This is a genomic window from Sphingomonas sp. DBB INV C78, assembly GCF_042693015.1.
GTDB lineage: Bacteria > Pseudomonadota > Alphaproteobacteria > Sphingomonadales > Sphingomonadaceae > Sphingomonas_E.
The window spans coordinates 223,474-279,275 of sequence record NZ_CP170544.1 but is presented as its reverse complement, the minus strand read 5'-3'; the positions used below and the strand labels follow the sequence as shown (position 1 = coordinate 279,275).

Sequence of the window (55,802 nt, the reverse complement as noted above, 5' to 3'; positions counted from 1 at the left end):
GGCTTCGAGCTGGGGCAGCACGAAGGGCGTGAAATGATCGTAGAGGATCGCCGCCTGCACGTCCTTCGGGCCGATGCCCGCCTGCGCGTAAAGCTGCTCGGCGACGATATTCATTTCCGAGATGCGGCCGATATCCTTGCGGTAATAGCTCGTCATCATCTGGCTATCGTCGCCCGCACCTTGGGCGGCCGCGCGGATCACCGCGGGCGGCTGCTTCAGTTTCTTCGCGCGTTCGAGCGTGGTGACGACGATCGCCACCGCGCCATCCGATTCCTGACAGCAATCGAGCAAATGGAGCGGCTCGACGATCCAGCGGCTCGCCTGATGCTCCTCCAGCGTGATCGGCTGTTGGTAGAACCATGCCTTGGGGTTGGTGGCGGCATGCTTTCGCGCGGCGACCGAGACGCGGCCGAAATCCTCGGATGTTGCGCCATGGTCATGCATGTAGCGCTGCGCCTGCATCGCCACCCAGGATGCGGGCGAGATCAGGCCGAAGGGCACATACCAGCCAAAATGAGCTGTCTCGGCATTGGGCGCGGGCGGCGGCGTGTGGCCGGTGCCGAAGCGATATTGCGACCGCTCGTTCATCGCGCGGTAGCAGACGACGACCTCAGCAACGCCCGTCGCCACCGCCATCGCCGCGTGCATGATCGGCGCGCAGGCAGCCCCGCCACCATAATGAACGCGGCTGAAGAATTTCAATTCCTTGCCGCCGATCGCGCGGAAAAGCTCGATCTCCGGGTTGTTGTCCATGGTGTAGGTGGACATACCGTCGACTTCCGACGGGTCGATGCCGGCATCCGCCAGCGCCTCCAGCGTCGCCTCCACCGCAAGCCGCAGTTCGGATCGGCCGCTATTCTTCGAAAATTCGGTCGCGCCGATGCCAGCGATCGCCGCCTGGTTGCTGATCGATCCCATCAGCGCGCTCCCTCTGCAAAACCGATGGTGACGGTGGCGGAGACATGCTCGCCAATGCCGTTACGGCCGGAAACCTTGACGTCCGCCGTCCGCGCCGCGGCGTCGACCGCAGCAACCTCGCCGCTCATCTTCATCGCGTCGCCGACGAAATTGGGCGCGCCGAGCCGGATCGCGATCTTGCGGATGCGTGCGCCCTGCCCTGCCCAGTCGGTCACGAAGCGCTGGACGAAGCCGTTGGTCGTCAGGATGTTCATGAAGATGTCCGGCACGCCGGTCGCCTGCGCGGCCGCCTTGTCATGGTGTACATTCTCGAAATCATTGGTGGCGATCGCGCCCGCGACGATGGCGGAGGCAGTGATCGGGATCACGAGTTCGGGCAGCGCCTGCCCGATCTGGACGTCTTCGAAAGTCATCAGCGCGCTCCCGCGAGTGGTTCGGTGTTGCCGGCCGCAATCTCGCGGCCGATCGCGGCGAGCATCGGCTGCGCGCCACCCAGCGCGAGCTCGACCTGCTTGGCCGCGAGGAAGAAGCGGTGGATTGGATAATCCATGTCCGCCCCCAGCCCGCCATGGAGATGCTGGGCGGAATGCGACACGCGATGCCCGCCGATCGCCGCCCAATATTTGGCGGTCTCCACTTCGGCCGGCGCGGCGATACCCTGATCGAGCAGCCATGCCGCCCGCAACGCGGTCGACCGCATCGCCTCGACATCGATGAAGCCGTCGGCGGCACGATGCTGCACCGCCTGCATCGATCCGAGCGGGCGATCGAACTGGATGCGTTCGCTCGAATAAGCCGCGGTGCGCTTCAGCGCTTCCTGACAGATACCCACCTGCAACGCAGCGAGGCCGGCGCGGGCGCGATCGACGATCCAGCGGGCGATCTCGCCCCCCTGCTCCATGCTGCCCAGCACATCATCGCCGCTGACCTGCGCGGCGCGGAAGCTGATCTCGGCCTGCGGTTCCGGGCTGGTGCTTTGCTGCGCAGCAATCTCGACACCCGCGGTGGCCGGATCGATCAGGAAGACGATCACGCCCTCCTCGCTCGTCGCAGGCACGAGGATGCGTTGGGCCTGCGCGCCATAAGGAACGGCAGACTTCACGCCATCCAATGTCCAGCCATTACCCGATCGCGTCGCGCGCAGCATCGGCCGGGCGGGATCGTGATTGCCGACCTCTTCCAGCGCCGCCGTCAGCACCGCTTCACCGGCAATGACGCGCGACAGGATCGCCTGCTGCGCTTCGTCGCCGAACGCCGCAATCGGCAGCGCACCCGCCACCAAGGTCGCGTGCAGCGGAACGGGTGCCAGCGTGCGGCCCTGTTCTTCGAGCAGCAGGCCAAGCTCAATCAGGCCGAAGCCCAGACCGCCTTTGCTTTCGGGAATGGCGATGCCGAGCAAACCGGCGTCGGCCAGTGTCTTCCACAGCCCGTCGTCAAAAGGCCGATCGTCCTTCGCGAAGGCGCGGAGGCTTTCGTCATTGCTGCTGTCCGACAGAATCTGCGCGGCGAGATCGCGAAGGCTCATCTGGTCCTCGGTGAGGGCGAAATCCATCTGTTCGCTCCTCAAGCCAGCCGGAAGGCGGGGAGGATGTAGTCGGGCTCGACCTCGACGAAATCGACCGTCACCGCCTTGCCGATCGTAACATCCTCGGGCTTTGCATCGATCATGTTGGCGATGATGCGGACGCCCTCCTCCAGTTCCACCAGCACCACCGGCAGCGGATATTCGAAGCCGGGAAGCTGCGGCTGGTGCATCACCACGAAGCTGTGGATCACTCCCCGCCCGCTCGCTTCCACGGTCGTCCAGTCGAGCGATCCGGTTTCGGGGCAAGCCGGCACCGGCGGATGGATCAGCCGCCCGCCGAAGGACTGGATCAGCAATTTGCGCTGCTTCAGCCCTTCCCAGAAGAAGGCATTGTCGTGCGTGATCGATGGGCGCGGGTGCGGGAATTTCTTCGGCGCGGCATCCGTGGGCGCTGCGGCGGCCTGCGCGACCGGCGGCTTGAACTTGAGGACGCGGAATTTCATCCGGCCCACCAGCTCGCCCTTCTGGTCGGTGAACTCATAATCCATCGTCACGAAATGGCCGATGCCAAGGCCGGTGCGCTTTTCATCCGACACGTCGGAGATGATCGCGCGCGACGAGATGACGTCGCCTTCTTCCAGATAGCGCAGATATTCCTGCTCGATATTGGTGGCGACGACGCCCGTATAGCCGGCAGCATCGAGCAGGTTCAGCACGGCCATGCTGTCCTCCGCGGTTCGGCCGCCAGGGCGATAGGGCGCCATCGTCCACACTTCGAGCATCGCCGGCGGCGCCACCGGCCTATCGAAACCGGCGGCCGCGCGGGACGCGGGATCGTGCCACAGCGGATTCTGATCCCCCATCGCCTCTGCCCAACGGCGGATCATCGGCTGGTTGACGGGATCGCGCGCCGTCACCGGCCGCGTCGCCTCCGTTCCGACAAATTCGCGGGCGCGGGCCAGCACGTCATTCTGTTCGGTCATATTCGTCCTCACCTTGCCGCGCGGGGCATCTTCAGGCCCACCTGTGCCACCATGTCGCGCAGAACCTCCGCGGAGCCGCCGCCGAAGGTGTTGATCTGGCATTTGCGATATTCGCGTTCGATCCGACCGTGCAGTTGCGCGCCGGGCGATCCGTCGCGCACCAGCCCGGCCGATCCCATGATGTCGAGCAACAGACGCATCGCCCGGATCATACCTTCGGTGCCGAACACCTTGAGCCCACTCGCCAGCTCGGGCCGGGTGACGCCCTGCGACACTTCCCAACCCACGCGATCGCCCATCAGGCCGATCGCGCGGAGCAGGGTGTAGCATTCGCCCAGCGCCAGCTGCACCCAGCCCTGATCGATCAGCTTACCGCCGTCCGCGGTGCCGATACCGCGCGACCATTCGACCACATCATCGAAGCACCCGTTCGCACCATAAGTGAGCGCGGCAAGGCCGATGCGTTCATGGTTGAGCTGCTCGGCGATCAGGCGCCAGCCGCCATTTTCCTGGCCGATAATCATCGACGCCGGCACGCGGACATCTTCGTAATAGGTGACGTTGGTGCGAACGCTGCCCACTGTCCAGATCGGGGAAACCGAAAATCCCGGCAGCTTCGTATCCATCATGAAGATGGTGATGCCCTTATGCTTGGGCGCATCCGGATCGGTCCGCGCGGCGAGGAACACATAGTCCGCGCCCTCCGCGCCGCTGGTGAATATCTTCTGCCCGTTGATGACGAAATCATCGCCATCACGCACTGCGCGCGTCTTCAATGAAGCGAGGTCCGAACCGGCGCTCGGCTCGGTATAACCGATCGCGAAGATCAGCTCGCCGGCCGCGATGCGCGGCAGGATGTCGCGCTTCTGCTGTTCCGTCCCCAGCCGCATCAGCGCCGGGCCGACGGTGTTGACGGTGACGAACGGGAACGGCGCCTCGGCCAGCACCAGTTCTTCCAGCAGGATCTTCTGCATGGAAGGATCGAGGCCCTTGCCGCCATATTCGACCGGCCAGCCTGGTGTCAGCCAGCCATCGCGGCCCATCTGGCGAATGACGTCGCGATAGACGGAACCGCTTTCCGCGCCCTGGGTCGCGGCACGCACCTCATCGGTCATGATCCCGGCCAGATAGGCGCGGAATTCGGCACGCAACGCCTTCTGTTCGGCGCTCGGTTCGACGCGCATCTCAGCTCTCCGGATTGAATGGGGCGATGCCAAGCCGCGCCAGCGCGTCCGCCGTGAGCGGCACATAAGTGCCCGCGGCGGGATCGACGACGAACAGCGGATCGCCATGGACAAGATCGGGTGAATAGCCTTCGCGCTGCAGCTCCACCTTGCGCAGCTTGAAGGTGGTGGTCATCTCCGCGGCCTGTGAAAGCCGGACGAAGACGGGCACAGCATAGGGCGCAAGTTTGGTCGTCGCGAACTCGAAGAAAGCCTGCGGATCGAAGGCCGACGCATCGGCATAAGTGAGCGCGACCATGCCGGCCCGCCCCTCATTCGCCGGCACCTTCACGCCATAGACGTTGACGATCTCCGGCCCGGCAAAGCCGCCTAGCACCGCCGCCACTTCCTCGGTCGACACGTTCTCGCTCTTCCAGCGGAAGGTGTTGCCGATGCGATCGACGAAATAGAAATAATCCTCCTCGTCGAAGCGGACGAGATCGCCGGAGCGGAACCAGACGTCGCCGGGCTTGGCTACGTCGCGCAGCAATTTCTGCTCGGTCGCCTCGCGCGAGGTATAGCCTTCGAAATAGCCGCCGACGCCGGTGCCGCCGAGCACTTCGGCGATGATCTCCCCGACCTCGCCGACCTTCGCCTCGACCAGCTTGCCGTCGGCGTCGCGGACATGATCGTCGCCTTCGACGTCATAGCGGACGAACTTCATGTTGGTGTGCGCAGGGTATGGCACGCGGCCAACCGATCCGGCTTTGTTGTCGACATTGGTGATGCCGTAATTGGCTTCGGTTGATCCCAGCCCTTCGAATACCCAGCCGACGCCGAAGCGCTTCTGGAAGGCGTCCCACAGATCGCCCTTCAGGCCCGCGCCGGTCATCACCCGCAAACTGTTGTCCAAATCGTCCGGCTTTTCGGGCGCGTTCAGCAGATAGCGGCAGATCTCGCCGATATAGTAAAAGGACGTGATCTTGTGCCGGCGCACATCGGGCCAGAAGCCGCTGGTAGAAAATCTGCGGCGGAGCACGAAGGGCACGCCGAACGCCAGCGAGGTCGACGGCACGACCATGCCGCCGGCGCCATGATAGAGCGGCAGCACGCAATAGAACACGTCATCCGGGCCGAACTCCATCAGCCCGCCCATCATCTCGCCCGCGTTCAGGAAGCGCATGTGGCTCATCTTCGCGGCCTTGGGCAGGCCGGTCGTGCCGCTGGTGAAGATCAGATAGAGCGGATCGCCCATCACCACGCCGGCGCGGAGCGAACGATCGGGATTGGCGTCGCTCGCCGCCGCCATTTCGGCATTGAAATCGCGGGCATTGCGCAGGCCGAACAACGGCCGGCCAGTTTCGGCCTGTTCCCACAACAATGCCGGAACATCGCCCTCCGCCAGCTCTGCCACCGGCGCGCCAAGCTCGGAATCGACGATCAGTGCCCTGGCGCCGACCTGCTTCATCGCATGGGCCAGCACGGTGCCCGTGGCGGAGGTGTTGATCAGCGCCGTGACGACCCCGATCTTCGCCATCCCCAGCCAGATCACCACGAAATCCGGCCGGTTGAACATCATCAGGGCGACGACATCGCCCTTCTTCAGCCCCGCCGCGCGCGCCGCGTTGGCGACACGATTGGCCCGCGCATTGGCCTCCGCAAAGGTCAGCCGTTCATCCTCGAACAGGATGAAGGGGGTGTCGGCATGGTCTGCCGCCCGCTCCTCCAGCCGGTCAGCGACGCTATAATCCTGGTCGCGGGCGAAACCGGCGACGCGCGAATAGCCGCGCATCAGCCGTGCCATGGTTTCCTCGCGGCTTGGCAGCACCCATTCACCCATTGCGGCTGGCTCCCCGCCCCGCATTGCGCGCGACGAAATCGGTGATTGAACCCAGGAAGGCGTCATTATCGTCGCCCGCCACCATGTGCCGGGCCTCGGGTATCTCGGCGATCTCGGCTTGCGGAAGCAGCTCGCGGAAATGGCGGAGCGCTTCTTCCGACACGATCTCGCTCTTGGTGCCGCGGACCATCAGGATCGGCGCCTCGATCGCCTGTGCCGCGGCCGAAAGCCGACGGCTGGTTTCTTCCGGGTCCCAATTGTCGCGCGGGCGCACGAATTCGGGATCCCAGCGCCAATAGAAGCGACCGTCGTCGGCCTGGCGCAGATTCTTGGACAGGCCATCGAGCGACTTTGGCTTCGGCCGATGCGGCAAATAGCCTGCGATCGCGTCGGCCGCCTGTTCCAGGCTGTCGAACCCATCCTTGGTGCCGCGCATGAAGCCGACGACATGATCGCCGCCGCCCCGCTCCATGCGGGGAACGATGTCGACGAGGACAAGGGCCGAAAGCGACGCCTGGGGCGCTTCGCCGCAAGCGAGGATCGAGGTCAGCCCGCCTAGCGATGCGCCCACCAGCACAGGCGCGCCGCCGATCTCGGCAATCACGCCGCGCAGATCATCGGCAAAGCGATCGAGCATGTAGAGACCATCCGGTGACCATTCGCTCTCGCCATGGCCGCGCAGGTCGATCGTGGTGACGCGGAAATTCTTGCGAGCGAGGGCATCGGCCGTCGCCCCCCACGCCCAGCGCGTCTGCCCGCCGCCGTGCAGCAGGATGACGGGCGCGCCATCCAATGCACCCCGGACATCGGCGGCAAGCGAGATGCCGTCATGCCCGCGAAAGCTGATCCGCTCGATCATTCCCATGCCATCAGTTCCATTGTGCAGAGGCTTCCGCCGTATCGACGATCCGCACACCGCGAATGCCGAGCTTCTCGCGCGCCGCATCCGGGGTCAGGTGCAGCACGTCCTCATATTTCGCCATGAAGAAGGGATCGGACTCGCGGCCGACCTTGGCGCCGCGTTCCACCGTTTCCTGCACCGTCAGCCACGTCTGCGGATAATGCAGCACCGCGCGCGTGATGATCCGCGTCGAACCCAGGATCGCGAAGGCCGAGATCAGCCCCGCCAGCTCCGGGCTGAGATGGACGAACAGGTTGGTGAGCCGCATGTAATAGGGCACCAGTTCGCCGATGAAATCGAAGCCGCCACCGCCCAGGATATGTTCCAGATCGTGGCACTGGCCCGAACGCAGGTTGAAATAGTCGTAGTCGTGCTTGGGCTCGTAGGGCGGGACGATATCGACCTGAAGATCGTTATCCATCAACTGCTTGTAGAAGATGCCGCCCACCGTTTCCGGCCCATATTGGGCAAGATCGTCGCGCTTGAACTTCGAAACATACCGTTCGGACAACCAGGCATCGAGCTTGGGGTTAATCTTCCGCTCCGCGGCGAACAGCTCGTTGATGCGGTCGGCATCCTCGATCTGGCGGAGGATCATCACGAGCTGGATCGAATCCGAAGGTGTCGGAATATCCGGCCCGTTGCGACGGAGCATGTGCGTCGCCACCCAATCGCGGACTCGCGGGTCGTTCAGATATTTGGATGAGCTGACGAGCACGCTGCTGTCCGTTGTCAGCGGCTGATAGCCCTTCATCAGATAGGTGTCGTAGGCCATGGTCCATCTCCGTGCCGTGGCGCGCGGGCGGGTTGTGCCCGCGCGCTTTTCCGGCAGCCTAACGCATCAGCGCAGCCTCAGAACTTGAATTTGACGTCGACGCCATAACTGCGCGGCTCGCCATAGGTGTTGATCGCGAAGCCGAGTGAGCCGAAATCGATGCCCGACGTGCGATAAACCTTGTTCGTCAGGTTCTTGCCCCACAGCGTGAAAGTGGCCTCGGTTCCGCCGATGGCCACATCGGCGAGCATGATACGGCCATCGAGCAGGCCGTATCCGGGTGCGGCGATGTCAGCATCGAAGGGCGAGAAGGGCGCACCCGGCAGGACGTTGTAATGGACCTTGCTCTTGTAGGTATAGTCCGCCCGGAACGAGAGCGTGCCGCCCGCCACATCGTTGATCGAATATTGCGCGCCGCCGTTGAACGTCGTGCTCGGCGAGTAGCTGAACTGGCCGATATCCGAATAATCCTTGATCTGGTTGTCGGCCGGATCGCGGGCGAGCAGTTCCTTGAAGTTGCGATCGACATAGCCGAAGGCCGCGTTGAGCCGCAGGCCATCGACCGGCAGTGCCTCGACCTCCAGCTCGATACCCTTGTAATCGACCTTGCCGGCGTTGAGCGTCTCGCTGGCTGCGCCGCCGGTGCCGGCGACGAACTGGTTGAGCTGCTTGTCCTTCAGATCCATGTAGAACAGCGTGCCGTTGAAGCGGAGGCGACGATCGAAGAATTCGCTCTTCACGCCCAATTCGTAATTGACCACCGTTTCAGGATCATAGCCGTCGTTCGTGGCGCGCGGATTGAAACCGCCCGCCTTGTAGCCAGTGGCGATGCGCGCATAGGTCATCAGGTCCGGCGTCGCCTGCCAGGTCAGCGTCCCGGCATAGTTGAACTTGGAGAAGTTGCGCGAAAGCTGGCGGACGAAGGGCGACCGCTGGATCAGCTTCTTTTCGTCCCACGTATAACGCACACCACCGGTGAAGCTCAGCTCGTCGGTGAAGTTGTAGGTCGCCTGGCCGAACAGCGCCTTGGATTCGCTGGTCGTGTCATAATCGATCAGGTTGGTCAGGTTGATGCCCGCCAGCCCGACGCCCGGAATGGCACGGACGAAGGTGTAGGCCTGCGGGTTCCGCTCGTCGGCTTCCTCGCGGAAGTAGAAGGCACCTGCCACATATTCGAGCTTGTCGCCGATCTGGCCGAGGACGTTGATCTCCTCGCTGAACTGGTGCTGCTTGCGGTCATTGTCGGCGCCGAAGAGCTGGACGGGCTTGATGCCGGCCGGCGCCGGGCTGACGACGAGCCCCCTCAGGCCCGAATTGCCGTCGAGATCGGTGTTGTCGATGCGGTTCTTCCACTGGCGGAAGCCGGTGATCGAACGGAAGATGGTGGTATCGCTGAGATCGATTTCCGCCGTCGCGACATGGCTGATCGTGCGGTCATAGGTGGAAGTGACGTCGGGCCGCGCTTCCTTCAGGCGCTCGGTGGTCGGCGGAATGAAGGCGGTGCCGCCCACGGCCGCAGAACGGCTGAAATAATCGATCACGTCCTGCCGCGCGACGGTGAGCTGGTTCATCGCCGAAACCGCCTTGGTCTCGGCCCAGTCGAAGGCGTAGTTGAAGCGGAACGCGCCACCGCGATCGAAGGCGACCGCCACGCGTACCGCATCGGTGTTGTAGGCGCCCGGATCCAGGCTGTTCTTGACGTTCAGATTGTCGACATAGCCGTCCGCCTGCTTGTGCAGATAGGTCAGCGAGCCCTTGAAACCGCTGTCGGCGATGTCGCCGGTGTTGATCGTGGCCTTGCCCTGCCAATAACCGCGGTTGCCGACGCTGCCGAGCATCTCGACACCGAACTCGTCGGTCGGCTTGCGGGTGATCAGGTTCACCGCGCCGCCTGTGGTGTTGCGGCCGTAAAGCGTGCCCTGCGGCCCGCGCAGCACCTCGATCCGCTCCAGATCGGTCAGCTCGAAGATGGCGCCGGTGGAACGGCCGACGATGACGCCGTCGACATAGACGCCGATCGGGCTGTCCGCCGTCAGGATCGGTTCGGATTCACCGATGCCGCGGATCTGGATGATGAGGTGGCCCTTGGACGACGGCCCCGTCGTCGTCGAAAGGTTCGGCGCGACCGAGCTCAGCATCGACGCATCGGTGATTCGGCGCGTCTCGATCGTATCGGCGCTGACGGCGCTGATCGCCAGCGGTGTGCGTTGCAGGGATTCACTGCGCTTCTGCGCGGTGACGACGATATCCTCAAGGCCGCCCTCTTCGGCGGCAGCGGGTGCGGCGTCCTGCGCCTGCGCCACGGCCGGCAAAGCGAGCAGCGCCACCCCGGCCAGCGCGATTGCGCGCACGCGACGGTCCAAACGACGATCCAACAGAGTCACTCGATCCTCCCTAAATGCCTGTCGGGCTTCGCTCGGCCCGATCGAATAGCTGCGGCATGTGCCGCCGGAGGATGTTCTTAGGGGATCGCCGCGGCGATGCGCGGAACGCCTATGTTCTTATCACAACGCCTTTATCGCATCGATTCATAAAGGGGGGCGCGGTTGGCGCTTCACGCCATATGCGGGGCACCGTGCATCGCAATTCGCTTTGCCATCGCCCATCCGACGCGCATCTGCGTAGCGAGTGGCGGGGTGTTTCAGCGCAGCCCCTTGCGCACGCCGCGGTAGCGGCCGGGCGTATCGCCGGTCATGCGGCGGAACGCAAGCGAGAAGCTGGCCGGATTGGCGAAGCCCAGCCGCGCGGCGATCTGTTTCAGCGGCATGTCGTCTTCGGCCAGCAGCGTCTTGGCCTGATCGAGCCTGACGCCTTCGACGAAGCCATGAACGGTCTTGCCGACACTCTGCTTGAAGGCGCGCATGAAATGGCCGCGGCTGAGCCCAACCAGATCGGCAAGATCACCGACGCGGACGCCGCCAGCCGGCCATTCGCGGACATATTCCTCAATGCTGCGCAACTGATGTGGCGCAAGCCCACCCTTCACGGGAGCGCGCCTGCGCACCACGTCCTGGAAATGCCGCGCGAGATCGATCGGCAGTGCCGTGGTCAGCGCATCGACCAGCACGTCGCTGCCGAAACCCGGCTGCAGCGCTTCCTCGCCCAGCCGGCGCATGGCATCGGCGATGCGATCCGAACGCAGATCGCCGCAGCGCGCGAGCTCGCGGTCGTCCCAGCCTTCCTCAAACATGCGGAGCGCATCGGCGGCACCCCGCGGGAAGGAGCAGGCGACCATATTCTGCGGCCCGCCCGGCCCGCTGCCATGGATGCTGAGCCCCGCGGGCACGAAGATCAGGTCACCGAAGGCAAACATCCGGCCAGGCTGATGCGGCCGGTGGAAGAAGCCACGCCAGCCGTTGCGGCGGCGCGACGTCATCAAGGTCAGCGTATGCTGCTGCGGGCAGCGCGTCTGCTCCGACGGCGTTTCATAGGTGTAGGTCTGGACGCGCACCCGCGCGGGGCCGCTGTTCAATTCCGCCTGGACGACGTTCCGGTGCATTCGCTCTCTCCACGAACCGCCCTGCTCTTGCGGCAGGTGCCAGCCCTTCCAACAAGTGAAAGTGGCGTCACCTTTATCATCGGCGCGCGGAGAGAGGCAACCTCCGTCAGAAATTGATGCGCGTCGTGATCCGGAAATCGCGGCCCGCCAGCGGCGCATAATCCTTCAGGAAGCTGGCATGGCGCCGCGCCACGACATCGAAGATGTTGTTGGCGGATAATATGATGCTGGTCGGATTGGCGTTGCCGAACGGCTTGAAGGCAACCGACGCATTGACCATCGTATAGCCTTCGGTCGGCGTTTCGAAATCAGTCACGCGCTTCTGATCGTCGGTCCATTCCACCTCGACGCGGCCGGTGATCCGCTGCGCCTGCGCCTCGATTCCGCCGAGGAAGCGCAGCGGCGGGATGCGCGGTGCGGGGCCGACATCGCTGATCTTGGCGCGGACATAATCGGCCAGCGCATCGGCGACGAGCGTGGTCTGGCCGATATGGCCCAGCGTCGCCGATGCTTCGACTTCGAAGCCGTAATAACGCGCATCCGCCTGCGCATATTGGAACACGGGCAGATCATCCTCGATCGCGCCGGTCGCATATTCATAGATATAGTCGTTGAACCAACTGTAGAAGGCCGAGGCGTTCAGGCTGTAGCCGTCGCCCTTGCCGCGCAGCGTCGCTTCCAGGCCCCAGCTCTTCTCCTTGGCGAAATCGGGGTTGCCGACCTCGAAGCTCTGCGTGCCGGCATGCGGGCCGTTGGCGAACAATTCTTCCGCCGAAGGGGCTCGCTCGCTGCGGGAAAGGTTGAGGCCGACGCGCCAGCCATCGGCCACGTCCATGCCCGCGCCCAGCGATCCGGACACCGCATTGAACGTGCGATCCAGATTGGGATTGCCGAGATCGACATCGGCCTGCGCGCTCAGCACCGAATGTTCGAACCGGCCACCAGCTTCGACCTTCAGCACGCCGAGATCGAATTCCTGCAGCGTGAAGACGCCATATTGCTGGGTCTCGTTCTTCGGCAGGAATTTCTCCTCGCCGACCACGTTGAGGTTGCGGATCAGCCCCTGCGCGCCGATCACGCCGCGCCAGCCGCCGCGATCCTGCTGGACGAGTTCCAGGCGCCCTTCCCAGCCCTGGCTGAAGAAGCGCGTGCCGACCTCGCCACTCTCCTCGATTTCGCCATGCTGATAATCGGCATAGCCGCCGCGCAGCTTGATCGTGTCGATGAAGCCGCCACCGGTCTCGACCTCGCCGCGGAAATCGACGCGGGTCTGCTTGACGTCCAGCCGCACCGCTTCCGCCTCGACATCCGGATCGAGCGAATAGCGGATTGGCACGCCATAAAGGCTGTCATAGCGGGTGACCGACACGCCGAAATTGCCCGTGTCGGTGATCAAGGCAGCGCCACCCGCCACTTCCCATGTCCGCGCCGCGCTGTTGGGCAGCTTTCCCTTCAGATCGGCGAGTTCCGCAATTTCGGGGTCCGCGCTCGCCGCCGCCTGCGCACGAAGCGCCGGGGTCAGGATATGGCCGCCGGTTTCGAGATCGCCGGACTTGGACCAGGTGCCGTCGATATGCACCACCAGCTTGTCGCCGATCGCGGTTTCGGCGGCGCCGCCGATCGACCGTTCATTGGCCGCCGTGCCATAGGTGCCGATCGCGTCGACGTGGACGGGCTCGTCCGGAATCCGCCGCGGGATGCGGCTGTCGATGACGTTGACGACGCCGCCCACCGCGGACGACCCGAACAGCAGCGCCGAAGGCCCGCGCAGCACCTCGATCCGGTCAGACGTCAGCGGGTTGATGACGACGGCATGGTCGGCGGACGTGCTCGACACATCGAAGCTGCCGATGCCGTCGGTCAGGATGCGGACGCGATCGCCCTGGAAGCCGCGCAGGATCGGGCGCGAGGCATTGGGGCCGAAGGAGGTGGAGGACACGCCCGGCTGGCGCGCCAGCGTTTCGCCGATCGTCGGCCGCAGTTCGCGCGTCAGCGTCTCGCCGGACACGATCGATGTGCCGCTGAGCAGGGTGCCGACATCGCGCTTGAAGGCGGCGGTGACGACGATGTCGTCCGCTGGGTCCTCATGATAGTCGCCGGGTGCGTTGCGATCATGACCATCGCGGGCGGCGTCCGCCGCGGGTTCCTCCGCCTGCGCGACACCCGCCCATAGAAACGCCACACCACACAGCAACCCGATCCGAAACATCAATACCGCCCATTGTTACGTTATATCAATGTCGCGATAGGGCCGATGTTACATCATATCAAGCACATTGGGCGCAGCGATCGTTCCATTCATCGCAACGGTCAAAGCAGGGCTTCGATCAATCCGATCAGCGGGCGATCGGCCGGGGGCATGGGCAGGCCGTGCATTTCGAGCGGGCGGACCCAGCGCAGGGCCGTGGCGTGCAGCGCCTGCGGCGTGCCCTTCCACTTGCGGCAGGCGTAAAGCAGCAGCAGCAGATGCCGCTCGCCCAGCGCTTCGCTGGCGAAGGTCGCGGGTGCCAGGCAGGACGTCTCGACATCGATGCCGAGTTCCTCGCGCAATTCGCGCACCAGCGCGGCTTCGGGCAATTCGCCTTGTTCGACCTTACCGCCGGGGAACTCCCACAGGCCCGCCATCGCCTTGCCTTCGGGTCGCTGCTGCAGGAGCACCCGGCCGTCGACATCGACCAGCGCCACGGCAACCACCGTCAAAATATGGGAAACACCAGATTCACGCGTCGGCATAAGGTCTTTCTTAAGGCTAACGTGGTTATGCCGGTCCAATGCCGGGAAACAGGCCCGGCGGCTAGGATCCCGCATGAAGAAAATTCTGCAACGGCTTATCGGCGATGATCGGGGCGTTACCGCCATCGAATATGGGCTGATCCTGGCCCTCATCGCACTCGCAATGATGTCGGCGCTGATCGGACTTGCCAGCACAACTACAGAAATGTGGGAAAATGTGTCCGAGCAGGTTGTTAATACTTAAATAACCACAAATTGTTTATCCCATCGCCGCCGCGTTAAACATTTGGAAACTTGATCTGGGCCAAAATTGCCAGGCTCGCGCTTAATAGGCACGGCGGGGAGACGGAACACTCCCTCATTACTGGAACGATGGAGACCGGACATGCAGTTCATCCGCAAGATGCTGAAGAATGAAAAGGGTGCCACCGCGATCGAATACGGCCTGATCGCCGCTCTGATCGCCGTCGCCGCGATCTCGGCCATGGGCGCCCTCGGCAGCCAGCTCGAAAACACCTTCGAAAACGTCACCGAGAACATGAAGGCGAGCTAAGCCTTCACTTCACGGTGAATGGATCGGGCGGCGAACCTCCAAGGTTCGCCGCCCTTTTCTTTTGGCTGCATGGGCGAGCGGGGCGTTAGCCCCAGACGATCAGCTTGACCCGCTGACCCGCCGTCAGACGCGAATTGGCCGTGAGCGCGTTGATCGTCATGAAGCGTTCTTGCTTCAGCGTATCATAGGCCATGCGCTGCGACAGGCTCTGCACCGTATCGCCTGCCTTCACCGTGATCACGCTCACCTTGCGTGCCTTGATGGCAGCCGCCTGCTGCGGCGTCAGGCGGTTGAACGACTGCACCATCGAGGAGAATGGCCCGAGACCCCGTCCCGCGGGTGCCAGCGTCACGAAATGATAGGCCGTACCGTCGCCCATCGCATAAGCGACCACGCCGACATCCACCTGCCCCTGCTGGGTCTGCGCCCGCGTCACCGCATAAGCGGTTTCGAGGCCGTTGATCCGCGTCGTCTGAACGTCACTGACGCTGCCCTTGCCGCCGAGCTTGCTATAGACGCCGCTGATATAGTCCGAGAGCGAGCCGTTGAGCTTCCCGCCCGAGAATTGCGCCTGCCCGCCGCTGCCGCTCACCGAAACGGCATCGGCGCCGTTCGAAATGCCGAAGCCCTGTGGCACGGTAAAGCCGATGCGCAGATCAGGATGGCGGAAGGTCAGGCCATCGACCACCCCCTGCTTGGGGTCGTCGCCATAGAGCATTCCGTTGATCGCATTCAGGAAAGCGTCGCGGTTGCGCGCCCCGCCGACGCCGCCGGCTTCCTGCGCCTTCTTCTGTGCCCTCACGACGCGTCCGGCCGGATCGGGGTGCGTGCTTGCCCATTCCGGAAGACCACGGCCCTCCGATCCCTGGTCGCGCGTATCGAGACTGGTCTGCGCAGCGAGCGACGCCAGCATCGTCGACGACGCCATCGTGTCGTAGCCCGCGGACTTCAGATAGCGCACACCAAGGTCGTCGGCCTGATATTCCTGCTTGCGTGAGTAGCGCAGCGTCAGCAGTTGCGCCGCCTGCCCCGCTCCCTGCTGCAGCAACTGCCCAAGCCCCGAATCGCCGACGACGGCGCCCAGCCCCAACCCAAGCAGCGCGCCCAGCATGCTATTGCGTTGCGCCGCCTGCTGCCGCTTGGCCGAATGACGGGCGGCGACGTGGCCGACCTCATGGCCCATCACCGATGCGAGTTCCGCCTCGTCATTCATCAACCCGACAAGCTGGCGTGTCGTGTAAACATAGCCACCGGGAATGGCGAAGGCGTTATTCACCGGCGAATTCAGCAAGGTGATGGTGAATTCCGCCTGCGAATTGGCAAGACCCGATTGCATCGCAATCTTGCGGCCGACGGTCGTGACATAGGCCGTCCCCGGCCCGGAATAGGCGCCGCCAAACTCCTGCAGCAGTTGCGGGTGCGCTTCAGCCCCAGCTTTCTTGTCGGCCGCCGAAATGCTCTGCGCCTGATAGGCCGCGCCATAACCGGCATAGCCCAGCAAAGAGGCTGCTACCCCCCAGGCAACAATCCGCTTCATTCGGCTCTCCCACGATCTGGTTTCGTCGATACTGAACCCGGCAACTTCGGCCCGGTTCCGTTACGACTGTCAACCGATCGAAAGGAATTTGTCGCGCCGTGCGGCTTTCAGGGTAGCGCGCGGCTGGCCGGCGAGCGCATCGAGCTCTTCGCCGATCGCGGCCGCGAGCGCTGCAATCGCCGCGTCGGGATCGCGGTGGGCGCCACCCACCGGCTCGGCAACGATACGATCGACCACGCCCAGCTTGACGAGGTCGGCGGCGGTGATCCGCATCGCATCGGCGGCGTCGGGCGCCTTGTCCGACGTGCGCCACAGGATGGAAGCCGCGCCTTCGGGGGAGATCACCGAATAGACGGCATGTTCGAACATCAGCACGCGGTTGGCCGCGGCCAGCGCCACCGCGCCACCCGATCCGCCCTCGCCCACGACGGCGGCGACCATCGGCACGCCGAGTTCGAGGCACGCCTCGGTCGATCGGGCGATCGCTTCCGCCTGGCCGCGCTCCTCGGCCTGGATACCGGGGAAAGCGCCCGACGTATCGACCAGGCTGACGACCGGCAGGCCGAAGCGGTCGGCCAACTGCATCAGGCGGATCGCCTTGCGATAGCCCTCCGGCTTCGCCATGCCGAAATTATGCTTGAGGCGGCTGGCGGTATCGTCGCCCTTCTCATGCCCGATCACCATCACGCGGCGGCCGCCGATCCGGCCGAGGCCGCCGATGATGGCGAGATCGTCGGCAAAGGCGCGGTCGCCCGCCAGCGGCACGAAATCCTCGACAAGCCCGGCGACATAGTCCTTGAAGTGCGGCCGTTCCGGATGGCGGGCCACTTGAGTCTTCTGCCACGGGGTCAGCCGCGCATAGGTCTCGTGGAGCATCTTTTCCGATTTCGCCTCGAGCTTGGCGACTTCGGCGGTGATGTCGACGGTTCCGTTCTCGGCCGTTTCGCGCAGATCGGCGATGCGGCTCTGCAGCTCGGCGATCGGTTTTTCGAATTCGAGGAATGCCACCATGTCCGCGCGGTTAAGCCTGCTTTCGGGGCACGTCAACGAGCGGATGGCGCGCATTGACCAGTTCGACCAGCCGGCGGCTATCGACATGGGTGTAGATTTGCGTCGTGGCGATATCGGCGTGGCCCAGCATCAGTTGCAGCGCGCGCAGGTCCGCCCCGCCTTCCAAAAGGTGGGTGGCGAAGGCATGGCGCAGGACGTGGGGGCTGATCCGATCGGGCGGAATCCCGGCATCCGCGGCCAGCGTCTTGAGCAATTGATAGAGCCGGATACGCGAAAGATGGTTGCGGCCGGACGGGAACAGCCATGCGCTGTCGACCGGGACCTTTACCGCATAGTCCGCCACGGCAGCGCGGGCGCGATCCGAAATCGGCACCAGCCGTTCGCGCCCGCCCTTCCCCTTCAGGATCAGGAAGGGCTGATCGGGCCGGAGCGCCCGGCGCGGCAGCGACACCAGTTCGGTGGCGCGCAGGCCGGAACCGTAGAGCAGCTCGACGAGCGCCGTCAGCCGCAGATTGCCCGGCGTCGGGTCCGCCTGCTGGCGCCGTTCCAGCTCGGCGAACAGCCGCTCGACATCGCTGCGGTCGAGCGTCTTGGGCAAGGGCCGCCCGGTCTGCGGCCGCGGCAGCGCCGGCGACGGATCGCCGCTCCGCATCCCTTCATCCACCAGGAAGGCGAAGAAGCGCCTGAGCGCCGCCGCCTTGCGCGCGGCGGTCGTCGGCGCCAGATCGCGCCACGCTTCGCCCAGCCGGGCCAGTTCGTCCTCGCCCGCCTCCGCCAGCCGACCGTTCAGCAGCACGGAGGCACCGCGCAGATCGGTGCCGTAAGCGAGCAAGGTGTTGCGCGCCGATCCGGCTTCGGCGGCCATCATCTCCAGGAAGCGGGCGATGGCGCGCCCATCCTCGCCGGTGTCGCGCGGGTCCGTGGCGCTCACGCCCGCGTCATCGCCTCCGCCGCGATCATCCGCGCCTCACCTTCCAGCCCGACCCGGCGCAGCGCGGCGAGCATATGGTTGAAATATTGCGGCGGCACTCCGCGCCAGTCGCGCGTCTGCATGCCGGCCGCGACCAGCAGCGCTACCGTGCCGGCCTCACCACGCGCCGCCGCACCGTCGATCGCGCGTGTCCACGCATCCTGATAGCCGAAATTGACGCCTGCCTGCTCGCCCAGCCGCGCGGCATCGGCCGCGGAAATCCGGCCGAGCCCGGCGAGTGCAGCGACCAGCAGCCTCGCCCGGTGCGCGCCATCCTCGCCCTTGCGGCCGATATAATCCTCGACCCGGCCGGCACGAACATCGACCGGCGGGCGCGGCGTGCCGACAGCCAGCAGCGCCCAGGCATCGTCGGCATCGTCATTGTCGAGGGTGTTGACCACCGATCCCCAGCGCGCCGCCTGCGTGTCCAGCCCGGCCGACAGCATCGATGCGATCAGCAGCCCGGCTTCGGAACCCATGTCGGCGCTCGGTTGCAGCCGCGCCGCCGCCCGCGCCGTCAGGATCGACGCCGCATAGCGATCGCGCCCCGGCCGCGCCTTGTCCCACAGTGCGCGGATCGCATCCATGCGCGCGCCCGCATCCTCGCCGACATAGGCACGGCGCAGCCGACCCGCATCGCTGTCGGCAATATCCGCCTCATCGGTCTGCTCGGCCACGGCGCCATAAAGATCAACCAAAGCCGCGCTCGAAAAGACCCCGAGCGCCGCCGCCGTTCGGGCTGCGCTGACGCGGTTTGCCGGGGCGAGCAGTGGTGCGCGGGCCTGCCAGGCGCGGGCCTGTGGGCCGACGGTCGCGAACAATTCGTCGGGGATCGGCACGTTGGTCGCCGATGCCATGCCGAACCGCCAGCTCGTCAGCTTGCTGACGCCGGTCCATTCGATGGTGATCGCCCGGCGACCATTGCTGCTCGCGCCGATCACTTTCTCGGCCAGCAACGTATCGATGCCGCCGGCCTGACGCCGCGATCGCACCTGATCAATCAGCGCGCTCGAAACCGCGCCCTCGCCCGCCAGCGCGGCGCAGATGGCCGACGCCATCGGCCAGATCGGCTCGTTGATGCCGCCTGCCGCCGCCGTCAGCGGGCAGAGCGCGGCCGGGTCGGCCGTTGCCAGCGCGGTCTGCGCCGCGATCGAAAGCAGGCGCGGGTTGAAGCGATCGACATCGACGGCCTGCACCAGCATCCGCGCGCCATCTGCCTCGCCCATGCGCAGCAGAAGCCAGGCACGCTCAGCCACCCAGTCCTGCGGCGCGACATTGCGCGGTGTCGGCACGCGCGACAGCAGCGCGCGGCGGAGCAGCATCGCCGCCCAGCGCGACGGCATCGGCGCATCGGTGCGACGCATCAGCCCGGCGAGCGTCCGCCCGCTCGTCGTTCCGAATGCTCCCGCATCCATACCCCATTGCGCGTCGAGCGCGCCGACTATGTCGATCGATCGACGCGCGGCCGTCGGCAGTTCGAGTTCGGCGGCCTTGGCTTCCTCGGCTGCCAGCTCCTCGGCGGACTTTTCCTCTTCCACCTCGGCCGGCGCCGCTTCCACGGGCGGCGCGGGTAGCAGATCGACCGGTCCCGGCTGCGCGGGCTGGGCCGACGCCGGGCGGCCGGGCTGCGCCGCGGGCTGCTGCGGTTGCTGCGCGGGCGGCGGCGTGGGATCGCCGAAGCCGGGCGGCAGCAGCGATTCGGGCGCTTCCTGTCCCAGCGCCGGCCACATGGCCGGGCCGATCGCGACGCCACCCAGCAGCGCGGCGAGGATCAGCTTATTGCGGGGCAGCTTCATTCAGCATCGCCTTTTCCACGCGGGCGGGCGGCACTTCCGTGTCGACCGTCGACAGGAACACGACGCCACCAATCAGCACCAGCAGCAGGACGATGAGGATGATCCCGAAACGCGACATGTTCTTCCCTTGATGCGGCAATCCCCCAAGGATCGCCACGCGGCTTTTGCCCGATGCGGCGGCTCTGTGTATAGCCCCCGCGCAATGCCGCATACCCTCCATTCCACGCATGTCGCACTCAACCGGCCGATCGTCCTTGTCGGGCTGATGGGATCGGGCAAGTCGACCGTCGGCCGCCGGCTCGCCTCGCGGCTCCATCTGCCGTTCGTCGATGCCGATCATGAGATCGAGGTCGCGGCCGGCCTTTCGATCCCGGAAATCTTCGAACGATTCGGCGAGGCGCATTTTCGCGACGGCGAACGCCGCGTGATCGCGCGGCTGATCGACGGCCAGCCCAAGGTGGTGGCGACCGGCGGCGGCGCCTTCATGCAGGACGAAACCCGCCAGCTCATTCTCGACAAGGCGACCGCGGTCTGGCTGGATGCCGATATCGAGGTGCTGGTCGATCGCGTCGGTCGGCGCGAGGGGCGCCCCTTGCTCAAGGATCGAGATCCGCACGAGGCGCTGACCGAGCTCGCCGCCGTCCGCAACCCCGTCTATGCGCTCGCGCCGATCCGCGTGCGCAGCCAGCCACTCCCGCACGACGCCACCGTCGATGCGATCATCCGGGCACTCAAGCAATGAACCGCGTCGACGTTTCACTCGGCGAGCGCAGCTACGCCATCGACATTTCCGCCGGCGCGCTGGACCGCGCGGGCGAGTTGCTCCGCCCCTTCGCCAAACGCAGCCGCTTCGCGATCGTCACCGACGAAGCCGTAGCCAAGGCGCAGCTTCCCCGCTTCACCGCCAGCCTGGATGCCGCCGGCATCGGCCATGACGCGATCGTCCTGCCCTCAGGCGAAGCGACAAAGAGCTGGGCCAATCTGGAGCGCGTCACCGATCGCCTGCTCGAACTGGAAATCGAGCGCAGCGACAATATCGTCGCGCTCGGTGGCGGCGTGATCGGCGACCTGACCGGTTTCGCCGCGGCGATCCTGAAGCGTGGCTGCGGCTTCGTGCAGGTGCCGACGACCTTGCTGTCGCAAGTCGATTCATCGGTGGGCGGCAAGACTGCGATCAACAGCCGCGCCGGCAAGAATCTGATCGGCAGCTTCCACCAGCCTGCTCATGTGCTGATCGACCCGACCACGCTCGACACGCTGCCGATCCGCGAAGTCCGCGCCGGCTATGCCGAGGTCGTGAAATACGGCCTGATCGACGACGCGGATTTCTTCGCCTGGTGCGAAGCGAACGGCCCGGCTTTGCTCGCGGGCGATGCCGCGGCGCGCGAATATGCGATCCACCGCAGCGTCTCCGCCAAGGCCACGATCGTCGCCGATGACGAACGCGAGACCAGCGGCCGCCGTGCCTTGCTCAACCTCGGCCATACTTTCGGCCACGCGCTGGAAGCCGAGACCGGCTTCTCCGATCGCCTGCTCCATGGCGAGGCGGTCGCTGCGGGCATGGCGCTCGCTTTCGCTTTCTCCGCGCGACAAGGGCTGTGCCCGGCCGAAGATGCGGCCCGTGTTGCTGCCCATCTGGAAGCGGCCGGCCTGCCCGCGACGCTCGCCGCAGCGGGCGTCAGCGCCTCGGGAACGGCGCTGGTCGCGCACATGATGCACGACAAGAAGATGGCAGGCGGCCGCCTCCCCTTCCTCCTCGCCCGCGGCATCGGCCAGACCTTCCTGGCGAAGGACATCGACCTGGCGGACGTGGCGGCGTTTCTGGACGAGGTGCGCTAAAAGCATCTCGTCATCCCAGCGCAGGCTGGGATCTCTTCGCTCTTGGCGCGACGGGATATGGATAGCGATCCCAGCTTTCGCTGGGATGACGGAAGGGGCCTAAGTCCCCGAAACCTGCATCACCTTGCCGGTATACATGATCTCGCCCGTGGGCTTGCCAGCGGGCGCCCCGCCTTCAGGCTCGACGCTGATCGCGAACATGCTCTCGTCGAGCTTGTCATGCTTGGCCATCGCCTCGCCTAGCATCATTTCCATCTTCTGGTTGCCGGAAACCACGCCCATCGACTTGGGATCGCGCCCGCCGCCGATGTACCAGAGCTCCAGGCTCTTCTTCTGCGGCGCCGTCAGGTTCAGCGCGCGGACCACGGCCTTGCCGGTCTTGGGGTCGAGCGTGATGAGCAAAGCCGGCTCGGCACCCTCGCGCGTCACCGCCGAAACATAAGTGGGCATGGCCGCTGGCGCCATCGCGACCGGCGGGATCGCCTGCGGCTGCGTCTCGCGCGCCGGGTTGAACGCCACCCCCGCCAGCACCAGAGCCGCAAGCGAAGCCGCCACCGCGCCGCTCCGCCACCATGGCGAGACGCGATTGTCATTGGCGGCGATCGGCGCGACGACGGCCACGGGCGCAGTATCGGCAAGGCGCGCCTCGATCGCGGACCACACATGCGTCGGTGGCTCCACCTCACGCGCGGCCGTCCCGAGCAGCCCGAGCCGCGCCTGCCAGTCCGTCACCGCGCGCGCAGCCTCGGCATCGCCGGCCATCCGCCGCACGAACGCCTCGCGCTCGTCGGCGTCGAGCGTGCCGAGCACATATTCCCCCGCCGTGGCGATCAGTTCCTCATTCACGGTTCAAGCACCCCCTGAGTGCCAGCAGCCCCCTGCTGAGCCATGACTTGATCGTTCCCACCGGCCGCTCGAACTTCTCGGCCAGTTCCTCGCGCGATGCGCCGTCGATATAAGCCAGCAGGATGCAATCCCGATGCTCGGGGTTGAGCCCTTCCAGGCATTGCCTGAGCGCCGCCACTTCGCCCTGATCGGGCTGCTCGTCGACGATGCTCGCCAGATCCTCCGGGTCGACATCGACGATGCGCTTGCGCCCGGCCGACATGCCCTGCCGCACCACGTCCAGCGCCCGGTTGCGCGCGATCGCGGCAAGCCAGGTAACGGGGCGTCCGCGCGCCAGGTCGAATCCCTGCGCGGCGTGCCACACGCGGACATAGACGTCCTGCAATACATCCTCGGCCTTGCCTCCATCGGGCAAGATACGCAGGATCACGCCATAGAGTTTCGCCGACGTCCGCCGGTAAAGTTCGCCGAATGCCTGGCGGTCACCCGCCGCGGTTGCAGCGATCAGCGCCTCAAGCGGTTGCTCCGCCCTCGTGCCGCTCATGCCGTCTCCCTATTCTGCTGCCAGCGCGACGCCGCCACGTCGTCGGCTTTGCGGGGTTCGACCCAGGTCTGGCGCCCGTCGGCGAAGCTTTCCCGTTTCCAGAACGGGGCCGCCGTCTTCAGCCAGTCAATCAGGAATGCGCAGGATTCGAGCGCTGCGGCACGATGCGACGAAGCCGTGCCGACGAACACGATCCGATCGCCCGGCTGCAACGGGCCGTGACGGTGGATCAGCGTAAGCCCTATCAGCGGCCAGCGCGCCTCCGCTTCCACCGCGATCCGCTCCATCGCCCGCGCCGTCATCGCCGGATAATGCTCCAGCGTCATTTCGACGAGGCCGCCGTCTGCCCGCACGAGGCCCGTGAAACTCGCCACCGCACCGCCACCCAGCGCCTCCAGCCGGGCCAGTTCCGCGCCCGGATCGAAAGCCTCCTGCTGGACGCGGATGTCTCTCATCCGCCAATCCCCGATCCACCCGTCACCGGTGGAAAGATCGCGATCTCCCGCGCGCCGGTGATGGCCGCATCGAAGGCGACGAAATCCTGGTCGATCGCCGCACGCAGCCTGTCCGGTTCGGCAAAGGCCTCGGAATAGCCGGGCGATAGCGCGGAGAGCCAGCGGACCAGATCGGCGATCGTCACCACCTCTGCCGGCGGCGACACACTCTCGCCATCCTTGCCGATGGCTTCGCGCACCCAGGCGAAATAGATCAGCTCGATCGCCACCGCACTCAATCCATATGCTTCAGGCCGACGCGCAGATAATCCCAGCCGGTGATCAAGGTCAGCGCCGCCGCGGCCCACAGGCAGAACAGGCTGGCGCTGTGCACCAGGGGCCATTGCGGCACCGCGCCAGCCAGGATCAGTCCGCCGAGCGAGACGAGCTGGAACGTCGTTTTCCATTTGGCGAGCTGGCTCACCGGCATCGAAACGCGCAGGTCGGCCAGGAATTCGCGCAGGCCCGACACTGCGATCTCCCGCAACAGGATGATCAGCGCGGCGATGACGGCATAATTCTTGATGTCGCCGGTGAAGATCAGCATCACGATCACCGCCGCGACCATGATCTTGTCTGCGATGGGATCGAGGAAGACGCCGAGCTTGGAAACGGTGCCGCGGGCACGCGCGACATAGCCGTCGAAATAATCGGTCACGCCCATCAGCACATAAAGGCCGAAGCAGAGCGCATAATCATACCAGCCCGGGCGCCACAGCAGGAACACCAGGATCGGCACCGCTAAAATACGCGAAAGCGTGAGGATATTGGGCAAGGTCAGCATGATTTCGCACCCGTCTTAGCGCGCTTTGCAAGGCTTGGGGAGTGCGATCAACCGATCGGGCGATGTCGGCGGACAAAGCTTGGTCCTGTCATATCCATGGGCTATGCAACCCCGCGATAAGAACAAGGCGAACCGCGTTCAGTATGCATGCATCGATAAGGCTTCTTGCCCGAAGGCGGTTCCTGCCGCTGTTCGTCACCCAGTTCCTGGGGGCTTTCAACGATAACCTGTTCAAGACCGCAATGGTGCTGTTCGTCACCTACGAGGTCTATTCCGATCCCCGCGTCGAAGCCTGGTTCAACGCGATCGCCACCGGCCTCTTCATCCTCCCCTTCTTCCTGCTTTCCGCCCTTTCCGGCCAGCTCGCCGATACCCGCGACAAGGCGAAGATCATCCGGCTGGTGAAAACGGCCGAGATCGGGATCATGCTGGTGGGCGCCGCCGGTCTCCTTCTTTCCTCGGTCAGCCAAACCTGGGCGATCCCGCTGATGCTGGCCGCGGTGCTGGCAATGGGCATTCACTCCACATTCTTCGGCCCGATCAAATATGCGATCCTGCCGCAGCATCTGGAGGAGGATGAGGTGTTGGGCGGCACCGGTCTGGTCGAGGCCGGCACCTATATCGCGATCCTCGCCGGCACGATTCTCGCCGGGCTGATGAGCCGGGATGAAACCGCGATCGCCGCCACCGTCATCGGCCTCGCGGCGCTCGGCTGGCTCGCGGGTCGCCAGGTGCCGCCGGCGCCGCCGATGGGCGAAACGCCGCCACTGGATTTCCACATCGTCCGATCGTCGATCCGCCTGGTCTCCGCGACGATGCACATTCCGCGGCTGTTCTTGGCGATCTGCGCGATCAGCTTCTTCTGGGCGATCGGATCGGTGCTGATCGTTATCTTTCCGCCGCTCGTGAAGAATGTCTTCACCGCCGACGAGACCGTGGCCAGCCTGTTCCTCGGCATCTTCTCGGTCGGCGTCGCCATCGGATCGGTGCTGATCAACCGCCTCCTCGGCGCGCACGTCTCGGCCCGCTACGCCCCTGCTTCGGTGATCGGGATGGGAATCGCAGTCCTGTTCATGTTCCATGTCGCCAGCGGCTGGCAGGGCCTACCCGACGGCCAGCTCTACAATTTCTGGGAATTTGCCCACCACCCCGGCGCGATCGAGGTCTATTCGGCGCTGTTCGCCGTGGCCGTCAGCGGCGGCATGTTCGTGGTGCCGCTCTACGCCTTCCTGACGACCACCGTCGCCAAGGACCAGACGGCACGCACGGTGGCCGCCAACAACATCGTCAATTCGGGTGCGATGGTGATCGGTTCGCTGGCGATCATGGGGATCACCGCAATGGGCGTCACCGTCGTGCAGACCCTGCTGCTGGTCGCCATGATGTGTGTCGTCGCCGCCTGGTTGGCGTGGAAGCTCCACAAGGCCTGCGACTGATCGCCCAGCGCCTGATCGTTCGAGGGGGAAGCGCCATGCGCTTCCACCGGAAGCGTGAATCAGGCTCTAGTCAAATGGTCAGGCAAGGAAGATCGAGAAGAACAGGAAGCCCGCGACAAAGGTTATCGCGAACAGGCGGATATCCTCCGCCCGCTTCGTCGGTGCGGCATGGGCCAGAACGAATCGCAGCCGTCTCCGCACGCTGGCGGACGGCAATGCATGTCGGGTTTGCGACTCGATCATAGGCAAGGCTTAACGCCCCGCTAAGCATTTTGTCCCGCGCCAGAATGGGTTAACAGCCGTCCCGGCGCGGGACGCATGGCACTGGATCAGGCCGCGCCGCCGTCCGCAGGCGGCGTGGTCGAGGGCGGCGCCTTCTTAGCGCGGGTCTTGGCGAACTGCTTCTTCACCGATTCGACCAGATCCTCCGAAGCCTTGGCGATGCGCTTGCGCCCGACGGTGGCGGCAAGCGCCGCCCCCACCACGGCCACAGCAGCGCCGGCACCGATCGCGACATTACGCGGCGTTGCGGGCGGCAACTTGTCCTTTGCCTTCTTCGCCGTCGCCTTGGCCTTGGTCGAAGCCGACTTCGCCAGCGCGCTCACATCCTTCTCGGCCTTGCTGATCGCGGCCTTGGCGCGCGCGGTCGCCGCCGGCTTCGCGGCCGCCGTCTTCGGTTTGGCGGGCGTCTTCGGCTTGGCCGCCGCCTTGGGCTTCGCCGCGGTCGCGGCCTTGGGCGCAGCGCGCTTGGCTGTCGTTCGCGGCTTGGCGGGCGCCTTCGGCTTGGCGGCTGCCGTATCTCCGGTCGGTGTGTCGGCCATCATCGTCTCCCCTTCTGGGTTCGGAATGAGGAACATATGGCGGAGCTTGCGGTTCCGAAACGACAAAAAGCTACAATTCAGCGTCGCATGAGCGTCACCTGCGCGACATCGATGCCCTGACCGCGAAAACCGCCTTCGCAATACATCAGATAATAGCGCCACAGCCGCACGAAGTTTTCATCGAAACCGGCCGGCAACTGGTTCACCGCCGCCGCGCGATCGAAGCTTTCGCGCCAGCGCCGCAGCGTTTCGGCATAATGCAGCCCGAAGCGATCGACCGCTCCCCAGGCTAGCCCGGCCTTCTCCGCCGCCGCGCGGAATCGACTGTCGGAAATCAACATCCCGCCGGGGAAGATATAGGTCTGGATGAAATCCGCGCTCTCCGCATAGTCGGCGAAGATCGCGTCATCGATGTCGATGAACTGGATGGCGGCGCGGCCCCCCGGCTTCAGCGCGCGGGCGATCGCCTCCATATAGGCCGCCCAATAGGCCTCCCCCACCGCCTCCACCATCTCGACGCTGGCCACCGCGTCGAAGCAGCCCTGCACGTCGCGATAATCGACCAGCCGGAATTCGACCCGATCGGAAAGCCCCGCTGCCGCGATTCGCGCCTCGGCCCAGGCCTTCTGTTCGACGGACAAGGTGATGCCGGTGACGTGAACGCCATAATCCCGCGCGGCGATCTCGGCCAGGCCACCCCAGCCGCAGCCGATCTCCAGCAACCGCTCGCCCGGCTTCAGCTCCAGCCCGTCGAGCAGCATCCGCACCTTGCGTTCCTGCGCCTGCTCCAGCGGCTCGGCGACGGTGATCGGCTCGGCGAAACGCGCGCTCGAATAAGTCATCGTCCTGTCGAGCCAGGCGGCGTAGAAATCATTGCCCAGGTCGTAATGGAACTCGATGTTGCGGCGCGACCCCGCCTTGCTGTTGTGGCGCAGCGCATGCTTCACGCGGTTGACGATACGGTTGAGGCCCCGCGCCCGCGCCGCCTCGCCCAGCGAAATGCGGTTGCGCATGAACAGATCGAACAACGGCACCGGATCGGGGCTCGTCCATTCGCCCTCCGCCCAGCCGCGATACCAGCCGACCGATCCGCTCGTCATCAGCCGCACCAAGGCACGCCAGCTCCGCAGTTCGACGATCGGCACCGGGCCGTCGGCATGGCCGCCGATCAGCCGGCGCGTGCCATCGGGCAAGGTCGCGTCAATCGCGCCCGATTCCAGCCCCGCGTCGATCCGGTCGAGCACTCGCCGAAAGCCGGGCGCCAGCAATCGTGACCACAGCCCCGCCCCCGTTGCGAATCCGCGATCGGCCGTCACCAGATGGCGGCCCCGATATGGTCGTTCAGCGTTCATCGTCCCTCTCGCCAATGTCGCGCATGTGCGACGAAGGCGGACGCGATGCAATCGGCTTGAAGCCCACTCAAATCATTGCCGGCCATGCCCTTTGGCGGCCGCCAGCGCGCGCTCCCGTCCCTCGCGATGGCCGATCAGCTTAAGCGGGTAGCTTGCGGGCGCGCAGCCCGCTTCGTGCGGATCATGGATCGCGGGTTCGGGCAGGTCGGCCGGTTCCGGCACCCAGCGGCGGATATAGCCGGCCGCGTCGAATTTCGCGGACTGCGACAAAGGCGCCATGATCCGCCCGAACGGGTTGGAATCGATTCCCGTCCCCGCCACCCACTGCCAGTTGACGGCATTATTGCCGTAATCGGCATCGACCAAAGTATCCCAGAACCAGCGCTCGCCGCGCCGCCAGTCGATCAGCAGATGCTTGGTCAGGAAGGACGCGACAATCATCCGCACGCGATTGTGCATCCAGCCCATCGCCCACAATTCGCGCATCCCCGCATCGACGATCGGATAGCCGGTGCGGCCTTTGGTCCAGGCGGTGAAATCCGCCTCGGACTGGCGCCACGGGAAACCATCCCACGCCTCGCGCCCGTTGCGGCGGCCATAGGATGGCAGCAGATCGACGATGTTCGCGGTGAAATCCCGCCAGCCGACTTCGCGCAGGAAGGGTTCGGCCTTCGCACCCGCTTGCTTCGCGACATGGTGCCACACCGTCGCCGGCGAAATTTCCCCGAAATGGAGATGCGGCGACAGCCGCGACGATCCCGTGATCGACGGCAGGTTCCGCGCCTCGTCATAGTCCACGACATGCGGCAGGAAGCGCCTGAGTGCGGCCTTGGCGCCTTCCTCCCCCGGCCTCCAATGGTCTGCGAAGCCCGCAGCCCAGTCCGGCCGCGTCGGCAGTAGATCCCAGTCCGCCAGCCGGTCACTCTGGATGTGCTCGCCAACACCCTCGATCGAAGCCGGCGCCCGCACGGGAAGCTCCGGTGGCATCTGCTCTTTCAGCGCCCGCCAGAACGGCGTGAAGATCCGGTATCGCCCGCCGCCGCCCGTCCGCACATGATCGGGCGGCGCCAATGTCGCGCCGTCATGCAGCACCAGATCAACCTGCCGGCCCAGTTCGCTCTCCGCCTGCTGCCACCAGGGTTCGTGATGGCGGATGGCGTGGACACGTTCCGCCCCCACCTCGCGCGCCAGCCGAGCAACCTCGTCCACCGCATCGCCCCGCCGCAGGATCAGGCGAGCGCCCTTTGCCGCCAGCGCTTCACCCAGCGCCGTCAGGCTGTGGTGCAGCCACCAGCGCTGTGCCGATCCTATCGCCCAGCGCCCGGCGCCGTCATCATCCAGCACATAAAGCGGAACGACCGGCCCCTCCGCCGTCGCGGCGGCAAGTGCACGCTGATCGGAAAGTCGCATATCCTGACGGAACCAGAGGATGACGGGTGCGGCCATGCCGACCGATACGCGCCCCGCTGCGCACTGTTCCAGTGCCCCACCGCCAAATTCATGGCATAGTCGCGGAAAAGCGGGTCCTGAGTCGAAGGCTGCCCTGGGGAGGGCGGCCACGAGGCAGGAGGCGGGCATGAATGCACTGGTCATCATTGGCGGCCTGACAGCCGTCTATCTGATCGTCGCGCTGGCGATCACGAAGCGCAATCATGACAGCGCCAGCAAATGGTTCGGCACGCTCCAGACGATCTGTGCTGTCGGCGCCTTCGGCCTAGCTGCCTTCTGGTATTTCATCGAACGCAAGGCGCAGCCCCATGCGGATGTGACGCAGGAACTGCACGCCGTGCAGGTCTCACCGGGCCTCGCCGCGGTGGAAGTCCATGTATCGCTGAAGAATCTCGGCTCCCAGTTGCTGACGCTGAAACATGCGCGCGTCACCCTCCAGATGGCCCAGCCCGGCGTCTATGATTATGAAGCGCTGTGGGCGAAGAAGGGCCAGGATTACTGGTCCGCGCTCAAATCGAAACCCGGCGAGCCCGACAATCCCTATTTCGACGAAGCCGAACTGCGCTGGTTTCCGGTCCGCGAATATGACGGGGAAATCTACCACCGTATCGAGCCGGAAGAGACCGACCTGCTGGTCGCGACCTTTCTGGTCAAATGCACCGCCAAGGTGGTGCGCGTGGCGACAGCGATCGAACGCCGTACCGACTGGCTCAACCGCGAGCAGATGACGTGGACCGCACGCAGCTTCCTCGACCTCGGCGAAACCTGTGCGCCCGAGGAGACGGAAGGCGCGGTCAATCCAAAGAAGAAAGCGGGCAAATGACCAGAGCGCAAATCCTCATGGCCATCGCGCTGATCTCCCTCGCGGGGTGCGCGAAGAAGGCACCGCCCAAGGAGCTGCCACCCTATCCGGCCGAACCGAGCGGTCCATCATCCACTCCGCCCGACAGGCCCGATCCCCCGCAACCCAACCCGTTTTGAAGGAGGTGACAATGATCAAGCATGCGCTTCTGGCTATCACGGCGCTGCTGGTGCTACCCGCCTGTCGGGCGTCTTCACCAAGCGAGAGCGCGCCATCGCCGACCGCCACCCAGGGCGATACCTCCGAGCACACGACCAAGAATGGCGACACGATGGGCCCTGAAACCCAATCGCCGCCGAACAAGCCGGACGTGCCCCAGAACAGCAGCTATTGATCGACACGCCCGCGCCGTCGGCCGGCGCGGGCGTCGCCGTCACATCGTGTGCGGCTGCTTTTCCACCTGCCAGGTCTGGCCCTTGGAGATCAGCTTCTGCAGATCGGGCTTCTTGCCCGCCGCGGCAGCCGCATTCTGCTCGACCACCGCGCGGTCGAAGGTCGGGCGCGGATGGTTGTAGATCACGCCGAGCACGACCGGGCCGCCCTCGCCTGGGGCGAAGTCGATCAACATCTGCGCCAGGCCATGGTTGGTCTGGTCATGGACGATCACGCCCGCCGCCTGCCAATCGCCATCGACGACGTCGACGATGTGGAGGCGCAGCGCCGCGCAATCCATCGACAGGCCCTTGGTGCCGCCCGCGAACAGCACCGGCTGGCCATTTTCCACCCAGATCTGGTTGTCGGGCGCGGCCTTCTTCTCGGTGAAGGAAGCGAACACGTCGTCATTATAGACGATGCAGTTCTGGTAAATTTCGACGAAGCTCGCGCCCTTGTGGGCGTGCGCCGCCTTCAGCACCGCCGGCAGATTCTTGTGCGTGTCGATCGCGCGGGCAACGAAGCGCGCGCCCGATCCCAGCGCGAAGCTGCACGGGGAAGCCGGGCGATCGACCGACCCGAACGGCGTCGACGGAGACCGCGTGCCGACGCGCGACGTGGGCGAATATTGCCCCTTGGTCAGCCCGTAGATCTCGTTGTTGAACAAGAGCACCTGGCAATCGAGATTGCGGCGCAGCAGGTGCATCGTGTGGTTGCCGCCGATCGACAACGCGTCGCCGTCGCCAGTGATGATCCACACGTCGAGTTCGGGATTGGCGAGCTTCACCCCTGTCGCCACCGCCGGCGCGCGGCCGTGGATGGTGTGGAAGCCGTAGGTTTCCATGTAGTAGGGGAAGCGCGACGAGCAGCCGATGCCCGACACGAACACGGTGTTCTCCGGCCGCACGCCCAGTTCCGGCATGGTCCGCTGCACCGCCTTCAGGATCGCATAGTCGCCGCAACCGGGGCACCAGCGCACCTCCTGGTCGGTTTCCCAATCCTTGGGCGTGGTGGTGATGGACGTCATCTCATTCATGCGAGCGCACTCTCGATAGCGGCTTCGATCTCGGCGATGCGGAAGGGCTGGCCGGACACCTTGTTGAGCGGCCTGGCGTCGACCAGATATTGATCGCGCAGCACCGTCTTGAGCTGGCCGGTGTTCATCTCGGGCACGATCACCTTGTCATAGCCCTTCAACAGTTCACCCAGATTCCGCGGCAGCGGCCAGATGTGGCGGATATGGACGTGGCTCACGTCCAGGCCCCTGGTGCGGGCGCGGCGCACCGCCTGGTGGATCGGCCCAAAGGTCGATCCCCAGCCGACGAGCACCAGCTTGCCGCCCGCCTCGCCCAGCGTGACTTCCTGGTCGGGGATGTGATCGGCGATGCGATCCACCTTGGCCTGACGCAGATCGGTCATCGCCTGGTGGTTGGCGGCTTCATAGTTGATGTGGCCGGTATCGACCTGCTTCTCGATGCCGCCGATGCGGTGGATCAGGCCGGGCGTGCCGGGCTTCACCCACGGCCGCGCCAGCTTGTCGTTGCGGGCATAAGGCAGGAATCCGCCTTCGGGCACGCTCTCCAGATACTGGACCGGGAACGGCTCGTAGCTGCTCACGTCCGGCACCTTCCACGGCTCGGCCGCGTTGGCGATATAGCCGTCGGTCAGCAGCATGACGGGCGTCATGAACTGGGTGGCGATCCGCACCGCCTCGATCGCGCAATCGAACGCATCGGCGGGCGAGCGGGCGGCGATCACCGGCATCGGCGCGTCGCCGTTGCGGCCATAGACCGCCTGATAGAGATCCGACTGCTCGGTCTTGGTCGGCAGGCCGGTCGAAGGGCCGCCACGCTGCGAGTTGACGACGACCAGCGGCAGTTCGGTCATGATCGCAAGGCCGATCGCCTCGCCCTTGAGCGCGATACCCGGGCCGGACGAGGAGGTGACGCCGAGCTGGCCGGCATAGGATGCGCCGATCGCGCTGGCGATCGCGGCGATCTCGTCCTCCGCCTGGAAGGTCGTGACGCCGAATTCCTTCAGGCGCGACAAATGATGCAGGATCGCCGAAGCCGGGGTGATCGGATAGCCGCCGAAGAACATCTTGGTCTCGGCAAGCTGCGCGCCGGCGACGAGACCGAGCGAGATCGATTCCGCACCGGTGATCGTCCGGTAGAGGCCCGGCTCCGCGGGCGCCGCGGCGATATGATGCTGCTTCAGCGGGCCGGAGATTTCCGCGGTCTCACCGAAGGCATGGCCGGCGTTGAGCGCGGCAATGTTCGCCTCGGCCAGCGTCGGCGCCTTCGCGAACTTGTCCTTCAGCCACTGGATCAGCGGCTCGCGGTCGCGATCGAACATCCAGAGCGCCAGCCCCAGCGTCCACATATTCTTGCAACGCAGCGCTTCCTTGTTGCCGAGGCCGAACGGCTTCACGGCATCCATGGTCAGCTGCGAGATGTTGAAGCTCAGCACCTGCCACTTGGCGAGGCTATCGTCGGCCAGCGGCGACACGTCATAGCCGGCCTTGGCGAGGTTGCGCGCGCCGAACTCGCCCTCGTCGGCGATGATCAGGCCGCCGGCCTTAAGCGCGCCGACATTGGTCTTTAGCGCGGCCGGGTTCATCGCGATCAGCACGTCTGGCTGGTCGCCCGCGGTTTCGATCGCGGTCGACCCGAAATTGATCTGGAACGCCGACACGCCGAACAGCGTGCCCTGCGGTGCGCGGATTTCGGCAGGAAAATCGGGGAAGGTGGCGAGATCATTGCCCGCCAGTGCGGTGGAAAGCGTGAACTGGCCGCCGGTCAGCTGCATGCCGTCGCCGCTGTCGCCCGCAAAGCGCACGACGACTGCTTCCGCCGGCGGATTCGCTGCGGCTTCCTTGGGAGTAAGTTCGTGAACGGCTGTCGCCATAACCCTGGATACCTCGGTTCTTCTTGCCGGCTTCCCTAGCCCCCGCCCTTCGGGGCCTCAAAGAAGAAAATGTCTCAGGCCGCCACGACGGGCTTGGCGGCTTCTGCCAGCGCTATCATAGAACGAACGTGGCGGCGCGCCACCTCCATCCGATCCTCCCCATAGCCGCCGCCAAGCACGCTTGCCAGCGGCACCCCCCGCGATCGTGCTGCATCCATGACGCAGGCGTCCCGCGCAGCAAGGCCTTCATCGCTCAACGCAAGTCGGCCCAGCCTGTCTGCAATGTGGGGATCAACACCCGCCTGGTAAAGGACCAGATCGGGACGAAATCTATCGAAAGCGCCGCCAAGATGGGCCTGCAGCACATCCATATACGCCGCGTCGCCGGTCCCGTCGGGCAGGCCGATGTCGAGCGAAGATCGCGCCTTGCGCGTCGGGAAATTCTTCTCGGCGTGGATCGAAAGCGTGAACACATCCTCGCGCCCGGCCAGCAGCGCCGCGGTGCCGTCGCCCTGATGGACATCGAGGTCGACGATCATCACCCGGTGTGCGTCGCCCTCCGCAATCAGCCGGTTCGCGGCGATGGCGAGATCGTTGAACACGCAATAGCCCGCGCCCGTATCGCTGAGCGCATGATGGCTCCCGCCCGCGCTGTTGGCGGCATAGCCATGGTCCAGCGCCAGCTTCGCCGCGAGCCATGTGCCGCCCGGCGCAAGCTGCGCCCTCAGCGCCACATGGGGCGTGATCGGAAAGCCAATGCGCCTTTCCTTCTGCGGGGGCACGGCGGCCGTCACCACCTCCTCCACATAGGCCGGATCATGCACGGCGCCGATCCATTCGGCCGGCATGATCGCGGGCTCGTGTAGGGTGAAAGGCACCCCGCTTTCCCGCAGCGCCGCCATCATCAGCCCATATTTGTCGAAGGCGAAACGACTGCCGGGCGCGGCAGGTGCGACATAGCCGGGATGATGCACGACATGGAGCATGTTGGGCGTAAACATAGGCGATTGGCTCGACTTCGCCAGCCACGAGGCTATCAGGGGGCGACGCCGCCAGGAGACAGATCGCGCATGTCCAAGCCCTTCATCCGCCCCGATGTCCAGGCGCTGCTCGACAATCTTGCCGCGGTGCCCGGCCCGAAACTGCATGAGGTGGAGCCCGCCGTCGCCCGCCAGATGATGCGCGCCGGCCGCGATCTCCTCGATGTGCCGGTGGGCGATCTGGCGGTGATCCGCGATCTCTCGATCCCCGGCCCCGCGGGCGCGATCCCCGCCCGCCTTTACGATGCGCGTGATGCCCGCGCGCCGGGTCCGCTGCTCGTCTATTTCCACGGCGGCGGCTTCGTGCTCGGCGATCTCGACAGCCATGAACCGCTCTGCGCCGAAATCGCGCGCGTGCTCGACATGCCCGTCATCGCCGTCGATTATCGGCTGGCGCCCGAGAATATCTGGCCGGCCGCGCCCGACGATTGCGAAGCGGCCGCCCGCTGGATCGCCACCAATCCCGCCGAAATCGGCCGGGTCGCCACCGGCCTCGTGCTGGCCGGGGACAGCGCCGGCGGCACGCTCACCATCGTCACGACGCTCGCGCTCCGCGACGATCCCGCTGCCTTGCCGGTGCTGGCGCAATGGCCGATCTATCCGGCGCCCGATCCCACCGGCACCTATCGCTCCTATCGCGAATTTATGAACGGCTATTTCCTGGAAGAAGGCGCGATGAACTGGTTCCACACCAGCTATGCCGCAGATTATGATCATTGGCGCGCCTCGCCGCTCAAGGCCAACCATGCCGGCACGCCGCCGACACTGGTCGTGACCGCCAGCCTCGATCCGCTGCGCGATGCGGGCCGCGCTTATGCCGCCGCACTCGTCCGCGCCGGCGTGCCCACCACCTATCGCGAGGCGGTGGGCAATGTTCATGGCTTCCTCAACATGCGCAATGCGATCCCCTCGTCCGAAGGCGATCTTGCGGGCTGCCTTGCCGCGCTGAAGGCGATTATCGTCGAGGCGGAAGCCAATCGCGTGATGATGGAGGCCGCAGAATGACCAAGGACACCCTCCCCTATCGCGACGCCGCGGCGGTGATGCTGCTCAATGCCGACAACAAGGTGTTCGTGGCGCTGCGCATCGATAATGTCGCCGAAGCCTGGCAGATGCCCCAGGGCGGGCTGGACAAGGGCGAAGACCCTGAGGCCGGGATGCTCCGCGAGTTGGAGGAGGAAACCGGCATCAAGCCCGAACTGGTCGAGGTGATCGCACGCGCGCGTCAGCCCCTGTTCTACGATCTGCCCGACGAACTGGTCGGCAAGGTGTGGAAGGGCAAATATCGCGGCCAGCGCCAGCACTGGTTCCTGTGCCGCTTCACCGGGCAGGACAGCGACGTGAACATCGACACGCCCGAACCGGAATTCCGCGGCTGGAAATGGGCCGAGCCCGCCGATCTCCCACGGCTGATCGTGCCCTTCAAACGCAAGCTATATGAGGATGTGCTGCAAGAATTTGCCGATTATCTCTGAGTTTTCGTTGCGTTTTTTGGCCGGACCGAAGGATCGTCATGCCCCTCCTCTCCCTCGCCCTGTTGGCGAGTCAAGCTGTCGAGGTTCCACCCGACGATACGTCGCTCGCCGTAATAGAGGCCGAGCTGGCGCCGATCATCTATATCGCGCCGCCCCCGCCACGCCCGCTGCCGATGCCGCGGATCGAACCGCCGCCCCCCACCGAGCTTCCGCCGGCGGTACGCGCGATGCTCGACGCGGCGATCGCCAGCGGCGACCAGCAGGCCGTGGCGACGGTGACGAAGCTCGCCAGGCAGGCCGCCCCCTGGGCTTCGCGTCAGGCGCAGGCTCTCAAGGACGGCTATGACGCCGACATCGCCGAAAAACGAGCCTTAGCCCAGCGCAAGAAGGAGGAGGCGATCGCGGCCGCCGGTTTCTTCGATTATTGGAGCGGCACGCTGGAATTCGGCGCCTACCGGTCGACCGGCAATTCCGACAATGCCGGCATCTTCGCCGCCGCCAAGGGCGAGCGCGAAGGCCTGCGCGTGCGCCACCGCTTCGATCTGCGGCTCGATCTGCAGGAAGACGATAACGAGCTTTCCAAGGAACGGATCGTTGCCAACTACCAGCCGAACTTCAAGGTGGACGACCGCTTCTACATCTACGGCATCGCCGGTTACGAGCATGATCGCTTCCTCGGCTATGACAACCGTTTCACCGGCGGCGGCGGTATCGGCTACACGCTGTTCACCGGCCCCCGTTTCAAGGTCGATCTCGAAGGCGGCCCGGCCGTCCGCTACACCGATTTCACCGACCAGGAGGATGCAACCTCGGTCGCCGGGCGCCTTTCGCAGACGCTGCGCTGGAAGATCGCGCCGACCGCCAACCTGATCCAGGATGCGACCTTCTATCTGGAAAAGGGCGCGACCAACGCCAGCACGTCGATCGCACTCGACACCAAGGTGCTGGGGCCGATCAGCGCCCGCATCACTTATAACGTCCAGTATGAAGGCAATGCTCCGGTCAACCGGGCGGACGTCGATACGCAGACCCGCGCCACCCTGGTCTACACCTTCAAATAGCCCCTTTTACGAATACTCGAATCGCGCGGCCGGTTCGGCGCTCAAGCCGCCAACCGCTCCGCGTCGAACCGCGACCGCGCTTCCTGCAATTCCGCCAGATTGTCCTTGGTCCATTGGCAGATCACGCTCGCGGCCGAGAGGAAGGTGCGCCCCAGATCGGTCAGCGCATATTCCACCTGCGGCGGCGCGGTCGGCAGCACCGCGCGGTCGACCATGCCATGGCGCTCCAGCCCGCGCAGCGTCTGGGTTAGCATCTTCTGGCTGATCGGCATGGCGCGGCGGCGCAGTTCGGAGAAGCGCAGCGGCCCATCCCCCAGCGTATAGACCAGCAGCAGCGTCCATTTGTCGCCAACCAGGTCCATGACCTCCAGCGTCAGCGCGGGGTAATCGTCCTGCATGGCCTCATCCGATCCTAGGTTTCCAAAAAGTAACTATCACCCCCGAAGGTGCCTAGTTGCCGTCGGTTCGTGCGTAGCATAGCCTCCACAAAAATACGAACCATCCTATCAGGAGAGTCATTTTGATCGACTTTGCGGGAAAGATCGCGCTCGTCACCGGCGGCGGCGTCGGCATCGGCCGCGCGACGTGCGAAGCCTTCGCCAAGGCCGGCGCCACCGTCGTCACCATCGAGAAGGACGCCGCCCGTGCTGCCGACGTCCGCGCCGCCCTGGGTGACGGCCATGTCGTCGTCGAGGGCGACGTCACCGTCCAGACCGATGTCGATGCGCTGGCAAAGACGGTCGCGGATCGCTTCGGCGGGCTCGACGTGCTGGTCAACAATGTCGGCGACTTCCTGATGATCGTGAAGCGCTTCGAGGATCATACCGACGAGGATATCGAGCGCCTCTACGCCACCAACATGCGGCAGATCTTCTCGGTCACCCGCGCGATGATCCCGCTGATCCGCAAGCGTGGGGCCGGCGGCAGCATCATCAGCGTGTCCTCGATCGAAGGTTTCCGCGGCATCCCGTTCAACAGCGTCTATTCGGCGTTCAAGACTGGCGTCACCGGCTTCACCAAGAGCCTCGCGCTCGATCTCGCGCCCGAAGGCATCCGCGTGAACCTGATCGCGCCGGAAACCACCGATACGCCGCAGGTCGCGATCAGCCAGTATATCAAGCCGGAGTATAAGGACTCGATCAAGCAGTGGATCCCGCTCGGCCGCTTCGGCACGCCGGAGGACATGGCGGGCGGCATTCTGTTCCTCGCCAGCCCGCTGGCGTCGTGGATGACGGGCACCGCGCTCAATATCGATGGCGGCGCGCTCGCCGCATCGGGCTGGTATCGCACCGCCGAGGGCAAGTGGACCAACGTGCCGGTGATCCCCACCGACGGCCTCATCTTCTGATCCAACCTTAGAAATCGGAGCAAGTATATGAAAATCCTCGTTGTCGGCGGCGCCGGCATGATCGGCGGCCACGCCGCGGTCCACCTCAAGTCCAAGGGCCATGATGTCACGATCGCCGGCCGCACTCCGCCGACGCCCAACACGCCGCTCGGCGATCTGCCCTTCATCAAGGTCGATTACATCAACGACACCAGCTTTCCGGCCGGGTTCGATGCGCTGGTCTTCTGCGCCGGCCAGGACGTCCGCCATATTCCCGAGGGCGAAGATAACGAGACCTATTGGAAGAAGGTGAACTCGGTCGCAGTGCCGCGCTTCTTCCAGCTTGCCAAGGATGCGGGCGTGAAGGTCGCCATCAATGTCGGCAGCTTCTACCCGCAGGCGGCCCCCCATCTCGTCGCCGGCAACCGCTATGTCGAATCGCGCAAGGATAGCTGCGAAGGCATCCGCGCGCTCAACGGCCCCGGCTTCAAGGCGATCAGCGTCAACGCCCCCTTCGTGGTCGGCACCGTGCCCGGGCTGATCGTGCCGATGTTCGTCGCCTACACGCAGTACGCGCAGGGCAAGTTCGCCCCCATGCCGGAAGGTGCGCCGGGCGGTGGCGTCAATTTCATCTCGACCCAGTCGCTCGCCGAAGCCGTCGAAGGCGCGATCGAGCGTGGCGAGGGCGGCAAAGCCTATCTCGTCGGCGACGAGAATCTGTCCTACCAGGATTATTTCGGCTTCTTCTTCCAGGCCGCCGGCCGCGACGTTCCGCCGGTGCTGGATCAGGAGCATCCGATGCTCCCCGACGCAGCGATCTTCGCCGGCCGTGGCAATGATCTGTTCTACGAGCCCGATGCCGCTGAAACCGCGACGCTCGGTTATCGCCGGAACGACATCCGCCGCACGGTGAACGAGATCGTCAACCAGTATAAGGATCTGTAACCTATGGTCGGGCGGTTCGCGGGCAAGACCGCGCTCGTCACCGGCGCCAGCGGCGGGATCGGGGCGGCAACCGCGCTCCGCCTCGCCGTCGAGGGCGCAGCCGTCGTCTGCCACGGCCGCAACGAGGAACGGACTGCGGCCGCTGCGGACGCGATCCGCAAGGCCGGCGGCACCGCTTATGTCGCCATCGGCGGGCTTGAGGGCGAGGCCGGCACCGACACCATCATCGCGGCGACGCGTGCCGCCGTCGGTGATGTCGATATCCTCGTCAACAATGCCGGCGGTGAATCCGCCGGCGGCGGCATGTCCCCCTGGTTCGATACGAAATGGGACGATTGGCTCGCCACCTATGAATCCAATGTCGGTTCGATGGTGCGGCTGATCCATGCCTTCACGCCCGCGATGAAGGAAAAGCGCTGGGGCCGTCTGATCCAGCTTTCCAGCGGCGTGGTCGAAATCGCGATGCCGATCATCCCCGATTATCAGGGGGCCAAGGCCGCGATCCGCAACCTGACCAAGAGCCTGTCGAAAGCGCTTTCGGGCACCGGCGTCACCGCCAACAGCATCAGCCCCGGCTTCGTCCTGACCGAGACCAACACCAAGTGGGTGCGCGCCATGGCCGAGAAGAGCGGCGTGAACGGCGGCTGGGAGGACATAGAGCGCTGGGCGGTCAAGAAATTCGTTCCCAACCACACAGGGCGCCTCGGCCGGCCGGAGGATATCGCCAACGCCATTGCTTTCCTTGCCGATCCCGCATCAGATTATGTCAACGGTACGGACATCCTGGTCGACGGCGGCCACTGACGACAACGAACCGCCGCGGCCTCGTCCGAACAGGGGAGAGGCGAATGACAGGCGTTCTGGAGGGGCTGACGGTCCTCGATCTCACGCGCGGGATCGCGGGGGCGATGGCGACGATGCTGCTGGCCGATCATGGCGGCGACGTCACCCGCATCGAACGCAGCGATGCCGATCCGGGTGAGGATGTGCTGCAAGGCGCCCGCATCTGGCATCGCGGCAAGGCCAGCGCCATCTTCGACTTCGCCGATGAGCAGGATCTCGCCACGATCCGCCGGCTCGCCAGTGCGGCGGACATCCTCGTCGAGGATTTCGCTCCCGGTGAAGGCGAGACGTTCGGCCTCGACCACGAAACCCTGGCTGCGGCCAATCCGCGGCTGATCCATGTCTCGGTCACCGGCTATGGCGCAGACACGGCCGACGCCGACCGGCCGGCCATCGACGCGCTGGTGCAGGCGCGGCTCGGCCTGATGCACGAGGCGCGCGGCTGGGACGGCGGCTCGATCCTCCGCATCCTGGGCCAGGACGCCGATCCGGCGAGCGTGAAGCCGGTCCCCGAAATCATCCGCTCCGGCTCGGCGCGCCTCGGCCCGATCTTCTCGGCAAGCCCGGCGCCCAGCGTGTCCGCGGCCTATCTAACGGTGCTCGGCGTCGCGGCCGCGCTGCGTGCTCGGGAGCTGAGCGGCCTTGGCCAGCATGTCGGCACCTCGTTGCTACAAGGCGCGATCCTCTACGGCTCCTGCGGCTGGCAGCGGCCGGAGCATGTCGACGCGCCCGGATATATGATGCCCGCGCTCGATCGCCGACAGGTGTGGGGCATCGTCAAGACCGCGGATCGCTGGGTCTGCACCTGGTCCAGCCCGCCCGACTGGGCGATCGCCGCAGCCGAAGGCGACGAACTGAAGGTGCCCGATCCCGAGGATGTGAAAGCCCGCGTCATCGCCCGCAACGGCCGCGCCGGTCGTACCGTCGGCATGCCCAGCCTCGACAGCCAGCTCGAAACATTGGCGGAGGCCGCACCTTTTTTCGCCAAATTCCCCTCGGCCGAATGGGAAAAAGCAGCCGCCGTCTCCGACATATGCGTGCAGCCCATCCGCGCGCCGGAAGACGCGCTGACCGATCCCCTGCTGCTCGCGGACGGCTCGGTCGCAGTGGTGGAGGATCCCGAACTCGGCCCGCTCCACCAAGCCGGCATCCTGTTCCGCCTGCATGACTGCCCGACCGCAGTCCGCGGGCCAGCCCATCCACGCGGCGCCGATACCGAAGCCGCGCGCGAAGCGGCGGCAAAGGCAGCCCCCTCCCCCGTCCAGCCGCGGCCTGCCGATCTGTCGCGCGGTCCGTTAACGGGCATTCGCGTCGTCGACCTCGGGCTCGCCGTGGCGGGGCCGTGGGGCTCACAGCTGCTCGGCGATCTGGGTGCAGACGTCATCAAGATCGACGGATCGCGCCAGGGCTTCTGGATGCCGACCTTCATGGCCATCGCCATGAACCGCACAAAGCGCAGCGCCCGCATCGAATTGAAGGACGAAATCACCTATGCCGCCGTCCGCCGCCTGATCGACGGCGCCGATGTCGTCATCCACAATATGCGCAAGGGCGTCGCGGAGCGACTTGGCGTCGACTATGTGACGCTCAAGCAGACAAATCCGCGCCTGATTTACTGCCACAGCCGTGGCTTTGAGGATGGCCCCCGTGCGGCGCTCATCGGCCACGATCAGGCCGCCAATTCGCTCGGCGGATCGGTGTGGGAAGATGGCGGCATGGACGATGGCGGCCGGCCTTTCTTCGGCGCGCTTTCCGGCGGCGATCTCGGCAATGGCTATTTCGCGGCCATCGCGATCACGCTCGCTCTCTATCATCGCGAGCGGACCGGGCGCGGCCAGTTGGTCGATACCTCGATCCTCAACGCCTCGCTGTTCAACAACAGCCGCACCTTCACCACACCCGATGGTCGGAAGTTCGATCGCCCGAGGCTCGACGCCGATCAGATGGGGCTGTCCGCGCTCTATCGTCTCTATCGCGCTACGGACGGCTGGCTCTGCCTGGCTGCAACTACCGAGGCGCAGTGGCACGCGCTCGGCCGGGCAGTGCCCAGCCTTGCCGGCGATCCGCGCTTTGCCAGCGCCAAATTGCGTAAGGCGAATGACGCGATCCTCGCCAACCGCCTCGCCGATTTCTTCGTCGAAAGGAAATCAGCCCAGGCCTTTGCCGCGCTCGACGGTGCCGGGGTGCCTTGCGAGATTGCCGACGCCGATTACTCCCGGCGACTGTTCGACGATGCCGATCTGCTCCGTCGCGGCTGGATCGCGTCGACACAGGGCCATCCGACGATCGGTCGGCTCGATATGTTCGGCATCGGCATGGACTTTTCCCGCACCCCGATCAGCCCCGGTGGCGCACCGCCCACTTTCGGCCAGCAGACCCGCGAAATCCTGTCGGAAGCGGGGCTGGACGAAAACGCAATCGATGCGCTCTACGCAACCGGAACCGCAGGGGGATGACGCGCCTGCCGATTGCAGGTTACTCTCTTGTTCGAGCAATGGACCCGGAGAACCCGCGATGAGCCTCGTCCTCCCCGCCCCTGCCCCCACATTGGTCGACGTGGTTGGCGGGGGAACCTTCCCCGTCCGCCGTGTCTGGTGCGTCGGCCGCAACTATGCGGCCCACGTCCGCGAAATGGGTGGCGATCCGAGCCGCGAGCCGCCCTTCTTCTTCGCGAAACCCACCGATGCGATCGTGCCAGGCGGGGGCTCCATCCCCTATCCGCCGATGACCTCCAACCTGCACCACGAGATCGAACTGGTCGTCGCGATCGGCAAGGGCGGCGATCATATCGCCGAGGAGGACGCGCTCGATCATGTGTTCGGCTATGCCGCCGGCATCGATCTCACCCGGCGCGACATTCAGGCCGATGCGCGAATGGCCGGCCGTCCATGGGACATGGCCAAGGGCTTCGATCGCTCCGGCCCCTGCGGCCCAATCACCCGCGCCGCCGATTTCGACCCAAGCGCGGGCCGCATCCGCCTCGACGTCAATGGCGCGACCCGGCAGGCGAGCGACCTTTCCGGCATGATCTGGACGGTCCCCGAGACCATTTCGGCCTTGTCGCGCTATGTCGCGCTCGGTGCCGGCGACCTGATCTTCACCGGAACGCCCGATGGGGTCGGCCCGTTGGTGGCGGGTGATGTGGTCTATGGCCTGATCGATGGGCTCGAGCCGATCGAGATCAGGATCGGCTAACTTCATGCCCCCTCCCGCAACCGCACGAAGGCTTATACAAAGAATGGCATGATCGACGCAGACCTGCCCTCCGCCACCGAAACCGCCGCCGACGCGCCCGCCCGCGTCCTCATCGTCGAGGATGATCCGGGGATGCGTGTGCTCATCGTCCGCGCGCTCCATGGCGAAGGTATCGAAGCGCTCGGCGCGCGCGACGAAAGCGAGGCGTGGCCGCTGCTCGATGCCGGTGGCATCGATCTCGTCATGCTCGATGTCATGCTTCCCGGCCGATCGGGGCTGGACCTGATCGGCGACATCCGCGCGCGGCATCCGGCCATCCCGATCATCATGGTGAGCGCCCTCGGCGGCGAGGCCGATCGCATCGCGGGGCTCGATCGCGGCGCCGACGATTATGTCGCCAAACCCTTCGGCCGCGGCGAGTTGCTGGCCCGCGTCCGCGCCGCGCTCCGCCGTGCCCGCACGCCTGCCGCCGGCGCGCCGCGCGGCGACATTGCCCGGTTCGCCGGATGGACGCTCGATCTGCGGCGTCGCACGCTCGTCGCGCCCGACGGCGCCGATGTCGAACTGTCCGGCGCCGAGCACGATCTGCTCGCCATCCTCGTCCAGCAGCCGCAGCGCGTCATTGGTCGTGAACGACTCCTCGAACTGTCCCGCGCCCGCCGCGCGCAGGCATCGGATCGCAGCATCGACGTTCTCGTCAGCCGGCTCCGCCGCAAGCTCGGCGATTCCGACAGTGGGGACACGCTGATCCGCACCGTTCGCGGTCGCGGCTATATGCTTGCTGCCGACGTCGAACGGGCCTGACCGGAAAGTGCTGAAGGCGCCGCGCCTGTTGTCGATCGGGCTGGCGGGGCAGATCGCGATGGTGGTATTTGTGACCACCGCTTTGTCCTTCTTCGGCAGCGAGTTGCTGTATCAGCGCGCCGAGGCCGATCTGGTCGCATCCAGTCAGGCGGAGCGCATCGCCGGGCGGCTGGTGATCGCCGATCGACTTATCAGTGAACTTCCTGAACCGAGGCGCGCCGCGGGCGCGGTCGAGCTTTCCAGTGATGGCGTCCGCCTCGCCTGGTCGCCGGGCCGCAGCTTCACCAACGGCACACCATCCGCCCGCATCCGCACGCGCATCGATCAACTGGAACCCCGCCTCGCCAGGCGCGAGATTCGCGTAACGGAACATTCGTCCGGTGGTGTCGTCGGCGCGCTGACGCTGATCGACGGATCGCAGATCGTCTTCCGCACCGAAGGCCGCACCGCCCGTGTGCCGACGATCGGCAATCACCTCCTCTCGCTGCTGTTCCTCACCGCCGGCGTGCTGCTCGCGACGCTGCTCCTGTTGCGCGCGCTGGCCGATCCGCTGCGACGCCTGGCCCGCGCCGCCGACCGCGCGGGCCTCGGCGAACCGATCACCGTTCCCGAAGAAGGGCCGCAGGAGGTTATTAGCCTCGCCCGATCGGTGAACGCGATGCAGGCCCGGCTGATGGCTCTTGTCGATGATCGCACTCAGGCGCTGGCCGCTGTCTCGCACGATCTCTTCACCCCCATCGCGCGCCTCCGCCTCCGTGCCGGCGCGCTCGATCCGGGCGAGACGCGCGACGCGATCCTGCGCGATCTCGATGAGATGCAGGCGTTCATGACGTCGATCCTGGGCTATCTTCGCGGCGCCGAGCCGGAGGCCGCGAAGCCGGTCGATCTCGCATCCATGGCGATGACGATCGTCGACGACGCCGCGGACATGGGCGCCGACGCCAGCTATGACGGCCCCGATCGCCTGTCCGCCACCTTGCCGCCCATGCGCATCCGCAGCGCGATCGCAAATCTTGTGGACAATGCCCTGCGTCATGGCGGGCAGGCGCGCGTCACGCTCGCGAAGGAAGACAAGGCGATCCGCATCACCGTGGACGACGACGGCCCCGGCATCGCCGACGCGGATATGGCAACGGTCTTCGAACCCTTTCGCCGGCTCGACGCGTCCCGCAGCCGCGAAAGCGGCGGCGCGGGCCTCGGCCTCGCGATCGTCCAGCGGGCGATGGAAGGCATCGGTACGGTGACGCTTGCCAATCGCGAGGAGGGCGGCTTGCGGGCAACCATCTTAATAGACATCAAATGATGCACCTCTTCATCGCTTCGTCCTACATTCCAGTATGGAAAGACGGGCACTTCGTCTGTTAGCAGGGGGCCATGCCCGGAACGACCGCCACCTCCGCCGCTCGCGAAATCCTGACGCGCCTTCACGACGTGATGGCCGCGCGCACAAACGCGCAGGCCAAGCTCAATCAGGTCGTCAATATCATCGGCGAAGCGCTGTCGAGCGAGGTCTGCTCGATCTATTTGCTGCGTGATGGCCTGCTCGAACTCTACGCAACGCGCGGCCTCAAGCAGACGGCCGTCCACGTCACCCGCCTCGCCCTCGGCGAGGGTCTGGTCGGCCATATCGCGTCCGAGGTGAAGACGCTCAACCTCGACGAAGCGACGAGCCATCCGGACTTCGCCTACAAGCCGGAAACCGGCGAAGAATTGTATCACAGCTTCGCCGGCGTCCCGATCGTCCGGCGCGAGCGTGCCGTCGGCGTGTTGGCCGTGCAGCATGCGGAGCCGCGTCGATATGACGAGGTCGAGATCGAGGCGCTTCAGACGGTCGCGATGGTGCTGGCCGAACTGATCGCCGGTGCGGAACTGATCGACGAGGCGGTGCACAGCGGCGGCCCGCGGGATGCGGGCGCGGTTCGGCTCACCGGCCTCAAGCTCGTGGAGGGCATGGGCCGCGGCCATGTCGTCTTCCACCAGCCGCGCGTCCACATCGAACATACCGTCGCGGAAGATACCGAGGTCGAACGCCAGCGCGTCTATGCCGCCTTCCGGCAGATGCGCGAACAGATCGAACGGATGACCAGTCAGGCCGAATTCGGCACGGCGGGCGAGCATCAGGACGTGCTCGATACCTACAAGATGTTCGCCTATGACGAAGGCTGGAGCCGCCGCATCAATGAAGCGATCGACAGCGGTCTGACTGCCGAGGCCGCGATCGAACGCGTGCAGCAGCGCACCCGGATGCGGATGCGCGAGATCAGCGATCCGCTGCTGGCGGACCGGATGCACGATCTGGAGGATCTCTCCAACCGTCTGCTGCGCATCGTCTCCGGCCAACTCGGCACCGCCGCGCAGATGGGCCTGCGGCAGGATTCTATCCTCGTCGCGCGCAATCTCGGTCCTGCCGAACTGCTCGAATATGATCGCCGCCGGCTGAAGGGCGTGATCCTCGAGGAAGGCTCGCTTACCGCCCACGTAACCATCGTCGCGCGCGCGATGGGCGTGCCGGTGCTCGGCCGCGTCCGCGACATCCGTCACATGCTGCAAGAAGGCGATCTCATCCTGCTCGATGCTGCCCAGGGCACCGTCTTCATCCGCCCGACGACATCGATGGAGGAGGTGTTCGACGCCAAGCTCGCCGTCGGCCAGAAACGCCGCGCCGAATTTGCCGCGATGCGCGATCTGCCCGCGGTGACGCTGGATGGGCGCAACATCACGCTGATGGTCAATGCCGGCCTGCGCGACGACGTTTCCGCGCTCGAAATCACCGGCGCCGACGGCATCGGCCTGTTCCGCACCGAATTCCAGTTCCTGGTGTCGGCAACCTTGCCGCAGCGCGAACGCCAGCAGCGCCTCTATCGCGACGTGCTTGAGGCCGCCGGCGATCGCCCGGTAATCTTCCGCACCGTCGACATCGGCGGCGACAAGACCCTGCCCTACATGAACCAGGATGCCGCGCAGGAGGAAAATCCCGCGATGGGCTGGCGCGCCATCCGCCTCGCGCTCGATCGCGATGGCCTGATGAAGGCGCAGGCCCGCGCGTTGATCGAGGCCGCGGCCGGCCGTACATTGAACGTCATGTTCCCCATGATTTCCGAACCGTGGGAATTCGATGCCGCACAGGCATTGTTCGAAGCGCAGCGCAAATGGGTCGCCGAGCGTAACCGGCCACTGCCCAATGCGATCCGCTACGGCACGATGCTGGAGGTGCCGGCGCTCGCCGAAATGCTGGATGTATTGCTGCCCCGGCTCGATTTCCTGTCGATCGGCACCAACGACCTCACTCAGTTCCTGTTCGCGGCGGATCGCTCGCATCCCAAGCTGGCGGAACGGTTCGACTGGCTGTCGCCCGCGATCCTGCGCTTCCTCTCGCGCGTGTCGGGCACAGCGCAGGCGGCCGACGTTCCGGTCGCCGTGTGTGGCGAGATGGGCGGTCGTGTGCTGGAAGCCATGGCGCTCATCGGGCTGGGCATCGAGCGGCTGTCGATCACGCCGGCAGCCATCGGCCCGGTGAAGGCGATGGTGCGCACGCTCGACGCGGAAAAGCTTCGTGCCGAGATGAAGGCGTGGCTGGCGGAGGGCGTGTCCGACGTCCGTGCGCGACTCACCGCCTGGGCCGAACAGCAAAACGTGGCTATCGGCTGATTTTTCTACTATAATGCCGCTTACGAGGCTTGTTTGGATTTGACGTCCTCGTTTGCATTTGTGACAAGAGCAACGGGTGGCGCGCGCTTATTTAATATTGGGAAATAGCGCCCCGGAGGTCGCATGAATGACACGACCGGCGAATTCGCCGTGGAGGCTCCCTTTACCGTAGGTGCGCGACTGGCTGAGGCGCGCCGGGCGCAGTCTCTGGAGCTTGCGGACATTGCAGCCCGCACGCGCGTGCCCTTGCGTCATTTGCAAGCGATCGAAGCCAATGATCTGAGCGCCTTGCCGGCCGCTCCCTACAGCGTAGGTTTCGTCCGCGCGTTCGCGCAGATCGTCGGGCTCGATGCCAGCGCGCTCGCCCGCGAATTCCGCGAAGAAATGGGCGGCGGCGCGGTCGAGCGCGTGATCCCCGAACCGTTCGAGCCTGCCGATCCGGCACGTGTTCCTTCGCGCTTCCTCGTCACCGTCGCCATCGTCGTCGCACTGCTGCTGGGCGGCACTTATGCCGTGTGGCGCAGTGGCGTGCTGGGCGGCGGAGCCGATGATCGCGTCCGCCTTGCGACAGGCGAAACGCCGACCGAAACGGCTTCCGCTGCGCCGAAGCCGGCGCCGGCTGCTGCCGTTCCGGCTCCCTCAGCTACGGCACCCGCAGGCGGCCCGGTCGTGCTCACTGCGCTCGAACCCGTATGGTTGCGGGTCTATGAAGCCGATGGCACCCGGCTCGTCGAAAAGCAGATGAATGTCGGCGAAACCTGGGCGGTGCCGCCCACCGCCGTCGATCCCAAGATCCTGACGGGCCGGCCGCAGGCGCTGCGCGTCACCGTCGGCGCCAGCGTCATTCCTCCGCTCGGCGCGCCCGAACGGACTATACGCGACGTCAGCCTCAAGGCTGATGCCCTGCTCGCCCGGCTGAACCCGGCGGCAGCTGCTGCAGCGGCACCTGTCACGACGACGCCTGCCATCGCGCCGCCCGCCCAGCCCAATCCATAGGGCGATCCACCCGATCAGGGCTTGCTTCATCGCGGCGACAGCCGCCATGTGGCATGGCATGCGGCAATCATCATTCGAGTAAGGGGTATCATCATGCGTTTCGCGATCCTCGCGGCCCTTCTGCTGTCCACCACGGCGGCGCCGGCGCTGGCGCAGCAGCAACCGTCCACGCTGGGTCCGCGCGTCGATAAGCTCGAACGCGAGATGAAGGCAGTGCAGCGCAAGGTGTTCCCCGGCGGCAACCAGCAATATTTCGAGCCGGAGATCGCTCCGCAGGCAGCGGCCCCCACGCCGAGCGGCGTCCCCGCCAGCAACCCCGTGGCCGATCTCACCGGACGGGTCAGCTCGCTGGAACAGGAACTGGCGCGCCTCACCGGCCAGGTCGAACAGAACAGCTTCAAGATCCGCCAGCTTGAAGAGCAGATGACGCGTCTCCGCGCCGAAACCCAGGCGCCGCCGGCAGCACCCGATGCCGGGGCGTCCGCAGCACCGATCGTCGCGCCGCCAGCGCCCACCCGACCCACGACAACACCGTCCGAGCCCGCGGCTACCGCATCGACCCGCGCGCCTTCTGGCGATGCCGGCGAGGATGCCTATCTCGCGACCTACGACCTGTGGGCCGCAAAGAAATATCCGGAGGCGGAGGCGGGGCTGCGCGCCTTCATCGCCAAATATCCCAACCACAAGCGCCAGACCTTCGCGCGCAACCTGCTCGGTCGCACGCTGCTCGACAGCGGCCAGCCCGCCAAGGCCGCGCAGGCCTTCCTCGAAAATTACAAGAAGCTCCCGCGTGGCGAACGCGCGCCCGATAGCCTCTATTATCTCGGCCAGTCGCTGATGTCGCTGAAGCCGCCCAAGATCGATCAGGCCTGCGAGGTCTATCGCGAGCTCGACGATGTCTATGGCACGACGATCGGCCAGCCGTTGAAGGATCGCGTCGCCAAGGCGAAGGCCACGGCGAAGTGCGCGGCGTGATGTGCCCAGCCTGCCGCTCGATCGCTTCCGCACCGATCTCGTCGCACTGACGGGCGATCCGGCTGCGCGCATCGGCGTGGCCGTATCTGGGGGGCCGGACAGCTTGGCCCTCCTCCTGCTCGCCCACGCAGCCCTGCCCGGCATGATCGCCGCCGCGACGGTCGATCATGGCCTTCGCCGCGAAGCCGCCGACGAAGCCGCCTTCGTGGCCGGCCTTTGCAGCGTTAGGGGCATTCCGCACGCAACGCTCAGCGTCAGCGTGGAATCCGCCGGCGAAGGCATTCAGGCGGCCGCCCGTGCGGCCCGCTATGCGGCGCTGGAGGATTGGCGGTCGCGCGAAGGGCTCGATTTCATCGCCACGGCCCACCATGCCGACGATCAGGCCGAAACCCTGCTGATGCGCGCCAGCCGTAGCGCCGGCATCGGCGGTCTGGCCGGCATCCGCCGCCGCAACGGATCGGTCATCCGCCCTCTGCTCGACTGGCGACGCGCCGAGCTTGCGGCGATAGTGGCCGACGCCGGCATCACCGCGATCGACGATCCATCCAATCGCGACGACCGCTTCGATCGCAGCCGCATCCGCGCGCTGCTGAACCAGGCCGACGATCTCGACGCACCCGGCCTAGCCCAGACAGCCGCCAACCTTGCCGACGCTGCCGAGGCGCTGGAATGGGCCGCCGAACGCCTCTGGTCCGAACGCGCGACGGTGACGGAGAAAGAGGTTCGCCTCGACCCTGCGGACCTCCCGCCGGAACTGCTCCACCGCCTCGTCCGGCGGGCTCTCGCCGCCCTCGGCCATCAGGGGCGAATCGACCGCGTCGCATCGCTGATCGCGCGTCTCAGTTCCGGCCAGCCGGGAACGATTGGCGCGATTCTGGCTCGGCCCGGCGCAATCTGGGTCTTTTCTCCGGCCCCGCCCCGCCGAATCTCCTGAAAAAGGTGGTGAAGGTCCCGCCGTTGCATTGCCATTAACCGTCGAGCGCCTATTTTGAGGGCTACGAAAGGTCGGAGTAGCATGAGCGACGATAAGGAACCGCAGGGCAATCCCTGGATGAAGAGCCTTCTCATCTGGGTGGGCATTCTGCTGGCGCTGGTCGCCTTCGTGTCGATGTTCGACAGCACGTCGCGTCGTTCGGACGCCGACGCGATCCCCTATTCCGAATTCCTGACCCATGTCGACGAAGGCACGGTCAAGGATGTCGAGATCGCGGGCGATGTCGTCACCGGCAAGCTGACCAACGATCAGGCTTTCCGCACGATCGCGCCGTCCGATCCCCAGCTCGTCCAGCGCCTTGCCGACAAGGGCGTCAGCTTCCGCGCCAAGGCGGAGGAGCAGGCGAGCTTCTGGATGATCCTGCTCTATCAGTCGCTGCCCTTCCTGCTGATCCTCGGCATCGCCTTCTTCGTGATGCGCCAGATGCAGAAGAATGCGGGCTCGGGCGCGATGGGCTTCGGCAAGAGCCGCGCCAAGATGCTCACCGAAAAGCATGGCCGCGTCACCTTTGACGACGTCGCCGGCATCGACGAGGCGCGCGAGGAACTGCAGGAAATCGTCGACTTCCTGAAGGACCCGACCAAGTTCGCCCGCCTCGGCGGCAAGATCCCGAAGGGTGCGCTGCTCGTCGGTTCGCCCGGCACCGGCAAGACCTTGCTCGCCCGCGCCATCGCGGGTGAGGCCAACGTCCCCTTCTTCACCATTTCCGGCTCGGACTTCGTCGAGATGTTCGTCGGCGTCGGCGCGTCCCGCGTCCGCGACATGTTCGAACAGGCGAAGAAGAACGCGCCCTGCATCGTCTTCATCGACGAAATCGACGCCGTCGGCCGCCATCGCGGTGCCGGTCTCGGCAACGGCAATGACGAGCGCGAACAGACGCTGAACCAGCTCCTCGTCGAGATGGACGGCTTCGAAGCGAACGAAGGCATCATCATCGTCGCGGCGACCAACCGCCCCGACGTGCTCGATCCTGCGCTGCTGCGTCCGGGCCGCTTCGACCGCCAGGTCGTCGTGCCGCGCCCGGATATCGAGGGCCGCCAGAAGATCCTCGAAGTCCATATGAAGAAGACGCCGCTCGCACCCGACGTCGATCCGCGCACCATCGCGCGCGGCACGCCGGGCTTCTCGGGTGCCGATCTCGCCAACCTCGTCAACGAGGCTGCGCTCCTCGCCGCGCGCAAGGGCAAGCGCCTGGTCGCAATGAAGGAGTTCGAGGAAGCCAAGGACAAGGTCATGATGGGCGCCGAGCGCAAGTCCATGGTGATGACCGAGGACGAGAAGAAGGCGACCGCCTATCACGAGGCGGGTCACGCCCTCGTCTCGCTCCATGTCGATGGTTGCGATCCGCTCCACAAGGTGACGATCATCCCGCGCGGCCGCGCGCTGGGTGTCACCTGGAACCTGCCGGAACGCGACCGTTATTCCATGTCGATGAAGCAGATGAAGGCGCGTCTCGCGCTCTGCTTCGGCGGCCGCATCGCCGAACAGCTCATCTACGGCAAGGACGCGCTCAACACCGGTGCTTCCAACGACATCCAGCAGGCCACCGACATGGCCCGTTCGATGGTGATGGAATATGGCATGTCCGAACGGCTCGGCTGGCTGCGCTATCGCGACAATCAGGACGAGATTTTCCTCGGCCATTCGGTCGCCCGCTCGCAGACCGTGTCGGAAGAAACCGCCCGCCTGATCGACCAGGAAGTCCGCCGTTTCGTCGAGGAAGGTGAAACGACTGCCCGCCAGGTGCTGACCGACAATCTCGACGAACTGCATCGCCTGGCTGAAGCGTTGCTCGAATATGAGACGCTCAACGGCGAGGAATCGAAGCGCGTCATCAAGGGCGAAGGCATCGGCCGCGACGAAAGCGGCGGCCATCGTCACGTTCAGATCGGCGCCGGCGGTTCCTCGATCCCGAAGAGCAAGCGGCCGGGTGGCGGCTGGGGTGATCCCGCTCCGCAGGGCGCCTGACAAACCTCCAGATCATGCCCGTCGCGCCACCAATGGTGCGGCGGGCTTTTCTTTTATAAGCGCCGGGCCGGGCCAGATATGCCGATCTTCTGTGATGAAAGCGGGGCGCCGGCCACAGGCGCAATGACGCTCGCCGCCGTCGCCATCAGCGACGAGGGCGCCGACGCCCTGCTCCACCGCTTCCGCACCGTCACAGGCCTCGGCGGAGAGCTCAAGGGCAGCCGCATCGATCCGATCGAACGCGCGCTGATACTGGAACTGCTCGAACGCTTCGGCGGCCGCGCGGTCATCACCACGGCACGGCCGACGCGCGAGCCGGGCGAAGATGCCGGCACGCTCGATCTTTCCACCTATTCCGCACTTCTGGCCGACGCGATCGGCGCGCATCTCGCCGATGCTCCCGGCCCCGTCACCGCGCTGATCGACGATGGCCGCTACTCCGGACCGACCTTGGCACACGTCCGCGACGAGGTTGAAAAGCTGATCGACGGGCATGATCCCGCCTCCTGGGCCGAACTCCGCGACAGCCGCCGCACCGCGGGTATCCAGATCGCCGACGTGCTGGCCAACAGCGCCTGGAACATCGCCATCGCCAGCCCGCGGTCAGGACGCATCGCCGCCATCCTCGAACCGTTCATCCACAACGGCGTGATCCGGATGCGCTCGATCTAAAAGCGGAAGTTAGGGCAAAGCTCGGCTTTACCTTTATCCCATCGACTCGTCCTTTGTTTGCATACCGAGCCATCGGTCGACGCCGCCTTGATCCCGTGTCTCGCGGCCTCTAGCCCCATGGCCGTGCGGCGGGGGTCAGGCCCGCTCGCGGGGAGGACAGTCCGATATGGGCACGTGGGGCGAAGGCGACATTCCCGATCTTTCGGGCAAGAGGATACTCGTCACCGGCGGCGCCAGCGGTATCGGCTATGAGGCGGCAAGGGCGCTGGCGCAGCATGGCGCCGAGGTGATCATCGCCGATCGGAACGAGCAGCTCGGGAACAGCGCACCCGATCGCATCCGCGCGCTGCGCCCCGACGCGAAGGCCAGCTATCGGATGCTCGACCTGTCCCAGCTTCAGGCCGTGAAGGATTTCGCCGCAGCTTTCGTCGCCGAAGGCAAGCCGCTCGACATCCTCATCAACAATGCCGGCATCCAGCCGATCAGCGAACGGCGCACCAGCCCGGATGGCTTCGAGCTCACCTTCGCCATCGGCCATCTCGGCCACTTCACGCTGACCGGACTGTTGTTGCCCCTTCTCACGGCCAGCCCCGCCCCGCGCGTGGTGACGGTATCGAGCATGGTCCACGGCCGCGGCACGTTCAACTGGAACGATCTCCAGATCGAGCGGGGCTATCGCTCGCAACGCGCCTATAATCAGACCAAGCTCGCCAACCTGCTCTTTGCACGCGAATTCCAGCGGCGCATCGACGCGGCCGGCGGCAATATCCGCAGCATCGCCGTCCACCCCGGCGTCGCGCAGACCGCAATCGGCGCCAATCGCAAGCAATTGGGCGCGTTCGGGCTCGGCGATCATCTCGTCAGTTCGATCCTGTCGGTGGTGATGCCCTTTCTCGGCCAGCCGGCTGCCGCGGGCGCCCTGCCGACAATGTTCGCCGCCGCCGCGCCCGATGCCGAAGGCGGCGGCTTCTACGGCCCCGACGGCTTCGGCGAGATGAAGGGCGCGCCTGCTCCCGCCGTCATCAAGCCATCAGGGCAGGACATGGATGCCGCCCGCAAGCTCTGGGACATCAGCGAGCAACTGACCGGCGTCCGCTTCTCGTTCTGACCACCATTGACGTGGGCGCCGCGCCCACCACATCCCCCCTGATCGAACCCCGATCAGGAGGGGCGCATGGCCGCCGAACTCAATCACATCATCGTCTGGTGCCACGATAACCAGATGTCGTCCGCCTTCTTTGCGGACATTCTCGGCCGGCCCGCACCGCGGCGCTTCGGCCATTTCATGGTCGTCGATCTCGACAATCAGGTCTCGCTCGATTTCATGGCGAAGGAAGGCAAGGTCGCGCTCCAGCATTATGCCTTCCTGATCGGCGAGGCGGATTTCGACGCCGTCTTCGCCCGGATCAGGGCGCACGGCGCCCCTTATTGGGCCGATCCCGCCCGCTCGCGCCCCAACGAGATCAACCATAATGACGGCGGCCGCGGCGTCTATTTCGAGGATCCCAACGGCCATCTGCTGGAAGTGATCACCCGCCCCTATGGCGCCGACTCCCTCGGCTGATCCGCCGCCGGGCAGCCCTTTGCCTTGCTCCCCGCGCAACGACCGCTTGATTGCAACGGCGCCGGCGATCCGACACTCACGGGATCGAGCAATCGAATAGAAGGGGTGCGAATGATGAAGCGGATTCTCGCGGCTTTGCTGCTGGCTACCACGGTCGCGACGCCGGCCGTGGCCGCACCGCCGGCCACCTTCTCCAAGCCGGTCAACAATGACGTGGTGAGCCGTATGTTCACCTGGTGGAATGTCGCCTTCAAGGACCCCAACGGCTTCACCGTCGAAGCTTTCAGCCGCTATTTCACCAAGGATGCGGTGCTGCGCATCAACGGCACCAATCGCGCCGCCGGGATCGAGGATCTCGCCGCGCGTTTCCGCATGATCCAGTCGA

Annotated in this window: 56 protein-coding genes (2 of these 56 only partly in view); 26 read left to right on the top strand and 30 right to left on the bottom strand. The window is 65.6% G+C overall.

Features of this window, described 5'->3' with window-relative positions:
- The 12 genes from ACFB49_RS01420 to ACFB49_RS01365 form a co-directional block, all read right to left on the bottom strand.
- A protein-coding gene (locus ACFB49_RS01420) for a lipid-transfer protein (RefSeq protein ID WP_380875017.1) crosses the window boundary here: on the bottom strand, positions 1 to 918 show its 5' portion. The gene continues 252 nt to the left of window position 1, outside the view; the window shows 918 of its 1,170 coding nt (coding positions 1-918); it begins with the start codon at positions 916 to 918; the stop codon falls past the left edge of the window.
- Entirely contained in the window at positions 918 to 1,331 is a 414-nt protein-coding gene (locus ACFB49_RS01415) for a MaoC/PaaZ C-terminal domain-containing protein (protein ID WP_380875015.1), read from the bottom strand. The genes ACFB49_RS01420 and ACFB49_RS01415 overlap by 1 nt, the downstream gene beginning before the upstream one ends.
- Positions 1,331 to 2,470: an acyl-CoA dehydrogenase family protein gene (locus ACFB49_RS01410; RefSeq protein WP_380875014.1), complete on the bottom strand. Its 1,140-nt coding sequence runs from the start codon at positions 2,468 to 2,470 to the stop codon at positions 1,331 to 1,333. Before ACFB49_RS01410 ends, ACFB49_RS01415 begins: the two co-directional genes overlap by 1 nt.
- A gap of 11 nt (positions 2,471 to 2,481) precedes the next feature.
- Entirely contained in the window at positions 2,482 to 3,426 is a 945-nt protein-coding gene (locus tag ACFB49_RS01405; RefSeq protein WP_380875012.1) for a bifunctional MaoC family dehydratase N-terminal/OB-fold nucleic acid binding domain-containing protein, read from the bottom strand.
- An 8-nt stretch (positions 3,427 to 3,434) separates the two neighbouring features.
- The gene (locus ACFB49_RS01400) at positions 3,435 to 4,610 is read right to left on the bottom strand and encodes an acyl-CoA dehydrogenase family protein (RefSeq protein WP_380875010.1); all 1,176 of its coding nucleotides are present in this window, start codon (positions 4,608 to 4,610) and stop codon (positions 3,435 to 3,437) included.
- Position 4,611: 1 nt separating this feature from the next.
- Positions 4,612 to 6,429 carry a long-chain-acyl-CoA synthetase gene (locus ACFB49_RS01395; protein WP_380875008.1) on the bottom strand — a complete coding sequence of 606 codons (1,818 nt, stop codon included), beginning with the start codon at positions 6,427 to 6,429 and terminating at the stop codon, positions 4,612 to 4,614.
- Positions 6,422 to 7,294: an alpha/beta fold hydrolase gene (locus ACFB49_RS01390; protein WP_380875006.1), complete on the bottom strand. Its 873-nt coding sequence runs from the start codon at positions 7,292 to 7,294 to the stop codon at positions 6,422 to 6,424. The genes ACFB49_RS01395 and ACFB49_RS01390 overlap by 8 nt, the downstream gene beginning before the upstream one ends.
- 4 nt (positions 7,295 to 7,298) lie before the next feature.
- Entirely contained in the window at positions 7,299 to 8,105 is an 807-nt protein-coding gene (locus ACFB49_RS01385; RefSeq protein WP_380875005.1) for a hypothetical protein, read from the bottom strand.
- Between the two features lie 77 nt (positions 8,106 to 8,182).
- Entirely contained in the window at positions 8,183 to 10,480 is a 2,298-nt protein-coding gene (locus ACFB49_RS01380; protein WP_380875004.1) for a TonB-dependent receptor, read from the bottom strand.
- Between the two features lie 266 nt (positions 10,481 to 10,746).
- Complete coding sequence (locus ACFB49_RS01375; RefSeq protein ID WP_380875003.1) at positions 10,747 to 11,604, bottom strand: helix-turn-helix domain-containing protein; 858 nt, start codon at positions 11,602 to 11,604, stop codon at positions 10,747 to 10,749.
- Between the two features lie 106 nt (positions 11,605 to 11,710).
- Positions 11,711 to 13,813: a TonB-dependent receptor gene (locus ACFB49_RS01370; protein WP_380875002.1), complete on the bottom strand. Its 2,103-nt coding sequence runs from the start codon at positions 13,811 to 13,813 to the stop codon at positions 11,711 to 11,713.
- Between the two features lie 101 nt (positions 13,814 to 13,914).
- On the bottom strand, positions 13,915 to 14,337 hold the full coding sequence (locus ACFB49_RS01365) for a (deoxy)nucleoside triphosphate pyrophosphohydrolase (protein WP_380875001.1): 423 nt from the start codon (positions 14,335 to 14,337) through the stop codon (positions 13,915 to 13,917).
- 73 nt (positions 14,338 to 14,410) lie between these two features.
- Here ACFB49_RS01365 and ACFB49_RS01360 point away from each other — a divergent pair, with 73 nt between their 5' ends.
- Together ACFB49_RS01360 and ACFB49_RS01355 are read left to right on the top strand one after the other, a co-directional pair.
- Positions 14,411 to 14,581 (top strand): Flp family type IVb pilin, encoded by a 171-nt coding sequence (locus ACFB49_RS01360; RefSeq protein ID WP_380874999.1) that lies wholly within the window; start codon positions 14,411 to 14,413, stop codon positions 14,579 to 14,581.
- Between the two features lie 141 nt (positions 14,582 to 14,722).
- A complete protein-coding gene (locus tag ACFB49_RS01355; RefSeq protein WP_380874997.1) occupies positions 14,723 to 14,890 on the top strand; it encodes a Flp family type IVb pilin in 168 nt (55 codons plus the stop codon).
- 85 nt (positions 14,891 to 14,975) lie between these two features.
- On the opposite strand, the gene ACFB49_RS01350 is transcribed toward ACFB49_RS01355, so the two are convergent.
- From ACFB49_RS01350 to ACFB49_RS01330, 5 genes are all read right to left on the bottom strand, one after another.
- Positions 14,976 to 16,427 carry a M48 family metalloprotease gene (locus tag ACFB49_RS01350; protein WP_380874995.1) on the bottom strand — a complete coding sequence of 484 codons (1,452 nt, stop codon included), beginning with the start codon at positions 16,425 to 16,427 and terminating at the stop codon, positions 14,976 to 14,978.
- Positions 16,428 to 16,496: 69 nt separating this feature from the next.
- Positions 16,497 to 17,438, bottom strand: a complete 942-nt coding sequence (locus ACFB49_RS01345; protein WP_380874993.1) for an acetyl-CoA carboxylase carboxyltransferase subunit alpha — start codon at positions 17,436 to 17,438, stop codon at positions 16,497 to 16,499.
- A 10-nt stretch (positions 17,439 to 17,448) separates the two neighbouring features.
- Positions 17,449 to 18,369: a tyrosine recombinase gene (locus tag ACFB49_RS01340; RefSeq protein WP_380874992.1), complete on the bottom strand. Its 921-nt coding sequence runs from the start codon at positions 18,367 to 18,369 to the stop codon at positions 17,449 to 17,451.
- On the bottom strand, positions 18,366 to 20,204 hold the full coding sequence (locus ACFB49_RS01335) for a hypothetical protein (RefSeq protein ID WP_380874990.1): 1,839 nt from the start codon (positions 20,202 to 20,204) through the stop codon (positions 18,366 to 18,368). Before ACFB49_RS01335 ends, ACFB49_RS01340 begins: the two co-directional genes overlap by 4 nt.
- Positions 20,185 to 20,322, bottom strand: coding sequence for a hypothetical protein (locus ACFB49_RS01330; RefSeq protein ID WP_380874989.1), 138 nt, complete (start codon positions 20,320 to 20,322; stop codon positions 20,185 to 20,187). Before ACFB49_RS01330 ends, ACFB49_RS01335 begins: the two co-directional genes overlap by 20 nt.
- A gap of 84 nt (positions 20,323 to 20,406) precedes the next feature.
- On the opposite strand from ACFB49_RS01330, the gene ACFB49_RS01325 reads away from it, so the two are divergent.
- Entirely contained in the window at positions 20,407 to 20,946 is a 540-nt protein-coding gene (locus ACFB49_RS01325) for a shikimate kinase (RefSeq protein ID WP_380874987.1), read from the top strand.
- A complete protein-coding gene (gene aroB / locus ACFB49_RS01320; protein ID WP_380874986.1) occupies positions 20,943 to 22,043 on the top strand; it encodes a 3-dehydroquinate synthase in 1,101 nt (366 codons plus the stop codon). Before ACFB49_RS01325 ends, aroB begins: the two co-directional genes overlap by 4 nt.
- Before the next feature lie 99 nt (positions 22,044 to 22,142).
- On the opposite strand, the gene ACFB49_RS01315 is transcribed toward aroB, so the two are convergent.
- From ACFB49_RS01315 to pgsA, 5 genes are read right to left on the bottom strand one after another with little or no spacing between them, the layout of a single operon-like run.
- Complete coding sequence (locus tag ACFB49_RS01315) at positions 22,143 to 22,889, bottom strand: anti-sigma factor domain-containing protein (RefSeq protein WP_380874985.1); 747 nt, start codon at positions 22,887 to 22,889, stop codon at positions 22,143 to 22,145.
- The gene (locus tag ACFB49_RS01310; protein ID WP_380874984.1) at positions 22,882 to 23,433 is read right to left on the bottom strand and encodes a sigma-70 family RNA polymerase sigma factor; all 552 of its coding nucleotides are present in this window, start codon (positions 23,431 to 23,433) and stop codon (positions 22,882 to 22,884) included. Before ACFB49_RS01310 ends, ACFB49_RS01315 begins: the two co-directional genes overlap by 8 nt.
- Entirely contained in the window at positions 23,430 to 23,888 is a 459-nt protein-coding gene (locus ACFB49_RS01305) for a molybdenum cofactor biosynthesis protein MoaE (protein ID WP_380874983.1), read from the bottom strand. Before ACFB49_RS01305 ends, ACFB49_RS01310 begins: the two co-directional genes overlap by 4 nt.
- Positions 23,885 to 24,157 (bottom strand): molybdopterin converting factor subunit 1, encoded by a 273-nt coding sequence (moaD, locus tag ACFB49_RS01300; RefSeq protein WP_380874981.1) that lies wholly within the window; start codon positions 24,155 to 24,157, stop codon positions 23,885 to 23,887. The genes ACFB49_RS01305 and moaD overlap by 4 nt, the downstream gene beginning before the upstream one ends.
- 5 nt (positions 24,158 to 24,162) lie before the next feature.
- Complete coding sequence (gene pgsA / locus ACFB49_RS01295; RefSeq protein WP_380874980.1) at positions 24,163 to 24,711, bottom strand: CDP-diacylglycerol--glycerol-3-phosphate 3-phosphatidyltransferase; 549 nt, start codon at positions 24,709 to 24,711, stop codon at positions 24,163 to 24,165.
- 143 nt (positions 24,712 to 24,854) lie between these two features.
- Here pgsA and ACFB49_RS01290 point away from each other — a divergent pair, with 143 nt between their 5' ends.
- Positions 24,855 to 26,147, top strand: coding sequence for an MFS transporter (locus ACFB49_RS01290; protein ID WP_380874978.1), 1,293 nt, complete (start codon positions 24,855 to 24,857; stop codon positions 26,145 to 26,147).
- 78 nt (positions 26,148 to 26,225) lie between these two features.
- Here the strand turns inward: ACFB49_RS01290 and ACFB49_RS01285 are convergent, their stop codons facing one another.
- From ACFB49_RS01285 to ACFB49_RS01270, 4 genes are all read right to left on the bottom strand, one after another.
- Positions 26,226 to 26,390, bottom strand: coding sequence for a hypothetical protein (locus ACFB49_RS01285; protein WP_380874977.1), 165 nt, complete (start codon positions 26,388 to 26,390; stop codon positions 26,226 to 26,228).
- Between the two features lie 86 nt (positions 26,391 to 26,476).
- Complete coding sequence (locus tag ACFB49_RS01280) at positions 26,477 to 26,968, bottom strand: hypothetical protein (protein WP_380874976.1); 492 nt, start codon at positions 26,966 to 26,968, stop codon at positions 26,477 to 26,479.
- A gap of 77 nt (positions 26,969 to 27,045) precedes the next feature.
- Complete coding sequence (locus tag ACFB49_RS01275) at positions 27,046 to 28,320, bottom strand: class I SAM-dependent methyltransferase (protein WP_380874974.1); 1,275 nt, start codon at positions 28,318 to 28,320, stop codon at positions 27,046 to 27,048.
- Positions 28,321 to 28,392: 72 nt separating this feature from the next.
- Complete coding sequence (locus ACFB49_RS01270) at positions 28,393 to 29,766, bottom strand: cryptochrome/photolyase family protein (protein ID WP_380874972.1); 1,374 nt, start codon at positions 29,764 to 29,766, stop codon at positions 28,393 to 28,395.
- A 130-nt stretch (positions 29,767 to 29,896) separates the two neighbouring features.
- Between ACFB49_RS01270 and ACFB49_RS01265 the strand changes: the two genes are divergently transcribed.
- Together ACFB49_RS01265 and ACFB49_RS01260 are read left to right on the top strand one after the other, a co-directional pair.
- Complete coding sequence (locus ACFB49_RS01265) at positions 29,897 to 30,592, top strand: hypothetical protein (protein ID WP_380874970.1); 696 nt, start codon at positions 29,897 to 29,899, stop codon at positions 30,590 to 30,592.
- Between the two features lie 169 nt (positions 30,593 to 30,761).
- Positions 30,762 to 30,965 carry a hypothetical protein gene (locus tag ACFB49_RS01260; RefSeq protein ID WP_380874969.1) on the top strand — a complete coding sequence of 68 codons (204 nt, stop codon included), beginning with the start codon at positions 30,762 to 30,764 and terminating at the stop codon, positions 30,963 to 30,965.
- Positions 30,966 to 31,004: 39 nt separating this feature from the next.
- On the opposite strand, the gene ACFB49_RS01255 is transcribed toward ACFB49_RS01260, so the two are convergent.
- From ACFB49_RS01255 to ACFB49_RS01245, 3 genes are all read right to left on the bottom strand, one after another.
- Entirely contained in the window at positions 31,005 to 32,039 is a 1,035-nt protein-coding gene (locus tag ACFB49_RS01255; protein ID WP_380874967.1) for a 2-oxoacid:ferredoxin oxidoreductase subunit beta, read from the bottom strand.
- A complete protein-coding gene (locus ACFB49_RS01250) occupies positions 32,036 to 33,910 on the bottom strand; it encodes a 2-oxoacid:acceptor oxidoreductase subunit alpha (protein WP_380874965.1) in 1,875 nt (624 codons plus the stop codon). Before ACFB49_RS01250 ends, ACFB49_RS01255 begins: the two co-directional genes overlap by 4 nt.
- A 74-nt stretch (positions 33,911 to 33,984) precedes the next feature.
- Positions 33,985 to 34,896 carry a histone deacetylase gene (locus tag ACFB49_RS01245; protein WP_380879797.1) on the bottom strand — a complete coding sequence of 304 codons (912 nt, stop codon included), beginning with the start codon at positions 34,894 to 34,896 and terminating at the stop codon, positions 33,985 to 33,987.
- An 84-nt stretch (positions 34,897 to 34,980) separates the two neighbouring features.
- On the opposite strand from ACFB49_RS01245, the gene ACFB49_RS01240 reads away from it, so the two are divergent.
- The 3 genes from ACFB49_RS01240 to ACFB49_RS01230 are packed head-to-tail and all read left to right on the top strand — an operon-like array spanning position 34,981 to position 37,486.
- The gene (locus tag ACFB49_RS01240) at positions 34,981 to 35,955 is read left to right on the top strand and encodes an alpha/beta hydrolase (RefSeq protein ID WP_380874963.1); all 975 of its coding nucleotides are present in this window, start codon (positions 34,981 to 34,983) and stop codon (positions 35,953 to 35,955) included.
- Complete coding sequence (locus ACFB49_RS01235; RefSeq protein ID WP_380874961.1) at positions 35,952 to 36,425, top strand: RNA pyrophosphohydrolase; 474 nt, start codon at positions 35,952 to 35,954, stop codon at positions 36,423 to 36,425. The genes ACFB49_RS01240 and ACFB49_RS01235 overlap by 4 nt, the downstream gene beginning before the upstream one ends.
- Before the next feature lie 38 nt (positions 36,426 to 36,463).
- Positions 36,464 to 37,486 (top strand): YdiY family protein, encoded by a 1,023-nt coding sequence (locus ACFB49_RS01230; protein WP_380874959.1) that lies wholly within the window; start codon positions 36,464 to 36,466, stop codon positions 37,484 to 37,486.
- A 41-nt stretch (positions 37,487 to 37,527) separates the two neighbouring features.
- On the opposite strand, the gene ACFB49_RS01225 is transcribed toward ACFB49_RS01230, so the two are convergent.
- Entirely contained in the window at positions 37,528 to 37,884 is a 357-nt protein-coding gene (locus ACFB49_RS01225; RefSeq protein ID WP_380874957.1) for a winged helix-turn-helix transcriptional regulator, read from the bottom strand.
- A gap of 122 nt (positions 37,885 to 38,006) precedes the next feature.
- Between ACFB49_RS01225 and ACFB49_RS01220 the strand changes: the two genes are divergently transcribed.
- The 16 genes from ACFB49_RS01220 to ACFB49_RS01145 form a co-directional block, all read left to right on the top strand.
- Positions 38,007 to 38,834, top strand: a complete 828-nt coding sequence (locus tag ACFB49_RS01220; RefSeq protein ID WP_380874955.1) for an SDR family NAD(P)-dependent oxidoreductase — start codon at positions 38,007 to 38,009, stop codon at positions 38,832 to 38,834.
- 27 nt (positions 38,835 to 38,861) lie between these two features.
- A complete protein-coding gene (locus ACFB49_RS01215) occupies positions 38,862 to 39,758 on the top strand; it encodes an NAD-dependent epimerase/dehydratase family protein (protein ID WP_380874954.1) in 897 nt (298 codons plus the stop codon).
- Between the two features lie 3 nt (positions 39,759 to 39,761).
- Positions 39,762 to 40,562: an SDR family NAD(P)-dependent oxidoreductase gene (locus ACFB49_RS01210; RefSeq protein WP_380874953.1), complete on the top strand. Its 801-nt coding sequence runs from the start codon at positions 39,762 to 39,764 to the stop codon at positions 40,560 to 40,562.
- A 44-nt stretch (positions 40,563 to 40,606) separates the two neighbouring features.
- On the top strand, positions 40,607 to 43,057 hold the full coding sequence (locus tag ACFB49_RS01205) for a CoA transferase (protein WP_380874951.1): 2,451 nt from the start codon (positions 40,607 to 40,609) through the stop codon (positions 43,055 to 43,057).
- Positions 43,058 to 43,115: 58 nt separating this feature from the next.
- A complete protein-coding gene (locus ACFB49_RS01200) occupies positions 43,116 to 43,796 on the top strand; it encodes a fumarylacetoacetate hydrolase family protein (RefSeq protein WP_380874949.1) in 681 nt (226 codons plus the stop codon).
- A gap of 48 nt (positions 43,797 to 43,844) precedes the next feature.
- Positions 43,845 to 44,600: a response regulator transcription factor gene (locus ACFB49_RS01195; RefSeq protein WP_380874947.1), complete on the top strand. Its 756-nt coding sequence runs from the start codon at positions 43,845 to 43,847 to the stop codon at positions 44,598 to 44,600.
- The gene (locus tag ACFB49_RS01190; RefSeq protein ID WP_380874945.1) at positions 44,575 to 45,903 is read left to right on the top strand and encodes an ATP-binding protein; all 1,329 of its coding nucleotides are present in this window, start codon (positions 44,575 to 44,577) and stop codon (positions 45,901 to 45,903) included. The genes ACFB49_RS01195 and ACFB49_RS01190 overlap by 26 nt, the downstream gene beginning before the upstream one ends.
- Positions 45,904 to 45,974: 71 nt before the next feature.
- Positions 45,975 to 48,248 (top strand): phosphoenolpyruvate--protein phosphotransferase, encoded by a 2,274-nt coding sequence (gene ptsP / locus ACFB49_RS01185; protein ID WP_380874943.1) that lies wholly within the window; start codon positions 45,975 to 45,977, stop codon positions 48,246 to 48,248.
- 123 nt (positions 48,249 to 48,371) lie between these two features.
- Entirely contained in the window at positions 48,372 to 49,244 is an 873-nt protein-coding gene (locus tag ACFB49_RS01180) for a helix-turn-helix domain-containing protein (RefSeq protein ID WP_380874941.1), read from the top strand.
- 93 nt (positions 49,245 to 49,337) lie between these two features.
- Positions 49,338 to 50,219 (top strand): hypothetical protein, encoded by an 882-nt coding sequence (locus tag ACFB49_RS01175; RefSeq protein WP_380874939.1) that lies wholly within the window; start codon positions 49,338 to 49,340, stop codon positions 50,217 to 50,219.
- Between the two features lies 1 nt (position 50,220).
- A complete protein-coding gene (tilS, locus tag ACFB49_RS01170; protein WP_380874937.1) occupies positions 50,221 to 51,153 on the top strand; it encodes a tRNA lysidine(34) synthetase TilS in 933 nt (310 codons plus the stop codon).
- Positions 51,154 to 51,234: 81 nt separating this feature from the next.
- The gene (ftsH, locus tag ACFB49_RS01165; RefSeq protein WP_380874935.1) at positions 51,235 to 53,181 is read left to right on the top strand and encodes an ATP-dependent zinc metalloprotease FtsH; all 1,947 of its coding nucleotides are present in this window, start codon (positions 51,235 to 51,237) and stop codon (positions 53,179 to 53,181) included.
- A gap of 78 nt (positions 53,182 to 53,259) precedes the next feature.
- Entirely contained in the window at positions 53,260 to 53,853 is a 594-nt protein-coding gene (locus ACFB49_RS01160; RefSeq protein ID WP_380874933.1) for a DUF3800 domain-containing protein, read from the top strand.
- Between the two features lie 166 nt (positions 53,854 to 54,019).
- Complete coding sequence (locus ACFB49_RS01155; RefSeq protein ID WP_380874932.1) at positions 54,020 to 54,961, top strand: oxidoreductase; 942 nt, start codon at positions 54,020 to 54,022, stop codon at positions 54,959 to 54,961.
- A 66-nt stretch (positions 54,962 to 55,027) separates the two neighbouring features.
- Positions 55,028 to 55,417 carry a VOC family protein gene (locus ACFB49_RS01150; protein WP_380874930.1) on the top strand — a complete coding sequence of 130 codons (390 nt, stop codon included), beginning with the start codon at positions 55,028 to 55,030 and terminating at the stop codon, positions 55,415 to 55,417.
- A gap of 114 nt (positions 55,418 to 55,531) precedes the next feature.
- Positions 55,532 to 55,802 carry the 5' portion of a hypothetical protein gene (locus ACFB49_RS01145; protein ID WP_380874928.1) on the top strand. 215 nt of this gene lie beyond the right edge of the window, so the window shows 271 of its 486 coding nt (coding positions 1-271); the start codon lies at positions 55,532 to 55,534; the stop codon falls past the right edge of the window.

Bases quoted from the DNA above. Each gene is read 5' to 3' on its own strand.
- ACFB49_RS01415 (WP_380875015.1), bottom strand. From the start codon at position 1,331: ATGACTTTCGAAGACGTCCAGATCGGGCAGGCGCTGCCCGAACTCGTG.
- ACFB49_RS01410 (WP_380875014.1), bottom strand. From the start codon at position 2,470: ATGGATTTCGCCCTCACCGAGGACCAGATGAGCCTTCGCGATCTCGCC.
- ACFB49_RS01405 (WP_380875012.1), bottom strand. From the start codon at position 3,426: ATGACCGAACAGAATGACGTGCTGGCCCGCGCCCGCGAATTTGTCGGA.
- ACFB49_RS01400 (WP_380875010.1), bottom strand. From the start codon at position 4,610: ATGCGCGTCGAACCGAGCGCCGAACAGAAGGCGTTGCGTGCCGAATTC.
- ACFB49_RS01395 (WP_380875008.1), bottom strand. From the start codon at position 6,429: ATGGGTGAATGGGTGCTGCCAAGCCGCGAGGAAACCATGGCACGGCTG.
- ACFB49_RS01390 (WP_380875006.1), bottom strand. From the start codon at position 7,294: ATGGGAATGATCGAGCGGATCAGCTTTCGCGGGCATGACGGCATCTCG.
- ACFB49_RS01385 (WP_380875005.1), bottom strand. From the start codon at position 8,105: ATGGCCTACGACACCTATCTGATGAAGGGCTATCAGCCGCTGACAACG.
- ACFB49_RS01375 (WP_380875003.1), bottom strand. From the start codon at position 11,604: ATGCACCGGAACGTCGTCCAGGCGGAATTGAACAGCGGCCCCGCGCGG.
- ACFB49_RS01370 (WP_380875002.1), bottom strand. From the start codon at position 13,813: ATGTTTCGGATCGGGTTGCTGTGTGGTGTGGCGTTTCTATGGGCGGGT.
- ACFB49_RS01365 (WP_380875001.1), bottom strand. From the start codon at position 14,337: ATGCCGACGCGTGAATCTGGTGTTTCCCATATTTTGACGGTGGTTGCC.
- ACFB49_RS01360 (WP_380874999.1), top strand. From the start codon at position 14,411: ATGAAGAAAATTCTGCAACGGCTTATCGGCGATGATCGGGGCGTTACC.
- ACFB49_RS01355 (WP_380874997.1), top strand. From the start codon at position 14,723: ATGCAGTTCATCCGCAAGATGCTGAAGAATGAAAAGGGTGCCACCGCG.
- ACFB49_RS01350 (WP_380874995.1), bottom strand. From the start codon at position 16,427: ATGAAGCGGATTGTTGCCTGGGGGGTAGCAGCCTCTTTGCTGGGCTAT.
- ACFB49_RS01345 (WP_380874993.1), bottom strand. From the start codon at position 17,438: ATGGTGGCATTCCTCGAATTCGAAAAACCGATCGCCGAGCTGCAGAGC.
- ACFB49_RS01335 (WP_380874990.1), bottom strand. From the start codon at position 20,204: ATGAAGCTGCCCCGCAATAAGCTGATCCTCGCCGCGCTGCTGGGTGGC.
- ACFB49_RS01330 (WP_380874989.1), bottom strand. From the start codon at position 20,322: ATGTCGCGTTTCGGGATCATCCTCATCGTCCTGCTGCTGGTGCTGATT.
- ACFB49_RS01325 (WP_380874987.1), top strand. From the start codon at position 20,407: ATGCCGCATACCCTCCATTCCACGCATGTCGCACTCAACCGGCCGATC.
- aroB (WP_380874986.1), top strand. From the start codon at position 20,943: ATGAACCGCGTCGACGTTTCACTCGGCGAGCGCAGCTACGCCATCGAC.
- ACFB49_RS01310 (WP_380874984.1), bottom strand. From the start codon at position 23,433: ATGAGCGGCACGAGGGCGGAGCAACCGCTTGAGGCGCTGATCGCTGCA.
- ACFB49_RS01305 (WP_380874983.1), bottom strand. From the start codon at position 23,888: ATGAGAGACATCCGCGTCCAGCAGGAGGCTTTCGATCCGGGCGCGGAA.
- pgsA (WP_380874980.1), bottom strand. From the start codon at position 24,711: ATGCTGACCTTGCCCAATATCCTCACGCTTTCGCGTATTTTAGCGGTG.
- ACFB49_RS01290 (WP_380874978.1), top strand. From the start codon at position 24,855: ATGCATGCATCGATAAGGCTTCTTGCCCGAAGGCGGTTCCTGCCGCTG.
- ACFB49_RS01285 (WP_380874977.1), bottom strand. From the start codon at position 26,390: ATGATCGAGTCGCAAACCCGACATGCATTGCCGTCCGCCAGCGTGCGG.
- ACFB49_RS01280 (WP_380874976.1), bottom strand. From the start codon at position 26,968: ATGGCCGACACACCGACCGGAGATACGGCAGCCGCCAAGCCGAAGGCG.
- ACFB49_RS01275 (WP_380874974.1), bottom strand. From the start codon at position 28,320: ATGAACGCTGAACGACCATATCGGGGCCGCCATCTGGTGACGGCCGAT.
- ACFB49_RS01270 (WP_380874972.1), bottom strand. From the start codon at position 29,766: ATGGCCGCACCCGTCATCCTCTGGTTCCGTCAGGATATGCGACTTTCC.
- ACFB49_RS01265 (WP_380874970.1), top strand. From the start codon at position 29,897: ATGAATGCACTGGTCATCATTGGCGGCCTGACAGCCGTCTATCTGATC.
- ACFB49_RS01260 (WP_380874969.1), top strand. From the start codon at position 30,762: ATGATCAAGCATGCGCTTCTGGCTATCACGGCGCTGCTGGTGCTACCC.
- ACFB49_RS01255 (WP_380874967.1), bottom strand. From the start codon at position 32,039: ATGAATGAGATGACGTCCATCACCACCACGCCCAAGGATTGGGAAACC.
- ACFB49_RS01250 (WP_380874965.1), bottom strand. From the start codon at position 33,910: ATGGCGACAGCCGTTCACGAACTTACTCCCAAGGAAGCCGCAGCGAAT.
- ACFB49_RS01245 (WP_380879797.1), bottom strand. From the start codon at position 34,896: ATGCTCCATGTCGTGCATCATCCCGGCTATGTCGCACCTGCCGCGCCC.
- ACFB49_RS01240 (WP_380874963.1), top strand. From the start codon at position 34,981: ATGTCCAAGCCCTTCATCCGCCCCGATGTCCAGGCGCTGCTCGACAAT.
- ACFB49_RS01235 (WP_380874961.1), top strand. From the start codon at position 35,952: ATGACCAAGGACACCCTCCCCTATCGCGACGCCGCGGCGGTGATGCTG.
- ACFB49_RS01230 (WP_380874959.1), top strand. From the start codon at position 36,464: ATGCCCCTCCTCTCCCTCGCCCTGTTGGCGAGTCAAGCTGTCGAGGTT.
- ACFB49_RS01225 (WP_380874957.1), bottom strand. From the start codon at position 37,884: ATGCAGGACGATTACCCCGCGCTGACGCTGGAGGTCATGGACCTGGTT.
- ACFB49_RS01215 (WP_380874954.1), top strand. From the start codon at position 38,862: ATGAAAATCCTCGTTGTCGGCGGCGCCGGCATGATCGGCGGCCACGCC.
- ACFB49_RS01210 (WP_380874953.1), top strand. From the start codon at position 39,762: ATGGTCGGGCGGTTCGCGGGCAAGACCGCGCTCGTCACCGGCGCCAGC.
- ACFB49_RS01205 (WP_380874951.1), top strand. From the start codon at position 40,607: ATGACAGGCGTTCTGGAGGGGCTGACGGTCCTCGATCTCACGCGCGGG.
- ACFB49_RS01200 (WP_380874949.1), top strand. From the start codon at position 43,116: ATGAGCCTCGTCCTCCCCGCCCCTGCCCCCACATTGGTCGACGTGGTT.
- ACFB49_RS01195 (WP_380874947.1), top strand. From the start codon at position 43,845: ATGATCGACGCAGACCTGCCCTCCGCCACCGAAACCGCCGCCGACGCG.
- ptsP (WP_380874943.1), top strand. From the start codon at position 45,975: ATGCCCGGAACGACCGCCACCTCCGCCGCTCGCGAAATCCTGACGCGC.
- ACFB49_RS01180 (WP_380874941.1), top strand. From the start codon at position 48,372: ATGAATGACACGACCGGCGAATTCGCCGTGGAGGCTCCCTTTACCGTA.
- ACFB49_RS01175 (WP_380874939.1), top strand. From the start codon at position 49,338: ATGCGTTTCGCGATCCTCGCGGCCCTTCTGCTGTCCACCACGGCGGCG.
- ftsH (WP_380874935.1), top strand. From the start codon at position 51,235: ATGAGCGACGATAAGGAACCGCAGGGCAATCCCTGGATGAAGAGCCTT.
- ACFB49_RS01160 (WP_380874933.1), top strand. From the start codon at position 53,260: ATGCCGATCTTCTGTGATGAAAGCGGGGCGCCGGCCACAGGCGCAATG.
- ACFB49_RS01155 (WP_380874932.1), top strand. From the start codon at position 54,020: ATGGGCACGTGGGGCGAAGGCGACATTCCCGATCTTTCGGGCAAGAGG.
- ACFB49_RS01150 (WP_380874930.1), top strand. From the start codon at position 55,028: ATGGCCGCCGAACTCAATCACATCATCGTCTGGTGCCACGATAACCAG.